We start from the raw sequence: 57,671 nt of genomic DNA, 5'->3' as shown, positions 1-57,671 counted from the left end.
CGCGGCACGGGTGCGGCCGGCGAGGTCGTCCCCGTCGCCGCCGAGCCGCCGGAAGTCGTCGAGCAGCCGGTAGGCGTCCGCCTCGGCCCGCACCTGGTTCAGCAGTTGTTCCACTCCGGCGCGGCGGACTGAGTCCGGGCGGTCCCGCAGGAAGCGTCCGGCGGCGTCGGCCAGGTTGTCGAGGGCCTGGGCCCGCTGGGCCAACTGGTCGGCGGGGACGGCGTGGAAGGCGGCGAGGGCCCGGTCGACGTACCGGATCTGCGAGCGGGCGCGGATGCCGTTCTCCCGGTACGTGCTACGGCGGAAGGCGGCCTGGTCGAGAAGGTCGGGCGCGGCCGGGTGGGCGGTGCCGGGCGCCGTCGTTGCGGTGGTGTCGCCGGTCCGCCGGGGCGGCCCGAGCACGTCGTCGAGGATGGCGTCACCGAGCGGTCGCGTGGACCGGCCGCCGCCGAGCCGGGTGTCGTCGCTCGGGGGCGTCGAGGCGAAGTCGCCGTCGCCGCCACGGTGCGGCGCGGCCGAGTGGATGTCGTCGAGACGCGTAGCCGCCGTGTCGGATTCGGTGGGGTGGGGCGGGGTGGTGTCGGTGTCCACGAGACGGGGTGTGCGCGTCTCGGGGTCGCCGAGGTGCGGTGCGGTGGTGTCGGAGAGGTGCTGCGGTGCGGTCTCCGCGTCGAGGGGGTGCGTGGCGGCCCCGTGGCCCGTCGCGTGCGAGACGGTGGTGTCGCCCTCCGTGGTCAGCGGCGGGGGCGTCTCGGAGCCGATGCGGTGCGGGGCAGGCGACTGCGTGTCGGTGCCGTGCGGTGCCGGGGACTTGGTGTCGAGGTCGTGGGGTGCCGGAGACGCCGGAGACGCCGGAGACAGGGTGTCCGTGTCGGCGTGGTGCGGTGCCGGGGGGGTGGTGTCGAGGTCGTGCGGTGGCGGTGCGGTGGTGTCGAGGTCGTGCGGTGCCGGGGAGGTGATGTCCGGGCTGCGGGACGGGAGGCCGTCGCCGGTGAGTGCGGGGGCCTTGGTGTCGGGGCCCGACTGGGAGTGGGGAAGCTGGGGCTGGGCGGATGCCGGGTGGACGTCGGTCGCACCGGCCCCCGACGGCGCCGCTGCCTTGGTGTCGGCGCTCGGCGGCAGGAACAGCCGGCGGCCCTCGTCCGTGAGGTGGAGGCCCGCGTCGTCGCCGCGGACCAGTCCCGCTTTGGAGAGGTGCTTGAACGCCTTGTCGAAGGCGTTCCTGCCCAGGTCGACGGCCGCCGTGGTCTGCGCGCCGTCCTTGGAGTTCGGCAGGGACCGGAAGCCGTCCGAGTTGCCGAGCGCCCGGACCATCTTCTTCATCTGGTCGGTGATGCCCGGTACGGCTTTGAACGCGTCCTCGGCCGCCTGCGGAAGTTTGCCCAGGTTGGGGCCGTTCACCGCCGCGGCCGACGAGGAGGTCCCGGCGCCCTGGGTCTGGCCCGGCCTGGGCTGCGGCTTCGCCGCGTCCGGGTCGGGCTGGTGCTTCAGGGCGTCGATACGTCCGTTGATGTCGCCGAGAAGATTGACCCGCTCGTCGAGCAGGCCCTTCGCCATGTCCTTGCGGGGGCCCTGGGCGATGCCGTGGAACTCCCGCGTCAGCTTGACCGACTGCTCGGCGAGGGGCTGCGCCTTGTTGAGGTTGTAGCGCTGCGCCTTCCTGTTGCCGCTGGTGACGGCGTTGTCGGCCTGGCGCAGCTTGTCCGACGCCTCGTCGAACGCCTTGCCCGCGGCCCGCGCGGCCGGGTCCACCGTGCCGTCCGCGAGATAGCGCCCGTCGCCGTCCGCGTCGTGGACCATGAGCGGTTTCGGCCACTCGGAGTCGACACGGCTCTCGAACGGGTTGATGGGCAGCCCGGAGCCGAACTTGGCCTCCGGCCGGTACAGCTTGGAGACGACCGCGCCCATCTTCTCCACGTCGACCGGACCCTCGGCGAGCCTGAGGACGTCGTCCTTGAAGCCGCCGCCGATCCGGTGCACCTCGCGCACCACCGACAGGGCGAGCGCCTCCTGGACGTGCGCGCCGTGGAAGACCTCCTGGTCGAAGGAGACCGTGCGGGAACCGCCGCCGCCCGGGTACTCGTACGTCCAGCGGGCCCGCTTGCCCATCTCGTCGAAGCCCTCGTCGTACTTGGCGCTGCGGACGGTGTCGTCGCCGAACTTCAGGTCGCGCATCGTCTCGCGGTCCAGCGGGTGCAGCTGGTCGTGCAGCGACACCCAACCACCCTTCTCCTCAAGGACCTTGGCGTCGAAGACGAGGGTGGTGGGCCCGTACCGGGTCGCCATCGGCTTGTCGCCGGCCTCCATCCGGAAGAAGACGAAGTCGTCGTTGCCGAGGTTGGAGGTGTTCTTCGCCGAACTCTTGCCGGAGGCGAGGAACCTGATTCCCCGTCGGGCCAGGTCGCCCTGGGAGGACATGACTCCGCTGTTGGCGATGGCGTGGTAGGCCGGAGTCGCGTGCTTGATGCGGTAGGGCAGGTTCTCCAGGCTGGTGAGGAGCTTCTCGAACTGCGCGCGTTCCGTCTTCGGCAGGCTGTTCAGCAGTTCGTCGACGTCCTGGCGCAACTGCCTGACGTTGCGCTCGGACAGCTTCTGCACGAATTCCGTCTGCTGGGACCTGGAGAGCTTGTCGAAGTCCTGGAAGTCGTCGAAGACCTGCTTCCACTGGGCCTCGGAGCCGGGCAGCTCCGCCTTCCACTGGAGGCCGGTGGGCACCTCGGCGTAGGCCTTGGCGGTGCGGAAGCGGCGGGCGACGGCCGGCATGTCGCGCTGCAGGCGGGTGATCGAGGCCTCGGTGCCGAGGAAGCCCCTGAGGGCGATGGACTCGCCGGGCCTGGCGGCCCTGGCGGCCTCGTCGACCGTCCTGGCGAGCTGGTGGGCCACGGTGGAGACGGGGGCGTGCTCGTTGCGCAGGGTGTAGACGCCGCCCAGCTCGGCGGCGTCCTTGACGAAGCCCTGGAGGGAGGCGTCGAGGGTGTGGGCGGCCTTGTCGAGGGCCTGGGCGAGGCTCTGGAGTTCCTGCGGGGTCTTCGTGCCCGCCTTGACCAGGTCCTCCAGTTCCTGGGTGAGTGCGCGCAGGCCGAGCGACTGCTCCTGGATCTCCTTGCCGGTCCTGATGAACTGGTCCGAGCGGGCGGCTTCCGGCGCCTGACGGGCCTCGGTGTCCAGCCGCAGGGCGTGTTCCTGGAACCGCAGGGCCCGCTGGATGTCACCGGCACCGGCGAACTGGTCGACCAGCAGGTTGAGGTCGCGCTGGGAGAGCCGGCCCTCGGTCAGCGCCTGCGTCATGGCGTCGTCCAGCCGGAGCGTGGTCGCGGTGGCCTCCTCGTTCGCCTTGGCCAGGGCCGCCTCCGCCGCGCTGCGCTGCTTGGGGCCGGCGTTGGCGAGGTTCATCTCGGCCTGGTGCAGGCCGCGCTGAGCCTCGGTGTGCTCGCCGAGGATCTCGGCCAGCCGCTGCGGAGGCGTCGCCGAGGTGACCGCCTGCGTCTCGCTGTGGAGGGTCGGAGCGGAGTGGGCGGGCGGGGGAGTCGCGCTGTCGGAGGGCAGGGCCGTGCCGCCGAGCGCGCGGGGCCGCTCGTTCAGACTGATCCGGCGCAGGGCGGAGAGGTCGGCCTCCATCCGCACCGGGTCGACGCCGAGGTCGGTCAGACGGGTGTGGGTGGCGTCGTACTGCTGCCGGGCGGTGTCGACGTTCCTGCGGGCGTTGATCTCGGCGGCGGTGGGGCCGTTGGAGCTCCCCGCGTGGCCGTTGGGCGGCAGCAGGTCCTCGGCCCGGCCCAGGTCGTAGCGCGCCTGGACGTGGTCCCGCCAGGCATCGCGGCGGGCCTGGCGCAGCGGGTCGTCCGCGTGGCCGAACAACGCGTCGACGCGCTGCCCGTCCCGGAACCAGGCCTCCTCGATCTCGGCCGGGGAGAGCCGGGTTCCCCGCCCGGGCAGTTCCCGGCCACCACCGGGACGCGGGGTCTCCGGCCGCGGCGCGGGCGTCGTGTCGGGGGTTCCGTGCGCCGTGCCCGGTACGGCCGTCTCCGTGTCCGGCGTGCCTCGGGTCGGGCTCGGGACGGTCGTGTCCGTGTGGGTGGTGGGGTGGACCGGGTCCGGCAGTTCCCTGCCCCACGAGGCGGGGGTCGGCAGGGAGCTGAGGAGTTCGTTGTTGTGGAGGACGTGGCCGCGCAGGTCGGAGGCGAGGTCGTTGAAGCCGGTGCCGCTCCACTCCTTGGTGAAGGTGCGGTCGCCGCCGTTGATCGTGACGGAGACAGCGTTGTCCTCCGCCTTGTGGGTGACCGTGATGGTCATCTCGTCCGTGTAGCCGGGCCGGGTGACGGTGAACGTCTTCACGTTCGGGCCGTCAGCGCTCTCGCGTACCAGCGCGTCGCCGAGGCCTTCCCAGCGGCGCATCGCGTCCTGTCCGAAGGCGTGGCCGAAGTCCTCGAACGCCTCGCCGGAGGGCAGTCCGGACCATGTCTCGTGGATGAGTTTGTCGAGCTGGGCCTCCGGGATCTGTTCGGCCCGTACCGGAACGACGGTGATGCCGTTCTCGACGCGGGCGGGCCCGGTGCGCACCAGCCGGGTCGGGGAGAGGGTGATCTCCCACTGGTCCTGGTTGAGGGCCACGGCGTCGTCGGCGGCCTTGGTGTAGCCGGGCGGGTAGGCCATCGCGAGTTTGCCGTGGTCGGCGGGGACGTCGATCTCGAAGACGACGCGGTTGCTGTTGACGCCGTTCTTCGCCCACTCGGCCTGGAACCCGAAGTGGTTGGAGGTCGAGGCGGGCAGCCGTTCCACGAACACCTCGGCCTGTGCGGCCCGTGGGTCCATGGACACGCCACGCCATACGGTCATGCGCTGGTTGGGGCCCTCGAACATCAGGTCATCGGCGACCTTGTTGAACTGTTTGACCTTGCCGACCAGGCCCGGGTTGGCATCCAGGGCACCCGGGTTGACGAAGCCGCCGTATCCCTTCTTCGAGGTGAACGCGCCGCCGATGACGCCCTGCATGAACAGCTTGGTGTCGTTGTGGACGGCGGCCCTGCCCATGTGCCCGCGGGCCGCGTGGGCGGCGGCGTCCCAGCTGTCCGCCGCCCTTCCGGTGAGGCCGGCCGGGCGGGGCGGCAGCGGGACGGCCGGTGTGGAGGTGCGCAGCAGTTCGCCGGTGGCGCGGTTGTAGACATGGCTGCCCGAGGCCGAGGCGACGACGATCTCGTTCTCGCCGGACAGCCGGGCCGGCCAGGTGCCGGTCCCGTCGGTCACGGAGTCGACGGACTTACCCGCGACCTTGACGGACACCCCGCTGAACGGGCCGTCGCCGAACCGCACGGTCTCCTCGGCGAGCCGGATGCCGCCCAGGCGCTTGAACGTCCAGCTGTGCACCACGGTGCCGCCGACGGCGTCCAGTTGCCGGACGACGAAGCCCGTGCCCTGCTTCTCCACGGTGTACAGGCCCGACTCCACCGCCCCGCCGTGGAGTTCGGGCGTGCCGGCACGCGGGGCCTTGACCGCCAGTTGGTGGTCGCCGGGCACCCTGACCACGTTGGGGTCCTTGAGGAGCTCGTCGAAACCGTCGGAGTGAGCGGCGGCAGGCGCGGCCTCGAAGGCATCACCGCCGTGGCCACTGGAGCCGGGCGGCATGTTGATCGTGAAGCCCGGCCTGTCGACGCCCTGTTCCGGCAGGTGCTCCGGGGCATGCCCGGACGTGCCGGTGGCCGAGCCGGCCAGGCCCTTGTCGGTGTCCGTGTGGGCGGGAGTGCCGGCCAGGGCCGGGGTCTCGGTGGTGCGGGCGCTGCGGCCGGTGTCGACGAGGTCGAGCGCCGAGCGGCTGTGCTCGCCGCCGGGGCCCGGATGCCCGGAGCCGCCGGCAGGGGCCGGAGCCGGCTCGTGCGTCCCGGCGCCGACCGTGAGCCGGTCGGGGGTCGTGGGGTTCGTCGGGCTCGTCGTCAGACGGTCCGGGGTGGCCGGGGTGATCGTGAGCCGGTCCGGCGTGCCGGGCGCCGGGGACGGCGAGCCGTGCGGCAGCCGCTCCGGGAGGCTGCCGGAGTGCGGCGAGCCCGGCTGATGGACGAGTTCGTCGAGGTGGAGGCGGGTCTGGTTGGCACCGAGGGCGCTGGTGGTGCGCCCGGCGATGGCGTCGCCGGTACCGGGCGCCACGGGGGAGTGCGGGGTGTTGTGGCGGGTGCCGGCCAGCAGGTCGAAGGCCGAGACCCCGGCGTCGACGCTGCCCGGCCCGCCGTGTCCGATGCCGGTCGGGGAGGGGTGGGCGACGGTGGTGGGGCCGGTGAGCAGGCTGTGCGGCGCCGTCACGTCGTGCGGGGCGCCGGGCGCCGGGGCCGAGTCGAGCGCGGTGTGGGCGATCCTCGTGCCCGGGGTGCCGGTCAGTGCGGTGTGGGCGGCGCCGATGCCGGGGGCGCCGGGTGCGTGGACGGTGCCCACGCCCGTGGTGCCGGTGAACGCGGAGTGCACGGTGCCCGTGGCCGGGTTGCCGGTCGACAGGTCGCCCAGCGTGGCCGCTACCGGTGGTGGTGTGGCATGGGTGCCGGTGAGGACGGTGCCGCCCGGCGTGTGGGCCGTGTTGTGCGCGCCGCCCGGCAGCAGCACCTCGGTGTGGGAGGTGAGGGCCGTCGGTGTCGGGGGCAGCCCGGTGAGCGTGGTGTGGGCGCCCTCGGAGACGGCGGTCACCGGCGTGCTGGCGATGCCGTGGCCGGCGGCGGGGACCCCGGCCGAGGCGGGCACGTGCAGGCCGGACGCGGTGGTGATCGTCGGCGTGGCGCCGGCGCTCACCCCGAGCTCCGCGTGCCCGCCCAGCGCGCCGAAGTTCTCCACGCGCACGTTGCCGAGCTGCACATGGGGCATGTCGACCAGCGCGTCCACCGTGCGCGCCGCGTGGACGCCGAAGTTGCCGCGGTGGGCGATCGCGCCGACGTCACCCAGGTTCAGGGACGGCGGCCGCAGGGTCGAGGTGACGTCCAGATGCGTACTGGGGATGTTGAGGTCGAGGTTGCGGATGCTGCTCTGTCCGGAACCCGCCCCGAACCGCACCTCGTTGAGCTGGATGCGGGGCATGTCGACCAGGGCGTCCACGGTGCGCGGGTCGATCGGGACCGAGCTGATCGTGCGGCCGACGGCACCGGTGATCGGAGCGCCGAAGACGTGCTGCCCGAGCACACCCCGGTCGAAGAGGCCGATCCGCAGGGCGCGCGCGAAGCCGTACTCGCCGATCTCCGCCGCGTCCACCGGCAGGAAGATCCGCAGCCACTTGGTGCCGCCGAACTCCTGGCCCACCCACCCCTTGGTGGCCTGCCAGCCGCGGGAGAGGGTCTCGGGCAGCCCGCGCACGAACCCGGGAATCGCCTTGAAGCCCTGCACGATCGTCAGGCCGACGGAGTTGACGCCGCGGCTGATGACGTTGGGCAGGTTGTGGATGCCGTCCAGCACCCACAGGCCGCCCTTGTAGACCCAGGTGCTGCCGAGCCGTACCAGGTCCTTGAGGCCGAGCAGCAGGGTGGTCGGGCGGAAGCCGTTGGTGAACAGGTTGCGCAGGGCCTGGAACGTGCCCCGGGCGATGTTGGCGAAGCCCTTCGCGAAGGCGGTCGTACCGACGCTCTTGATGATCTGGAAGATCGGCAGCGCCTTGGTGGTGGGCGCCAGGATGCCGAGTCCGGCGAGGAAGAGGTCGAGGAAGTTGGCGTTGCCGTTGGCGAAGTCGACGATCGTCTTGATGAAGAGGGTCAGGTTGACGCCGAGGGCGAGCAGCGCGATCGGGCCGCCGAAGATCAGCGCGGGCACGATCAGGATGATCGCCAGCCACTGGAACGCCTCCCAGAAGATCTGGCACTTGGAGATCGGCAGCTGGATGTTGGAGACACCCGAGATGCTGCCCGCCGCCGCGGCCGCGCCCTCGCCGTGCTCGGTGCCGGCCTGCCGCGCCGTGGCGGCGTAGGTCTCCCGGTCCGGGTCGTCCTCGGACAGCCCGCGGCCCGAGTTGAGCGCGCCGTCGGCACGGGACTGGAGCTCGACCAGCTTGTCCGCCCAGGTGTTCAGCGCGGACGCCGCGCTCTCGAAGGACTGTGCCACGTCCTCGATGTGCCCGCGCAGCCGGCCGTTGACCTTGCCGCGCAGGGCGTCGGCGGCCTCGCCGACGAAGACGCTGTCACCGGCGGTGTTCATGACCGCGTCGATCGCCGTGCTGATGCGCCGGGCCTCGGAACCCAGGTGGTTGAGCTCGGTGGACAGCGTCCGGATCTGCTCGGGGTCGCCCGGCGTGGGGTCGCTGTCCAGCCCGATCGCGTTCCAGTCGGTCGGGCGTGGCATACGGGTTCCTCCCGGAAGCTGCGGGACTCGGGGGGCGGTTTACTCCCCAACTGACCACGCCACAGCGGCCGCTGCGGTTCACGTGATCTGGGTTACAGCCGCCGTCCGAGGTGAACCGGCGGGGCGTGTGCGGCGTGGTCCAACTGACCGGAGTCACGACTGGGAGGCCCACGCATGGCCGATGGCCTGAAAATCCAATACAACGTTCTCAACGACGCCAAACGGGACCTGGAGACCCTGGCCGGCGACATCGGTCCGCTCCTCGACAACAGCACGTTCTCCCGGCTGGGCCAGCGGGACTACGACGGATACACCTCCAGCGAGGCCTTCACCGTCCTCGGCGACTCGACCCTGGCCGACGCGCTCGCGGGCTTCTACGACAACGCCAGCAGCACCATGTCCCACGCGGACAAGGGCCTCAAGGAACTGGCCGGCGCCTTCGGGTCGGTGGGCGAGGCCTTCCTGTCGTTCGACTCCGAACTCGCCCAGGGCATGGGCATCACCGGAAGCAACCTGGGCCTGCAGAACTACTTCCGGGACAAGGACCTGTGGGACTACAAGCAGGCCCACCTCGACCAGTGCGTGCCCGGCCCGGACGGCAAGATGCCGGACTTCTGCTCCGCCACCGACCCGGGCGACCCCCCGCTGGACCAGACGATCACCACCGACCGCGGCAGCGTCCACACGCATCTCACGCTCGACGACCAGCACCACGTGATCAAGGAGGAGTCCACCGTCACCTACGACGGCAAGACGTACACCTCGGTCACCAACTACTCCAGCGACGGCAACCACTACACCACGGACACCTCCTACCCGGACGGCAGCACCGTGCACTCGGAGACCAACCTCAACGCCGACGGCAGCGGCACGATGGTGACCACCGGCAGTGACGGCGACCGCACCGAGTACACCCGCGGCCCCAAGGACGCCAACGGCAACCAGCCGGACTGGCAGCAGGTGGGCGGCAACACCGAAGACGACGGCGGCGGCAGCGACGACGGCTCCTACAACTCCACGCCCGCCGCCTGGTGACCACCCGACAACCGCATCGAGACCGACAGGAACGGACAGGAACCCCATGGCCAGCTACAACGGCATCAACCTCGACTACCACAAGATCGAGGAGGTCGTGAGCCTGCTGCACGACGCCCACGAGAACCTGCTGCCGGTGCTCAGCAACCTGCGCAACCGGGTCAACACCCTCGTCGACGACGGCATGGTCTTCCAGCAGTCCAGCGAGGTCATCCGCACGACCTACAACAACTTCGACACCAGCCTGCTGGCCGCCGTGAAGGGCATCAACGACTTCTCCGAGATGTTCAACGGCATCAAGGAGAACGCGATCCAGTTCGACCAGGGCATCAGCAGCAGCCTGCAGAACAACTCGTAACACCCGTACGCGAGAAGGGGCCTTCCCGGAAATCCCGGGAAGGCCCCTTCTCGCGCCGGGCGGCGGGGGTCAGGCCCGCAGCGGCGTGAGCGGCACCTGGAGGGCCAGCAGCGCACCGCTCGGGCCGGCCGTCCAGGCCCGGCCCGGATGCGTCGTCGCCCGCACCACACTCGGCATCAGACGGACGCCGATCAGGTCGCCCTCGGTGAGGTTCTTCGGCGCGAGCAGCAGACCGCGCCGGGCCCGGCGGGCCGCGAGCGTCCAGCCGCTCATCCCGCTCTGGAAGCCCTCCGCCGAGGCCGCGTAGACCAGTCCCAGGCCCTGGTCGCGGCCCGACACCGCGATCTCCCTGAGGAGCTTGTCCGCCGCCGAGTTGGTGATCAGGTCGGCGTCGTCGATCATCACCACCCTCGGCCCCGGCAACGCGTCGAGCGCCGCCCGCACGGTGTCCGCCGACGGGTCGTTCTCGGTGATCACCGCGGCCGTGGCGTGCCGCTCCAGGGCGCGCAGCGGCGACTCGCGCGGGGTGAGGACGACCAGTGAGGTACCCCCGGCCAGCAGGGACACCGCGATCGAGGCGAGCGTGTTGCTGCGGCCGGACCCCGCCGGGCCGAACACCCCGAACGCCGAGGCGGAACCCGCCAGGTCCGCGCCGACCGGGCCGCCCTCGTCGCCGCCGACGCCGAGCAGCCCCCACATCGGCCGCCGGTCGGTCTGCGCGACCTTCTCGTAGGCCTCGGCGAACTCCACCGAGCGCGGCAGCACCGCGACCTGGAACGGCCGCCGCGCCTGCGGCACTTGGGCGTCCCGCTTGCGGGCGGACTCGCCGATCGACCGCAGCGCCTCCGCCTGCTCGGTGCCGCCGCCGGCCGCCAGCAGCGCCACCTGGGTCTCGGTGCCGCTGAGGACGTGCCAGCCACGGCCCGGCGGGATGTCGGCCGGGATCTTGTTGGGCATCATGCCGACCGCCTGGTAGTCACTGCGGTCGCCCTGGCGCAGCAGCAGCTTGTGGTCGTTGTGCGCGGCCATCCGCCCGCCCAGCAGGGAGCGTTCGGAGGTCGCGATGACATGGATGCCCGCGGCGGCGCCCTCACGGATGAGCCGGGTCACCTCCTGCACCAGCTGGCCGTGGTCGTGTTCGTCGATGATGACCGAGAGCGAGTCCCAGCCGTCGATGAACAGCAGGATGTGCGCGGGCCGCTCGGCCTTCGGCAGCAGCTTGCGCAGCTCGGCGATACCGGTCGCGCTGTGCGCCTGCGCCAGGTCCTGGCGCTCGGTCAGTTCCCGGTTCAGGCGGTGCAGCAGCCGGCCCAGCCGCTCCAGGTCGTGCCGGGAGACCACGCCACCGCAGTGCGGCAGCGCACCGAGCGCGCTGAGTCCGCCGCCGCCCGCGTCGATGCCGTAGATGTGCACGTCGGCGGTGCTCGTCACGCGGGCCGCCGACCCGGCGATGGTCCGCAGCACCTGGGTACGGCCCGAGCGCGGCGCCCCGATGACGTACAGATGCCCGAAGGTGGCCAGGTCGGCCACGGCCACCCGGCGCTGCTGGAGCTGCGGCACGTCCTCCAGGGCGTACGGGACGACCAGCCGGCCCTCCCGGGTGGCGCCGAGTTCGTCCAGGTCGTCCAGGACCAGTTCGCGCTGGAGCGGGGGCAGCCAGGGGCTCGGCTGCGGGGTGAAGTCGTCGAGCAGGTCGGCCGCGGCGCGGATCTCCTCGACGAGTGCCTGAAGGTCGGTCGGGGCCGGGCCCTGCGCGGGCGCGACCGTCACCGACCGCGCCTCGGCGGGCAGTTCGGCGGGGCGGCCGAGGGCGTCCCAGCCCACGCCCACCGTGCGCACCGGCTTGCGGGGGCCGGCCTCCGGCTCCGCCGCGGCGGCCGGGGTCTGCCGGGGCCGCTCCGCGCCCACCCAGGCGGTCTGGAAGGGGTCCGCCTGCTTCGGCCCGCGCCGGACCAGGGCCCGCCCCGGGGTGCCGGACGAGATGTCGACGGCGTCCTTGACGTCGATGATGTCCTGGCTCTCGGTCATGTCGGTGACCCGCAGCGCGATCCGCAGGTTGGTGTTGGCGCGGATGTCACCGGTGACCACACCGGCCGGGCGCTGCGTGGCCAAAATCAGGTGGATGCCGAGCGAGCGGCCGCGCTGCGCGATGCTGATCAACCCGGGCACGAAGTCGGGGACTTCACGGACCAGGGTGGCGAACTCGTCGATGACCAGCAGCAGCCGGGGCAGCGGGGCCAGCGAGGGGTCGGCGGCCCGCTTGGCCCGGTACTCGGGGTGGTCCTTGGCGTCGGCGGCGGCCAGCACCTGCTCCCGGCGCCGCAGTTCGGCACCGAGCGACTCCAGGGCCCGCTCCACGAGGTGGGCGTCGAGGTCGGTGACCATGCCGAGGGTGTGCGGCAGGTTGGCGCACTCCTTGAAGGCGCTGCCGCCCTTGTAGTCGACCAGCACGAAGGTGAGTTCGTCGGGCCGGTTGGCGGCGGCCAGCGAGGCCACGAACGTCTGGAGCAGCTCCGACTTGCCCGAACCCGTCGTACCGGCGACCAGGCCGTGCGGTCCGTCCTGCACCAGGTCCAGCGAGAGCGGCCCGTCGAAGCCGGTACCGATGACGAAGGACGTGGAGGCGGGATCGCTCTGCCAGCGGTCCAACAGGGCCTGCGCGTTGGGCGGTTCCTGCTCCAGCAGGTCGAGCAGGCGGACCCGCTGGGGCAGTCCGGCGTCGTGCTCGGGGCTGACGTCCCGGATCGGGGCCAGCGCGCGGGCCAGTTGCTCGCACCACTCGGGGGAGACCCGGTCGGCGCGTACCGCGGGCAGGTCCGGCGCACCGGGCCGACGCACGGTCAGCCGCCCGCCGGCGGCGAGCACGACACCCGTGCTCTCCTCGGGCAGCAGCCGCTCCTGCTCGTCCAGACAGACGCTGAAGATCCGCACCCGCGGGCCCTCGGTCAGCACCTGCACCATGCCGGGGACGTCACGCAGCCGCCGTGCCCCGTCCGCGATCACCAGGACGTCGGGGTCGGTGAAGACCACGTCGCGCTCGTTGCCGGCCTGCCGGCGGCGCGACTGCACCTGGGAGACCAGTTCGCTGATCCGCGCGGCGGTGGACTCGGGGTCGTTGCCGATCAGCACCACCGGCCCACCGGCCGTACCGGGCCTGAGATGCGGCAGCCAGCGCGTCCACGCCCAGTCCGCCACCCGGTCCGGCTCGGTCAGGACGACGATCCTCAGGTCGCGCGGGCTGTGCAGCACAGCCGCCTGTGCCACCAGCCAGCGGGCCAGCGGCTGCACCTCGGTGGCCGGGCCCGCGACGCCCACCACGCCGTGCGCCGTGATGTCGACCCCGATCGGCGTGTCGGGGATGTTCCAGCGGATCGAGCGGTGGTTCTCGTCCCGCGCCGGATCCTCCAGCTCCCGCACCGACGGCTGGTCCACCGTGCCCAGACGCAGCACCAGATGGTCGGGGTCGCGGCGGCGCCGCTCCCAGAGCCGGCCGCCCGGGCCGGTCGCGATCAGGGCGACCGCCGCCGGGTCCGGGCCGGTCTTGTCCCGCACCCGGCGCTCGCCCACCACCGCCTCCCGGACCTGCTCCTCCAGCACGTCACGGCGCCGCTCGTAGGCCGCCTCCGACTCCAGGAACTGCTTGCGGGCCGCACGCCGGCCGGTCGCCCAGTTCGACAGCATCATCATGGGGCTGAGGAACAGGAACACCAGGAAGTAGTACGACTTGAAGATGCTGACCATGAACAGACCGAGGACGATCGGGGAGATCATCATCACGGTCGGGAACGGCCGCTTCTGCGGCGGCGACGGCGGCTGCGGCAGCCGGATCCGCTCGGCGTCCAGGTGCGGGGCGATCCGCGGCGGCCGGTTGTAGTCCACGCCGTAGCCGTCGGCGGACGGCGTGACGGCCGCGTCCGCCTCGACCGGGCCGCTCATCCGCAGCAGTACCGGACCCACCGTCAGGTCCTCACCGGCCGGCCAGGGCACCGGGCCCGGCCCCGACGGGCGTTCGCGCGGCGGCTGCGGGCGCGGCCGGCGCAGCTGGGTGATCGCGTCGTCGGGCGGCGGCGAGGCGAGCCGGGCCCGCACGGTGGCGTCGGGATCGTCGTCGATGCGGTGCCAGGCCGCGGTGCCGTCCGCGCCGACCGTCACCCACAGCCCGCTCTGCGGCACCCCGTCGGCGGCGTCGAGCCGCAGGGCGCACAGCGGGTCGGTGCCGATCTCGTGGCTGCCAGGGCCGAGCCGCCAGGTGCGCCCGGCACCGGGCCCGGAGACGAGGTGCACCTCGGCGAGCACTGCGTCCAGGTCGCCGTCGTCATGGATCCGGACCAGGTCGGCCGGCCGGGCCGGGCCGCCGAGCCCGACCAGCCCGCCGTCGCGGATCCCGCTGCCGGACACCGGCGTGCCGGGATCGAGCCGGTGGTCGCCGGCGTAGAGGTTCCGGGCCGTCGGCGCGCCGGCCGCCGCCCAGTCCGCACCGCCGGTGGCGGCGGCCTCGTCCTGGGTCAGAGCGGCGGCGAGATCGCCGACGGTGGCGTTCGAGGGCAGGCGGACCTGGTGGTCGCGGCGCTGTCCGTCCGTGGCGTCCACGGTGGTGATGGTGAGGTTCACGGCTCCCAGCCGGGCATTCGTTCGTACGGGATCGGGGGACGGGTACGGCGGTTACGGCGTCATGGCGCCGGTGGCGAGCTCGCGGAGACCCCGGCCGTTTCCGAGGTGCTCGGTTCCGCGAAGTCGTCGTCGCTGTCGACGGCCGCGGCCGGAGCGGACACCGGCGTGGCGGCGGGCTCGGGGGCCGGCCGGGTCGCCGAGACCCCGGTCGGGCCGGCGACGGGGGCCGCCGACCCACCGGTGCCGAGGTCCGGCTCGTCCGGCAGCAGATCGGGGTCGGCCGTGGTCACGGCGCCCGCCGGACCCACGGCCTCCTCGTGCGGGAGGTCGGGGCACGGCGGCAGCGCGGCCAGCGTCCGGGCCACGGCCCGGGACAGCGGCAGCACGTCGACCCGGGCGGCGGGGGGCGCGCCGTGCACCGTGAGCACCGCGTCCGGGGCGATCTCCAGCAGCCGGGTCCTGCCCCGGGCCACACCCAGGCTCAGCAGCCGGACACCGGACGGCAACGGTCGCTCCAGGGGGTCGGCGCAGACCGCGACCTCGATGCCGGGCTGCCCGACGGCCGCCGCGGCCGGCATCCCCGGATGCCGCGGGTGCACCCCGGCGGCGATGGCGACCCGGCCCTGCGGCAGCCGGGCGTCCAGCTGCGCGGCCAGGGCCTGGAGCACGGCGCGGGCCGAACGGGCGGCGCGCGGCGGCCCGTACACGGACAGCGCGGCCGGACCGGAACGCACGTCCAGCAGCACGGCGTGCCCCAGGTGGTGCCCCACGCACACCAGCAGCGGTACGGCGGACGCCCGGCCGTCGTCCGTCAGATCGGCACGGTCGATCCACCACAGCCGCGGGTCGCTCTCGTCCGCGGCCCAGGGCTCGGGCGGTTCGCGCAGCGCGTCGCCGTCCGCCGCGACCAGCACGGCCATCCACTCCGGGCCGGCCAGCACGCCGTAGGGCCGGACCCCGGGACGGACGGCCGCGGCCAGCGCCGTGGCCCGCTCGGCGTCGGCCCAGACGGCCGGGTCGCGCAGCAGCCGCACCAGCAGGCGCAGACCGTGCCGGTAGCGCAGCTCCGTGCGGACCGGGCCCGTGAACGCCTTCGCGGTCAGGCTGATCTCCCGCCCGAGCCGCCGTCGCAGGGCCTTCCAGCCGCCGCCGCGCCGGACCAGCCAGTGCGTGACGGCGAGGACCAGGACCAGGACGCCGACAAGGCCGAGCAGGGTCGTGATGGTGGCGGAGGTCATCGGGTCTCTCCCCGGAGGTGCTCGGTCCCGGCCGGGCGGCAGCCGTGGGATTCGAGGGTGGCGCGCAGCGCGCGGATTCCGTGATGTGTGCGGGACTTGACGGTTCCCGGGGGCAGCCCGAGCTGGCGGGCCACGTCGTCGCCGGGCTGGCCCAGCAGATGGACGCGGGCCACGGCCTCCCGGTGCGCGGGAGCGAGGGTGCGCAGGGCGGAGACCAGCACCCGGCGGTCACCGACCTGTTCGGCGTGGTCGGGCACCGCCGCGGGAGCGGCGCTGCCGAAGTCCGCCGCCGTGATCCCCACCGGGACGGTCCGGTCCCGGCGCCGGCCGTCGACCACGAGGTTGCGGGCCACCCGGAACAGCCACATGCGGATGGGCCGGTCCCGCCAGTCCAGCCGCCCGGCCGACTGCCAGGCCCGCAACAGGGTTTCCTGGACGACGTCCTCCGCGCCGTGGGGGTCGCGCCCCATCATGCCGGTCACGAAGCGGCGCAGGCTGTCGCGCTCCGCGAGAAGGAGGCCGAGCGTCCGGTCCGCGCAGTCGGCGCGGTCATGGTCGATGAGGCTCACGGCCTCCGCCTTCCGGTGTCGGTTCTGCTGTTGTGCTGTTGTGCTGTCTTGCCGTGTTGCTCTGTGGTGCTTCTGAATCGCTTCAGGCACGAACGCTAGCGCTAATAACGCCAGTTCTCGAAGCCGCCGCCGCCGCGGACTTCAACAGATTGGTCACAGGAAACTCCGCATAGGTGGACGGAAGATGACGTTCGCCGGGATCTTCGTGGGCGGGCGGGCGGATCGGTGCCACGCCTTGGTTACTGTTCATCTGCCCCGCATGTTCCGGGTGTTCCGAGACCTTCACGAGACCTTCAGGAGATGACGTGCCGCCCCTTCGCAAACCCCGGCCCCCGGCGGAACGGTCCGGTACGACGACGGGACGTTTCAGCGACACCTTCGCCCGCCGCCCCGCCGTGCCCCGGCGCGGACTCGTGCCGGGCGCGCGGGTGTGGGCGACCGTCGCCGCCGCGGCCGGACTGACCGTCGTCGTCGCCGCGGCCGTGCCGCTGCTGAGCCGCGTGGACCTCTTCCCCGATCCGGACACCACACCGGCCGCCGTCGTGGCGGCGGGGGAGCCGACAACGCTGTCCAGCGCCTCCGGATCCCCGTCCCCGTCCTCCGCGAAGCCCTCGCCCACCACCTCCTCCCACAAGCCCGGCAAGACCACCTCCGGAGGTTCCGGTCCGGCCGGCGGCACGGGCACCGGCTCGACCGGCCAGCAGTCCGGCGGCGGCTCCGTCAGCTCCGGATCGAACTCGGGCTCGGGCTCCACGTCCTCCGGTTCCAAGTCCGGCGGCTCCACGTCCTCCTCGTCCGGGAAGACCTCGTCCGGCACGTCCTCGTCCGGTACGTCCTCGTCGGGCGGCAGCGGTACGACGACCACCACCGTCCCCGGCGTGGCGCTCATCGGCACCGGGTCCGGCCGGTGCATCGACGTCACCAACGCGGGCGGGGACGGCACCCGGCTGGAGATCCTGGACTGCTCGGGCGCCGCCAAGCAGAAGTGGGTCTTCCAGTCGGACGGCACCATCCGCTCGCTCGGGCTGTGCATGGACCTCGCCTGGGGCAACACCGCCAACGGCACCGCGATCCAGGTCGCCAAGTGCAGCGGCAACCGCGCCCAGTTGTTCTACCTCAGCGCGCACGGCGACCTGGTCAGCGCGCAGGCCGACAAATGCGTCGACGTCACCGACAACGGCACGGGCAACGGCACCAAACTCCAGCTGTGGACCTGCTCCGGCACCCCCAACCAGAAGTGGCACAAGGGCTGATCGCGGCCGCTATCACCTGGTCCGGCAGCGGAGGCCGCGGAAACGCGCCTCCGCGCGGCCGGACCCATGGCCACGGACACCGTTCTTGAGGCAGCGGGTGGGCCGCGCCCCCGTCGCCGACGGCCAGGACGAGGGAACCGTCGGGGCAGACCTCGACGGTTCCGGTGCCCGCGCAGGCCTGGTGCCACCACCTTGACGATGAACCAGGTGCCGTACGCCGGTGCCGCCCGCACCGCCACCGTGCCCCTGGCCGTCGGCCGGGGGCACGGCTTGTGGAGAGGCTCCGGGGCGGCGCCGGCGACCCGGTCCACGACCGGCAAGTGGCGTGAGGCGGCGACGAGTCGAGCGTCGAGGTGGTCGCCGACGGCGGCTTCGCCGCCCCCGCACCAGGCGCCGCTGGATGCGGTGGTCCCGGCGCGGCCCCGGCCCCCGGATTCCGCCTCAGGAAAGGGACTTGAGGAAGTCGAGAAGCGCCGCGTTCACCTCGTCCGGCCGCTCCTGCTGGGTCCAGTGCCCGCAGCCCGCCAGCTTCAGGGGCTCGCGCACCAGGTTGGGCATCAGCACGGGGAGCCGTTCGATGAGTTCGGGCGTGCCGGGGAACGCCGGGACCACGTCGCGGTCGCCGTAGACGTACAGCGCGGGCGGGGTGACGACGGCGCCCTGCCAGGGGGCGGTCAGTTCCCAGTTGCGGTCCAGATTGCGGTACCAGTTGAGGGCACCGGTGAAGCCGTGGGAGAAACTCTCCGTGAGGGCGTCGAGGTCCGCCTCGGTGAACCACCGCGGCAGCGTCTGCGGGTCCGGCATGCTCGCGAGCCAGCCGCGCTCGGGGTCGACCAGCGGCTGCCGGACCTCACCGGTGCCGACGCCGTCCCCGGACGCCATGGTGAAGAACTTCCGCAGCGTGGCGCGCGGGTCACGGGCGAACTCGGCGTCGGCGACGCCCGGGCGGTTGAAGTAGTTCCAGTAGAAGCGGCCGCCGAACCTCCTGTCCATCGTCTCAAGCGGCGGTTGCGCACCGCGGAACGGCGGCGGCACGCTCAGCCCGGCCACCCCGCGCACCAGGTCGGGGCGGAACAGCGCGGTGTGCCAGGCCACCGGTGCGCCCCAGTCGTGCCCCACGACGAACGCCTGCTCCGCGCCCAGCTCACGGATCAGCCCGACGACGTCGCCGACCAGATGGAAGATGCTGTACGCCTCGACGTCCTCGGGATGATCGCTGCTGCCGTACCCGCGCTGGTCGGGGGCGACCACATGGAAACCGGCCGCGGCCAGCGGGCCGAACTGGTGCTGCCAGGAGTGCCAGGACTCGGGGAAACCGTGCAGCAGCACGACCAGCGGGCCACGACCCTCCTCGGCGATGTGCAGGCGGATCCCGTTCACGTCGACCATTCGATGCTGAACCATGGGCACGAGCGTACGCGCAACGATCTTCGGCTATCCGTCCTGCCGGGTTCCGGACGCGGGGGAGGCGTCCGCGGCCGGCGGCGGCGCGGGGAGCAGGTGGCCGCTGCCCGCGGCGAGCGCGGCGTCGAAGGCGTGCGTGGCCTCGGGCGCGGTGCCGGGCAGGAGGAAGGAGCGGGCCTGCTCCTCGAAGCGCTGGTCGGTCACGGTCTGGCGGGTGTGGTGCTGGGCGAGGTGCTCCGCCCAGGACCCGACGAGGTAGTTCTCGATGAACCGGCCGGGTTCGGCGCCGTCCTCGTACAGACCCCAGGTGAGCGCTCCGGTACGGCGCCGGGAGCGGGCGACGTTCTCCATGGCCCCGGCGAAGGCCGCCCGGTCGTCGGGGGAGACGTGGTAGACGATCGAGACGAGGACCGGGCCGTCGGCCGGACCCGGCTCGTAGACCAGGGGCGGGGCGGGCCAGTGGTCGGAGGGGGTCGGGTCGATCCGCGCGGCGTCGTACAGCGGCCACAGCGGGACGGTGACGGCGGTGAGCAGCAGCAGTCCCGCCGCGACGAGCAGCGCGGTGGTCATCCCCGCCCCCTGGGCCAGCGCGCCCCACAGCGGGGCGGCGAGGGCCTGGCCGCCCTGGAAGACCAGCAGGTAGACGGCGAGTCCACGGGCCCGCACCCAGCCGGGCAACCGGGTCTGGGTCGCGGCGTTGAGCGTGGACAGGACCGCGATCCAGGCCACTCCGGCGGGCAGCAGCGCGACCGTGACCACCCAGGTGACGTGGACCGTGGCCAGGACGGCCAGGACCACTCCGAAGATGACGGCGCCGGCGGCCAGGACGCCGTTGGCGCCGAGCAGCTTCTGCAAACGGGGCAGCAGGAACGCGCCGCCCACCGCACCGAGTCCCACGGCGGCCAGCAGCAGACCGTATCCGCCGGAACCCAGGCCGAGCGAGCCACCGGCGACCAGCGGCAGCAGCGACCACACGGCGGCGGCACCGGGGATGAACAGCGCGGTGCGCAGCAGCACTCGGCGGACGCCGGGGGCGTTCCATATGTAACGGCGGGCCGCGTAGAGGGCCGTGAAGAACCCCTCGCCCTCGGCGGCCGGTACGGACGCGCCGGCCGGACGCTTCCACAGCAGCAGCACGGCCACGATGCCCAGATAGGACACCGCGTTGAAGGCGAACGTCCACCCCGCGCCCGCCGCCGCGACCAGCACACCGCCGACGGCCGGTCCGATGGCACGGGCCAGGTTCATGTTGACCGCGCCCAGCGCGGAGGCCTGGCCGAGCTGGGCCCGGCCGACGAGTTCGGGCTGGATCGCCTGCCAGGCCGGGCTCATCAGGGCGGTGCCGCAGCCCAGCAGGAACGTCAGGGCGAGCAGCGCGCCGGGAGCGAGCACGTCGGCGAAGGCCAGCACGGCGAGGACCGCCGACACCGCGCACATGGCGACCTGGGCGACGACGAGCAGCCCGCGCCGGTCGAACCGGTCGGCCAGCACCCCGGACGGCAGCGCCAGCAGCACGACCGGCAGGCTGGACGCGGTCTGCACGAGCGTGACCAGGGTGGCCCCGTGCGCGAGCAGCAGCCACTGGACGCCGACCGTCTGCATCCAGGTGCCGACGTTGGACACGAACTGCGCGATCCACAGGGCCCGGAACACCGGCAGCGCCAGCGGCGCCCAGGCCGAACCGGGCCTCGGGGAGCCACCGCCGTTCTCGTCCTTCTTGGTGACTGCCATGCTACCGCTCCGTGCGAGGTGGGTGCTGGGCCGGGCGTCCCGGTCCTCGCCTTCTTACGCGTCGAGGCGGCGCCGCCGCAAGCCAAGACGCCGTCCCGGCCCGGCCTTTGCCTGAACAGGCAGCCGCGGGGGCGCCGGGCCTGGCCGGGTCGACGCCCGCGGCGGCCGGCCCTACTTCCCGCCGGCCGCCGCCCGGGTCGGCCGGCCCAGCGCCCAGAACAGGACACCGAGGAGCATGAACGCGACGAGCGGGACGAGCTCCGTCAGCAGGTACTTCCCGCGCTCGGCATGGGTCCAGCCGTCCGGCGCGAAGTCGGCGCCGAACCAGTGGTCGCCGGCGCCGGGCGCGACCAACTGCACGGTGGCGAAGAGGATGAGAAGGGTCAGGACCACGCTGATGGTCCACGGGAGGGGAGCCCGGTACGGGCGGGGCGTGTCCGGGTACTTGCGGCGCAGGAACGGGAGCGCCGGGAAGATGCCCAGGTAGCTGACGAGCGTGGTCGACACGGCGAGGCCGAGGACCGCGCCGAAGAGCTTGGCCGCGCTGCCGCTGGTCAGCTGGTGGGCGAGGATCAGGACGCCGGTGGAGACCAGGCCGCTGAGGATGTTCACCCGGACCGGGGTGCCGAACCGGCTGGAGATGACGCCGAGGAAGCGGGGCGCCGCGCCGTCGTAGCCGGAGACGGCCAGGGCGCGGTCGGAGCCCATGATCCAGGTGACGCCGGAGGACAGCACCGTGAGGATGAACATGATCCCGGCCAGGTCCCCGAGCACGGTGCCGAACCCGCTGAGCGTGGTGGTGCCGTCGGCGCCGACGTGGCCGCCGTACACCGTGAAGACCTGCCGGATCGCGTCGACGAAACCGCCGAGGCCGGTGATCGCCTTGACCGGCAGGACGAGCAGGATGCCGAGGATCGGCAGCGCGTAGAGGAGCACGGAGAGGACGGCGCCGCGGAAGATGCCGTAGGGGATGTCCTTCTGAGGGTTCGTCATCTCGTCGCCGGCCGTGTTGGGCAGCTCGAAGCCGACGTAGTTGAACATCAGGACCGGCACCAGGCCGACGAATCCCGCGTAGGTCGGCGAGAAGTCACCGATGCCGAAGCCGTGCAGCCCGTGCTGGATCCCGTAGACCACGACCGTCACGGTGAACAGGCCGAGCAGCAGGAACCGGCTCCAGGCGCCGAGGGTCGGGATCCACTTGCCGACGTCGAAGGAGAGGATCGCCGCGAGCACACCCACCCAGACGAAGAGGAGGGTGAAGAAGTAGAACGCGGGGGTGCTCAGGTCCTTCCCGCCGTTGAAGAAGGTGGTGTACGCCGTGACGGCGGAGACGGCGAGGGTGCCGCCCAGCCACACCGGGTTGGTGATCCAGTAAAGGAAGTTGTTGACGGCGCCGGCCAGGCGCCCGAAGGCCCGGCTGGTCCAGATGTAGGGGCCGCCCTCGTCGGGGAAGGCGGCCCCGAGCTCGGCGATCAGCAGCGCGGAGGGCACGAGGAACACCACGGCGAGCACGATCAGCCACGTGAACGCCTCGGCACCGGACGAGGCCACGGCGCCGATGGTGTCCACCCCGACGATGGTGCACAGCAGGAAGAACAGGATGTCGAAGCGGCCGAAGTGCTTGCGCAGCTTCTGTCGTTCCGCCTGGGCGGCGACCGGTGCGTCGACCGGTTCGGAGGTGAGGGGGCCAGCGGTCACCGGGAGCTCCAGCGTGCTCGGGAGGGGCGTGATTCGGCCATGGTCCACGGCGTCGCACAAGCGCACAAGCTTTTGGCCCCAAGTCGTGACCAGCGCCCCCGGCACTCATAGCCGCCGGAAATCTCCCGGAAACAGCGGGGCCGGGCTACCCGCCCCTGATGCCCAGCAGCCTGCGTACCCCGCCGACCGCCGCGACGGTCAGGGCGGTCGTGGTCGCGGCGGTCACCGCCGGGTGCCGGGCCAGCGCCGCCTGCACCGAGTGGGCGTGCGACCGTTCGTCGAACTCGCCGTGGGCGCCGTGGTCGCTGCCGGGCACGGCGTCGGCCGGCGCGTACAGGTTTCCCCGGCCGGCGGGTGCGGGCGCGTCCGTCTGCTGGGAGTCGAAGCCGGTGCGTGCCAGGTAGCGGTCGAGAAGGGCCGGGGCGAGCCGGTTGGCCCACACGGTCGCCGCCGTGGTGGCGCCGATGTAGCGCTGCTTGCGGCCGGGATGGTCGGCGGCGTACACGACACCGCGCGCCGCCACCTCGGGCTGGTAGATCGGCGGCACCGGCTGCGGATGCCGGGGGAGCCGGGAGCGCACCCAGGAGAACTGCGGGGTGTTGACCGCCGGCATCTGCGCGACCGTGATGTGCACGTTGCTGCCCTGGTGCAGCAGTTCCAGGCGGACGGACGAGGTGAAGCCGTTGATGGCGTGCTTGGCCGCGCAGTAGGCCGACTGGAGGGGGATCGCCCGCTCGCCGAGCGCCGAGCCCACCTGCACGATGGTGCCCCGGTCGCGCGGCAGCATCCGGGCGAGGGCGGTCCGGGTGCCGTTGACGAACCCGAGATACGTCACCTCGGTGACCCGCCGGTACTCCTCCGGAGTGATCTCGGTGAAGGGTGCGAACACACTGCTGAAGGCGCAGTTGATCCAGACGTCGATGGGCCCCAGGAGCCGCTCGACGGCGTCGGCGGCAGCCTCCACCTGGCCGGGGTCCGCGGTGTCGGCCCGCTGCACCAGCGGCCGGCCGCCGCGTTCGGCGACCTCCTTCGCCGCGGCTTCGAGTCCGGCCTCGCCCCGCGCGATCAGGGCGACGCGCGCCCCGCGCTCGGCGTACAGACGCGCGACGGCACGGCCGATGCCGGCACTGGCTCCGGTGATGACGACGACTTGCGACATGGTCTTTCCTCAGGTCCTCGGAGTTCGCCGGCTGACACGGAAGACTCGTCAGCCGACCCGGAAGGGGCGGGCCCGCGCGGCGTCCAGGCGCAGACCGAGGCCCGGCTCCCCGGCACCGCCCACGGACAGGGAGCCCGCGTGCTGGGCCGGCCCGCCCTCGAAGAGCAGCCGCTCGATGCGGACGTGGTCGTGGAACCACTCCAGATGCCGCAGGTTCGGCACCGAGGCCGCCGCGTGCGCGTGGGCGTACGGCGCGCAGTGCCCCGAGATCTCCAGGCCGTGGCCCAGGGCCAGCGCCGCGACGCGCAGCCACACGGTGATTCCGCCGCACCGGGTGACGTCCGCCTGCAGACAGTCCACGGCGCCGGCGCCGAGCATCTGCCGGAAATAGGGGAGCGTGTAGCCGTACTCGCCCGCGGTCACGTCCGCCGCGACCCGGCTCCGGACCAGGGCGAGCGCCGCCAACTGGTCGGAGGAGACCGGCTCCTCGAACCATGTCACGCCCACCGCGTCCAGCCCCGCCGCCACCCGCACCGCCTGCTTGGCGCCGTAGCCGCCGTTGGCGTCCACGTACAACTCGGCCGCATCACCGATGCTCTCGCGGGCCCGGGCCACCCGTTCCAGGTCCCGCGCCTCGCGACTCCCCCAGGACTCCCCGATCTTGATCTTCACGCGGGGAATGCCCTCCTCCGCCACCCAGCCGCGCAGCTGCCGGTCCTGGCGCTGCTCGTCGTACGTGGTGAAGCCGCCGCTCCCGTACACGGGCACCTCGTCACGGGCGGCGCCCAGCAGATCCACCAGCGGGAGCCCGAGCAGCCGCGCCTTGGCGTCCCACAGCGCGATGTCCACGGCGGAGATCGCCTGGGCGGCGATGCCCGGCAGCCCGGCGTTGCGGACCGCGCGCTGCATGGCCTCGTTGGCGCGCGGCACGTCGAGGGCGGGCAGGCCGGTGACGACGCCGGCCAGCAGGTCGTCGACGACCCGCGCGGTCGCGGCCGGGGCGTATGTGTACCCGAGCCCGGTGGTCTCCCCGCAGCGGACGGTGACCAGGACGAGCGTGGTGCTGTCCCAGGCCGCGGTCCCGTCCGCCTCGGGGGCGTCCGTCGGAACGGTGTAGGCGGCGCTTGCCACCCGTTCGACGGCCGGCAGGTCGCTCACCGTCGCCCCGCTTCGTGCCGGTGCGGCAGGAACTCCTGCACCTTGGCCTTGAAGCCCTGCCGGACCATCGCCACCCGGTCGCTGTCGCCCTTGAGGACGGAGGCCGCCGCGGCCTCGATCTGGTCGAGGGTGGCGTGCGGCGGGATCGGCGGTACGGCGGGGTCGGTCACGAAGTCGAGCACACACGGCCGGTCGGCGGAGAGCGCGGCCTCCCAGGCGCCTGCCACCCCGCCCGGCTCGTCGATCCGCATGCCGGTCAGGCCGAGGGAGCGGGCGAAGTCCGCGTACCCGACGTCCGGGAGGGACTGCGAGGGCAGGAACTGCGGGGCGCCCTCCATCGCGCGCATCTCCCACGTCACCTGGTTCAGGTCCCGGTTGTTGAAGACGGCGACGACCAGCCGCGGGTCCTCCCAGTCGCGCCAGTACTTGGCGATGGTGATGAGCTCGGCCATGCCGTTCATCTGCATCGCCCCGTCGCCGACGAGGGCGATGGCGGGCCGGTCCCCGTGCGCGAACTTGGCGCCAATGGCGTAGGGCACGCCCGGCCCCATGGTGGCCAGCGTCCCCGACAGCGAACCCCGCATCGCGCCGCGCAACTTCAGGTGCCGGGCGTACCAGTTGGCGGCGGAGCCGGAGTCGGAGGAGAGGATGACGTCGTCCGGGAGCAGCCCGTTGAGGGTGTGGGCGACGTACTCGGGGTTGATCGGGTCGGCCGCGACGTCGGCCCGCCGCTGCATCACCTCCCACCAGTCCCTGACGTTGTTCTCGATCTTCGTCCGCCAGGACGGGTCCTCCATCTGGTCGAGCAGCGGCAGCAGCCGGCGCAGCGTCCGGGCCGCGTCGCCGACCAGGTTGACCTCGAAGGGGTAGCGCAGCCCCACCATGTGCGGATCGATGTCCACCTGCACCGCCCGCGCCTTGCCGAACGCCGGCAGGAACTGCGTGTAGGGGAAGGACGATCCGATCACGAGCAGGGTGTCGCAGTCCCGCATCATCTCGTACGACGGCCGGGTGCCGAGCAGCCCGATCGCACCGGTGACGTACGGCAGGTCGTCGTCGAGGGCGTCCTTGCCCAGCAGCGCCTTCGCGACGCCGGCACCGAGCCGGTCGGCGACCTCCTTGACCTCCGCACGCGCGCCGCGCGCGCCCTGACCGATCAGGATCGCGGTCTTGCCGCCGGAGTTGAGCACGTCGGCGGCCCGCTGCAGGTCGCCGTCGTCCGGGACCGGCGCGTAGTGCGGCATGCCGAGGCTGGACGGCACCATCTTGAAGGCGTGCTCGGGCGGCGAGTAGTCCAGTTCCTGGACGTCGGCCGGGATGATCAGGGCGGTCACCGAGCGGCGTGCCATGGCGGTGCGCATCGCCCGGTCGAGCACGTTCGGAAGCTGCTCGGGGACGGTGACCATCTCGCAGAAGTCCGAGGCCACGTCCTTGTACAGGGTCAGCAGGTCGACCTCCTGCTGGTACGAGCCGCCCATGGCACTGCGGTTGGTCTGCCCGACGATCGCCACCACCGGCACATGGTCCAGCTTGGCGTCGTACAGGCCGTTGAGGAGATGGATGGCGCCGGGCCCGGAGGTGGCGGCGCAGACGCCGACCCGGCCGGAGAACTTGGCGTAGCCGACGGCCTCGAACGCGGACATCTCCTCGTGGCGGGACTGGATGAACCGGGGGTTGTTCTCCGCCCGTCCCCAGGCCGCGAGGAGGCCGTTGATGCCGTCGCCCGGGTAGGCGAAGACATGGTCCACGTCCCACTCGCGCAGCCGCTGGAGGATGTAGTCGGAGACCTTCGTCGACATGTTCGGAACCTTTCCTGAAGTGACGGGTGGTTACGGGCGGCGCAGGTGCCGTACGGCGCGCAGGGCGGCCGCCCCGGTGAGGGTCCCGGCGACGGCGGTGGCCGCCCAGCGGGCCGTGCCGGAGGGTTCGGCCGGCCGCCGGGCCAGCCGCTCGGGCCGGTCGCTGGGCAGCGGGCCGTCCAGTGCGAGGGCCAGGGCCTCCGCCAGGTGCAGGGCCCGCCGTCCGGTGCCGCCCTGCTCGATCTGGGTGCGGCAGCTGAAGCCGTCGGCCAGCACCAGGCTGTCCGGGGCGGCGGCGCGGACGGCGGGCAGCACCCCCAACTCGCCCACGGCCATGGAGACCTCGTGGTGCCCGCGCTCGAAGCCGAAGTTGCCGGCCAGCCCGCAGCAGCCCTCGTCGAGGACGTCCGCGTCGAGCCGGGCACGGCGCATCAGTTCCCGGTCGGCGTCGAACTTCATGATCGCGTGCTGGTGGCAGTGGGTCTGCACGGTCGCCTGCCGGGCGAGGAACGGCGGCTGCCAGCCCGCGGGGGCGTGGTGGACGAGCTGTTCGGCGAAGGTCCGCGTCCGGCGTACCAGCCGCCGCACGTCCTGGTCGCCGGGCAGCAGCTCGGGGGCGTCGGACCTGAACACGGCGGTGCAGGAGGGTTCGAGGCCGATGATCGGGGTGCCCGCGTCCAGCCAGGGCCGAAGGACCCGCAGGGAGCGCCGCAACACCCGCTTGGCGGTGGCCAGTTGACCGGTGGAGATCCAGGTCAGGCCGCAGCACACGGGTGCGTCGGGCACGGTGACTGCGAAGCCCGCGTCCTCCAGGACCCGTACGGCCGACATCGCGACCGCCGGGTGGAAGTGGTTGCTGAAGGTGTCCGGCCACAGGACCACCGTCGCCGGGTCCGCCAGGTCCGGCTGCCCGGTGTGGAGAGCGCGCCACCACCGGACGAAGGACCGCTCGGCGAACACCGGGGGCCGCCGGGCGCCGTCCACCCCGGCGAGCGCCTTCCCCGTCCGCCCCAGCACCGGCGCCTGCAACACGCTGTTCGCCAACTCCGGTGCGCGCTCGGCCAGGTGCGCCCAGAGCGGCAGCCAGCCCATCGAGTAGTGGGCGGCCGGGCGCGGCCGGCCCGCGTAGTGGTGGGCCATGAACTCGGCCTTGTAGGTGGCCATGTCCACCCCCGTGGGGCAGTCCGACTTGCAGCCCTTGCAGGCCAGGCAGAGATCCAGCGCGTCCCGGACCTCGGTCGACCGCCAGCCGTCCTTGACCGCCGAGTCGGGATGCCCGTCGAGCATCTCGAACAGCAGCCGCGCCCGCCCGCGCGTCGAGTGCTCCTCCTCACGGGTGGCCCGGTACGAGGGACACATCACGTCGCCGTGCAGGCCCCGGCAGTTGCCGATGCCGACGCAGCGCATGACCGCGCGGGTGAAGGAGTGGTCGTCCTCCGGATAACCGAAGTGGGTCCGTGGAGCGGCCGGCCGCCACTCGGCCCCGAGCCGCAACTGCCCGTCCACCGGGTTCGGGTCGACGACCTTGCCCGGGTTCATCCGGTTGCCCGGATCGAACAGCGCCTTCAGCTCCCCGAAGGCACCGACCAGCCGCTCCCCGAACATCCGCGTCAGCAGCTCGCCCCGGGCCTGCCCGTCGCCGTGCTCGCCGGACAGCGAACCGCCGTAGGAGGCCACCAGGTCGGCGGCCCGCTCCACGAAACGCCGGAAGTCCGCCACCCCGTCCGCCGTCTTCATCCCGAACGGGATCCGGGTGTGCACACACCCCTGTCCGAAGTGCCCGTACAGGGAGGGATGGTCGTAGTCGAACTCCGCGAACAGCCCTTTCAGGTCCCGCAGATAGTCGCCCAGCCGCTCGGGCGGCACCGCCGAGTCCTCCCAGCCCTCCCAGGTCTCCCGGTCGTCCGGCGGCCGCGCGGTCACCCCGAGTCCCGCCTCCCGGGCCCTGAGCATCTCCTGCTCGCGCCGCGGGTCGTCGGAGAACGCGACCGAGGCCTCCTTCTCGGACCGGCCGATCGCCTTCAGCAGGGCGTGCGCCTGCGCGTCGACGTCCTCCTGGCTGTCCCCGGTGAACTGCACCAGAAGCCAGCTGTCCGCCTGCGGCAGGGCGCGCAGCGAGTCGAGGTAGGCGTGCTCCTCCCGCATCAGCTCGGCCATCCGCCCGTCCAGCGCCTCCAGCTGACCCGGCGAGCAGTGCTCCAGCAGCCGGGGCACGTCGTCGGCGGCCCGGCAGATGTCGTCGTATCCGAGCACCAGCAGCGATTCGTACGGCGGCACCGGGACCAGGTCGAGTTCGGCGTGCAGGACGGTCACCAGGGTGCCCTCGCTGCCCACCAGCGCCTTGGCCACGTCGAGGCCGTTCTCCGGAAGCAGCGAGTCGAGGTTGTAGCCGGAGACCCGGCGCGGGATCTTCGGGTAGCCGCGCCGGATGTCCGCCAGGTACTCGGTGACGATCCGGTCCAGCCCGTCGTACAGCTCGGCCCGGCGGCCGCCCTCGGCGGCGATCCGCGCCCGCGCCGCCTGCGAGGTGGGCCCCACCCGCATCCGCACACCGTCGTACGTCAGCACGTCGAGACGGCGCACACTGTCGACCGTCTTCCCGTACGCCTGCGCGGACGCCCCGCACGAGTTGTTGCCGATCATGCCGCCCAGCGCGCAGTGGCTGTGGGTCGACGGTTTCGGACCGAACTGGAGGCGCAGGCCGGCCAGCCGCCGGTTGAGTTCGTCCAGGACGATGCCCGGCTCCACCACACAGGTGCGGGCCTCGGGGTCGACGGAGACCAGGGCGTCGCAGTGCTTGCTCCAGTCGATGACCACGGCCGTGTTCGTCGTCTGTCCGGCGAGGCTGGTGCCGCCGCCGCGGGACAGCACCGGCACGTCGAAGCGGGAGCACAGCTCCACCGCGCGGGCACCGGCCGCCACGCTCCGCGGGACGACCACGCCGAGCGGGACCTGCCGGTAGTTGGAGCCGTCCGTGGAGTAGGCGCCCCGGCTGCCGGGATCGAACCGGACCTCGGCGTCGGTCCCGGCGCGCAGGGCCGTGACCAGGCCGTCGAGGGACGCTCCGGGGACAGGTGTGCTCATGGCCGACCTCCGACCTGATGCGCGGTTTCGTCCGGTACGGGCCACCGGGTACCCCGGAAGTCGACCTCTCTCGCCCGGACAATCCGGGCACCCATGTTGCGCTCCATCATTTCCAGCGCGGCGGCCGCCAGGTGCGGGTGGATCGAGGCGACGGCGTCCCTCGGCACCGTGACCTCCAGGTGGCGGATGTGCGCGTCCAGGGCGGAGTACAGGACGCACTGCTCGGTGACCTGACCGGTCAGCACCACCGTGCCGACACCCAGCTGCCACAGCAGATACGACAGGGGCGTGTCGTAGAAGATCGAGTGCCGGGCCTTGACGACGAACAGGGAGTCGTCGTCGGGACGGATCGGCTCGACCAGGTCGGCGTGCGGGCGCGACAGCGCGGACTCGACCAGTTCGCCGTGGTGGGAGCGCCAGAGCCCGAAGTTGTCGTTCGCGTAGATCACCGGTACGCCCGCCTTGCGGGCCCGGCCGATCAGGTCCGCCAGGACCGGCACGGCACGCGTGGCGGCGGGCAGCAGCAGCTCCGCGTCCTCGTGGTCGTACGTGTTGATCATGTCGATCACGACGAGCGCGCTGCTGCCGGTCTGCCTGGGCTCGGGCACGGCGCCCACCACCTCAGGTGTCAGTCCCGCAGCCGCGGCAGGACCTCGGCGCGCTAGAAGTCGAAGAAGCCCTGCCGGCCCGGGCCGATCTGGTGGACGTGGACGGTGTCGAACCCCGCGTCGAGAAACGCGGACACGGCCTTGACGTGATCGTCCCCAGCCGTACCGGCGCCTCGGGCCAGGCCGTGCCGAGGATGTGCTCGTTCAGCGCCTCACCGGTGCCCACCCCCAGCCGGAACCGGCCGCCCAGCCGCACCGCGGCGGTGGCGGCCGCCTGGGCGATCACGGCGGGGTGGATGCGCACCAGCGGGCAGGTCAGCGCCGTCTCCACGGGCAGCGAGACCGCCTGCGACAGCGCGCCGATCACCGAGCACACGAACGAGCTCTGGCCCTGCCCGTCGTGCCAGGGGTGGTAGTGGTCCGAGATCCGCAGCGACTCGAAACCGGCCTGCTCGGCCGTCCGCGCCTGCTCGACCAGTTCCGCGGGGCTGTGCTCCTCGCACGACAGGAAGTATCCGGAACCGCCCATCGTCTCTCCTGATCCGCGTGGGTGACCGGGGACCGCAGCCGAGTACCCGGTGCCCACCGGGTTGTGCACGGCGTGTCGCCCGGATGAGGAGGGGTACCGGAGAGGCGGAGCCCCACAGACCGAGCCGACGGAGGTGGTCATACATGGCACGACGGCCGTGTGGGACGTCTCGCCGGCCGTCGGCGAACGCACCGCGCCGACCGCGCCGAGTGTGTCGGCCTTCTCCGCCGAAGGGAGCCGGTGATGAGAGCGGACAGGGAGCCGACGATGAGAGAAGCACAGAGCGCGGCGCGCGCCCCCGGGCTCCGGGTGGCCGACCCGGAGCCGGAACCGCCCGCGCCGGAACAGCTCCCGCCCGACCGCACCCAGGCCATCCTGGAGGCGGCCAAGCAGGTCGGTGCCATCCTCAAGCGGGCCGGACACAAGTTCGCGCTGGTCGGCAGCGTCGCCGTCTACGCCCACGGCGGAGGCGGCAGACTCCGGCACGACGCCGACTTCTGTGTGCTGCCCGAGGACGCCGAGGCGGTGGCGGGCTCCCTGCGCTCGGCCGGTCTCGCGGTGCGCGTCCCGCCGGAGGACTGGCTGCTGAAGACCTCCTGCTTCGGCCAGGACGTCGACATCATCTTCGAACTCGCCCACCGGCCGGTCACCGCGGACCTGCTGGCCCGCGCCCAGGAACTCTCGGTCGACTCCGTGCACATGCCGGTCCTGTCGGCGACCGACCTGCTGGTGAACCTGAACATGGCCTTCTCGGAGCACCACTGCGACTTCGGGGCCGTCCTTCCGGTGGCCCGCTCACTGCGCGAGAAGGTCGACTGGTCAGAGGTGCGGCGCCGGTGCGGCAACGAGCCGATGCCCGCGGCCTTCCTCTTCCTCCTGGAGCGGCTGAACGTCATCGACCCGCCCAAGGAGCGGTGATGAACCTCGAATACCGCGTGGCGCACGTCGCCGAGCACCTCGCCGCCGGGCCGTGCGGCGAGCTGGGGGTGCGGGCCGAGATCCGGGGCGAGACGGTCCTGCTGACCGGTACGGTCCCGTCCGCCGGCTGCCGCGAGGCCGTCCGCCGTGCCGTCCACGACGAACTGGCGGGCGTGCCGGTCCACTGCGACATCGTCGTCGCCGAGACCGCCCCGCCCGACCACCCGGAGGTGCTGGAATGACCCGGGTCGCGGCCGTCGGCGACATCCACATGGGCCCCGACAGCCAGGGCACCCTCCGCCCGGCCTTCGAGACCCTCCCGGCCTGCGCCGACATCCTCCTGCTCGCCGGTGACCTCACCCGGCACGGCACCCCCGAGGAGGCGCAGGTCGTCGCCCGGGAGATCAAGGACCTGGGCGTCCCGGTCGTCGCCGTCCTCGGCAACCACGACCACCACGACGACCGACCCGACGAGGTCACGGCCATCCTGCGGGACGCCGGAGCGCACGTCCTGGAGGGCGAGGCGACCGTCGTGAGCCACCGGGGCCTGCGGATCGGTGTGGCCGGCACCAAGGGGTTCGGCGGCGGGTTCGTCGGCCGGTGCGCCGGCGAGTTCGGCGAACCCGTGATGAAGGAGTTCGTACGGTACTCACGCCGCCGCGCCGACGGCCTGCGCGCCGCCCTCGAAGAGCTGCGCCGGCACGAATGCGACGCACGGATCGCCCTGACCCACTTCGCCCCCGTCCCGGACACCCTGGCCGGCGAACCCCCGGAGATCTACCCCTTCCTCGGCAGCTACCTCCTCGCCGAGGCCATCGACACCGAGGGCGCCGACCTGGCCGTCCACGGACACGCGCACGCCGGCACGGAACACGGCATGACCGGCGGGGGAGTCCGGGTGCGCAACGTCGCCCAGCCGGTCATCGGGCGTGCCTTCCACGTCTACTCGCTCGGCACGCTGTGACGCCGGGCCGGGTCGGCATCCGCGCTCTCGGCGCTCTCCGCGCTCTCGGCGTCGAACGCGAAGAGAACTCCGCCCGCGGCGACATCGGCCCGGCCCGGCCCGGCCCCTGAGGCGAGACCCGAGACCACCCGAGGCGTTCGCGCCTTCCGCCGATCGGGTGCCACAGCCCAGCCGCGCGAGTGTTCCGCGTCGGCCGGGTACTCGCCCCGCGCCTGACGGGCAAGGGATGGCGAGAGGCGAGGAGGGCGATCGGTGGGTTCCGAACACGGTGCGGCGGGGGAGCGGTTCGCGGACGCGGTGGACGCCCGGCTGCCCGTCCACGACGGAGCCGGCCGGCTGCTGCGCAAGGCGTTCCCCGACCACTGGTCGTTCTTCCTGGGCGAGATCGCCCTCTACAGCCTGATCGTCCTGGTGCTCACGGGCGTGTGGCTGACCTTCTTCTTCAAACCCGAGATGCGGGACGTCGTCTACCAGGGGTCGTACGTCCCCCTGCGCGGCCGGCCCATGTCCGGGGCCTTCGACTCCACCCTGAACATCAGCTTCGACGTCCGCGGCGGACTGCTGATGCGCCAGGCCCACCACTGGGCCGCACTGGTCTTCGTCGCCGCGATCGGCGCGCACCTGCTGCGGATCTTCTTCACCGGCGCCTTCCGCAGGCCCAGGGAGATGAACTGGGTCATCGGCGTCACGCTCTTCGCGCTCGCCCTGGCCGAGGGCTTCGCCGGCTACTCGCTCCCCGACGACCTCCTGTCCGGCACCGGACTGCGGATCGCCCAGGGCATCATGCTCTCCATCCCCGTGGTGGGGACGTACGCGGGCATGTTCGCGTTCGGCTCCGAGTTCCCCGGCCACGAGATCGTCCCCCGGCTGTACAGCCTGCACATCCTGCTACTGCCGGGCGCGCTGATCGCCCTGGTCACGGTCCACCTGATCCTGGTCTTCCACCTGAAGCACACGCAGTGGCGCGGACCGGGCCGCAAGAACACCAACGTGGTCGGAAAGCCGCTCTACCCGCAGTTCTCGGCCTCCTCCGTCGGCCTGTCCCTCACCGTCTTCGGACTGCTGGTGGCGCTCGCCGGGATCGCGCAGATCAACCCGGTGTGGGAGTACGGCCCCTACCGCCCCGACCAGGCGTCGACCGGTTCCCAGCCGGACTGGTACGTGGGCTTCCTGGAAGGCTCGCTGCGCCTCGTCCCGCCCTGGGAGACGAGCGTCGCCGGGCACACCCTGATGTGGAACGTCCTGCTGCCGGCCTTGGTCCTGCCCGCGCTGCTCTTCGCCGTCCTGTACGCCTACCCCTTCGCCGAGCAGCGGCTGACCGGGGAGGGCCGGCAGGAACAGCACTTCAGCGAGCGACCCCGGGAACGGCCCGTGCGGACCGGCCTCGGCGTGGCCGGCGTGACCTTCTACGGGGTGCTGGTGCTGGCCGGCGGCAACGACGTGGTGGCGCAGACCTTCCGGATCTCGGTGAACGCCCTGACCTGGATCCTGCGCATCGCCCTGGTCGTCGGCCCCGTCGCCGCGTTCTTCCTCACCCGCGCGCTGTGCCGGGCCCTGCTGCACGCGGAACAGGAGCGGCTGACCGAGGGCGAGGAGACCGGTGAGGTCCGGCAGACCATCGCCGGCGGCTACGAGAGCGACCACCGGCCGGTGACGTCGTTCCGGCCGGGCGCCCCACGCCGGTCGCTCAGCCCTGATCAGCCCCCCGGTTCACGTACTGGAACACCAGCCCGGCAACACCCCGAGCCAGAACACCGAAGCCGATGAGGAACAGCCACAGCCCGAACACCACCCCGGTCGCCGCGAGCGCGGACCCGAGCGCGGTGACGATCGGCCAGGGGCTGTGCGGCGGGAAGAACTCGACCGGCCCGGCCGAGTCCGCCACCTCCGCCTGCGTGCGGTCCTGCGGGCGCGGGCCGTGCCGCAGGTAGCTGACCGCGCAGAAGAACGACACCAGCGCGGCCATCGCGAACGCCACGGTCAGCGCCGCCGTCCCGGCCGGGTCGGCCCGCGACCACACCCCGTAGAGCGCGGCGGCGGCCCCGAAGAAGACGGCCACCCCGCCGAAGAGCAGTGCCTCGGCCTTCATCGCAGTCCCTTCTGCTCCGCCAGCCGCGTGATCTCCGGATGGTGCAGGTCGAACGCCGGGGACTCCGACCGCACCCGGGGCAGCGCCACGAAGTTGTGCCGCGGCGGCGGGCAGCTGGTCGCCCACTCCAGGGCGCGCCCGAACCCCCACGGGTCGTCCTCCTCGACCCGCCGTCCCCTGTGGGCCGTACGCCAGACGTTGTAGAGGAACGGCAGCGTCGAGACGCCCAGCAGGAACGCGCCCGCCGACGAGAGGGTGTTGAGGAGGGTGAACCCGTCCGCCGGCAGATAGTCGGCGTACCGGCGGGGCATGCCCTCGGCACCGAGCCAGTGCTGCACCAGGAACGTCAGCTGGAAACCGGGGAAGAGCAGCCAGAAGTGCACCTTGCCGAGGCGCTCGTCGAGCAACTTCCCGGTGAACTTGGGCCACCAGAAGTAGAACCCGGCGAACATCGCGAAGACCACCGTGCCGAAGAGCACGTAGTGCAGATGCGCCACGACGAAGTAGGAGTCGGTGACGTGGAAGTCGAGCGGGGGCGACGCGACGAGCACCCCGCTCAGCCCGCCGAGGAGGAATGTCACCAGGAACCCCGCCGACCACAGCATCGGTGTCTCGAACGAGAGCGAGCCCCCGCGCATCGTCCCGATCCACGCGAAGAACTTGATCCCGGTCGGGACGGCGATCAGGAACGACATGACGGAGAAGAACGGCAGCAGCACCGCCCCGGTCGCGAACATGTGATGCGCCCAGACGACCGCGGACAGCATGGTGATGGAGATCGTGGCCCCGATCATCGGCAGGTAGCCGAACAGCGGCTTGCGCGCGAACACCGGGATGATCTCCGAGATGATGCCGAAGAACGGCAGCGCCACGATGTACACCTCGGGATGCCCGAAGAACCAGAACAGGTGCTGCCACAGCAGCGCCCCGCCGTTGTGCGCGTCGAAGACGTGCGAGCCGAACTTCCGGTCGGATTCGAGGGCGAGCAGCGCGGCCGTCAGGACGGGGAACGCGGGCAGTACGAGGATCGACGTGAACAGCACGTTCCAGGTGAACATCGGCATCCGGAACATGGTCATGCCCGGGGCGCGCAGGCACAGGATGGTGGCGAGGAAGTTCACCGCGGTCAGCGTCGTCGACACGCCCGAGACCACCAGCCCCATCACCCACAGGTCACCGCCCGCGCCGGGGGAGAAGTAGGCGCTGTTCAGCGGCGCGTAGGCGAACCAGCCGAACGCCGCTGCCCCGCCGGGCACCAGGAACCCGGAGACCACGATCAGCCCGCCGAACAGGTACATCCAGTACGACAGCGCGTTGAGCCGCGGGAAGGCCAGGTCCGGAGCACCGATCTGGAGCGGCATGATCGCGTTCGAGAAACCGGCGAACATCGGGGTCGCGAACAGCAGCATCATGATCGTGCCGTGGATCGTGACGAACTGGTCGTAGGTCTGGTTGCTGAGGAACTGCAGCCCGGGACGGGCCAGTTCGGCCCGCATGCCCAGCGCCAGCAGCCCGGCGAACAGGAAGAAGCAGAACGCCGTCACCATGTACAGCCGGCCGATCACCTTGTGGTCGGTCGTGGACGCCCAGCCCAGCAGCCGACGGCCCAGTGGCGCCGGCGCCGCGGGGAGCGCGGGCGCTTCGCCGACGCGCTGCGGGAGTTCGCTCATGGTCCTCCTCGGCCGTTTCCGAGCGCGGAAAGCGCCTCGCGGGCGCCCTGCCCGCCGTACCCGGAAAGCGCCGGCTCGCGCGGGCACGGCTGCCGCTCGCGGTACGGAACCGGTAGAGCGGGCGAATGGGACGGGCCGGTTCCGGGGTGACGCTACCGGTGACCCGTCGAAGACCGGGTCCGCCACGCCTCGCTGCCGGGCATTCGATGCCGGCCGGCGGGTACCCGGCGCTGATGTACACAGCACTTGAGCAACTGGCCGCCGCCGGCTCGGCGGCAGGGGTGATCATCATCGTCGTCTGCGGCGTGCTCCTCACGGCCGCGCTGATGGGGGCCGTACGCCTCGGCATCGGGGTGCGGCGACGGGAGCCGGCGCCACCCCGGCGCTCGGAGCAGCCGAAGCTGCCCGACTCCGGACCCGTGCACGAGGAGCGCAGCATGCGCGAGCCGAACGAGGTGCCCCGGGCAGGGGACGACGGTGCGCGGCTCACCCCGCACCAGCTCGGCAACGCGCCCAGCAGGCCCAGCGCCGACCAGACCCGCCCGCGCTGGCAGCCCGGCTCCAGCGGGTCCTTCGGCAGCGGCGGCAGTGGTGGCAGCGGCGCCAAGTGAACCGATTCAGCGGGTGCGGCCGGCGGACGTGCCAGGGTCTCGTGCGGCAGCCGGCGCGGCCACGCGGTGTGAGGTGTCCGGTGGCGGGCACCCGGGCCGCGGCGGATCCGCATGCGGACCGCCGCGCCACGAGCGGAGGTGAAGGGCATGGGACATGGAGGAAACGTCATCGACGAGCTGATGACCGACCACCGGGAGGTGGAGGAGATCTTCGGCAAGATCGAGGCACTGCCGTCCGGTGACAAGAACCGCAAGATCCACGCCGACCAGGCCACGATGGAACTGGTGCGGCACTCGGTGGCCGAGGAGGCCTATCTCTACCCGGCGGTGCGCAAGCACGTCGCGGGCGGCGGCGCCCTGGCCGACAAGGAGCTCGAGGATCACGCCAAGGCCGAGCGGATCATGAAGGACCTGGAGAGCTGCGCAGCGGACGACGCCCGGTTCGACGCGCTCATGACCTCCCTGATGAGCGAGATCCGCATGCATGTGGAGGACGAGGAGCAGAACCTCTTCCCGAGGCTGCGCGCCGCGTGCCCGCCGGACGCCCTCGACGATCTGGGCGACAAGGTCCGCCAGGCGAAGAAGACGGCACCGACCCGCCCGCACCCCGCCGCCCCGGACAAGCCCCCGGCCAACAAGATGCTGGCGCCCGGCGCAGGCCTGGTCGACCGGCTCCGCGACGCGCTGACGGGGCGCGGCAAGCCCGGCTGACCCGCACCCCGCCGCGCCCGGCGTCGGGGGACACCCTTGCCCGGCCTCCTCGTGGAGACCGCCTGAGAAGCGGGCCTCAGGCCGACACGGGGCGGCCGGGCCGGTCCAGGCGGTGCAGCAGTTGCGCGCGGTGCAGTGCGGCCACGGGCGCGAGCAGGTCCGGATGCCGCAGCAGCGACGCCGCCCGCCGGTCGTCCTCGTCCGGGACGAGCAGCCGCCGGAAGTCGACCGGACCCGACGCCAGGTGTTCCCCCGCCGCGAGCGCGCCGACCGCGGCGCTCGCCAGCCCGGGGTCGCAGAGCAGCCCGGCCGCCCAGCTCGCCACCACCTCGTCCACCCAGGTGCGCCAGTCGCCGTCCGGGTCGGCGGCGGTGTCGCCGCCGGTCACCCAGTCCAGCCGCGCCGAACCTCCCGGACCCGTCATCGCGACCAGGCCCGCGTCCAGCGCCGTCGGATAGCGCAGCCAGGCCGCGACCGTCACGGCCTGCCGTACCTGCGCCTCGCACCGCGCGGCGGCGAAGGCGCCGCCGTGGGCGGGAAAGGCGCCCGCGAGCCAGCGAGCGGTCGCCGCGATGAGCGGCGAGAGATCTGCGAGCACTGCCCAACCGTCCGAAGAATCTGCCCGAAACCGGTCGGGGGAGCCGACCGGGAAACCGGCCTGCGAACCGAACCGGGAACCGGCAAAACGGTATCCCGAGGCGGGCTCGCGGAGATATGGCCCAGGGCGCCGGACGACGTGGTTCTGTGCACAGCGCGCCGGAGCGCCCGGGGCCCGGAGCGCACTGGAGAGCGCCGGAACACCCTGGGCACGGCGGAACCCCGGGCCCACCGCGCGGGCCCGGGGTTCCGGGGGGTACGACCGCTGCCGGTCGGCCGCTCTCAGTGGAGGCCGCCGGGATCACCGGGCCGGATCCGGCCACGCCAGGCGCCGCTCTCGGCGCCGCGCCGCTCGATGTAGTCCTTGAAGCGACGCAGGTCGCCCTTGACCCGGCGGTCGATCATGCCGAGCGCGTCCGCGCCCTTCTCGACCATCCCGGAGGGCTCCACGTCCATCGTGAGCTCCACCCTGGTGTGGGTGGGGTCCAGGGGTTCGAAGCGGACGGACCCGCGCTGCCGGGTGTCGCCCTCGATGGTCCGCCAGGTGATCCGGTCGTCCGGCAGCTGGTCGACGATCTCGGTGTCGAACTCGCGCCGCACCCCGCCGATGCTGGTGGTCCAGTGGTTGTGCCGGTCGTCGAGCTGCGTGACTTCGTCGACACCCTCCATGAAGTTCGGGAAGTCCGCGAACTGGGTCCATTGGTTGTAGGCCGTGTGGATCGGGACGCCGACGTCCACGGCTTCCTTGACCGTGCTCATCTGTTCCTCCTCGTCGCAGGCGGCTCAGTCCCGGGGCGCGGGAGTGCGCCCCCGGAGGGTCTTCTCGTTGGCCCCGGCGTTCGGGGTGACCGGGTCGCCGGACCCGGCCCGCTCCGGCGTGCCCCGGCCGGCAACCGCCCGGCCGGCACGCTTCTCGACCTGCTCCAGCAGCTCGTCCTCGGCGGTCCGGGGCCCTTCGTCCTTCGCGTGGTGTTCGGTTCGCTTTCGCACGGCGGCCGGGTACCCCACCCGGTGAGCGGGCAACATCCGCCCGCCGGGCGAAGGCGCGTCAGCCGGTGAGCAGCACGTTCCGGGCCGCGCCGACGCGCAGGCCCTCCAGCGTGATCGTCTGCCGGTGGGCCCGTTCGATCAGTTGGTCGAGTTCCTGCTCGTCGAGGCGGTCGTCCGCCTCGGCCAGCGACCGCAGGGTTCGCCAGCCGAGTTCCTTGCCCTTGACCCCCAGCCGGAGGAACTCGAGTTCGATCACCAGCGTCAGCGGCGAAGGGCGCAGGAGACGCCCGTTGCTCTTGAGGCGCCCGAGTCGCTCGGCCGTGCCCGCGGCGACCGTCTTGTACCGGCGCTCCGGCACGCCCAGGCGCCGCATGAGGCCGAGCAGGCTCGCGCGGTCCTCGGCGATCTCGTCAGCGAGCAGCCGCAGGGGGCCGGCCGCCGGGGTGCCGCGATGCGACCGGGCCATGAACCGGGCCCGGCCGGCCCCGGCCGTGGCCCCGGCCAGGTGGTCGTTGAGATAGATCCCGAGCAGGTCCGTCCGGAGTCCGCCCACTTCCGGGCGGGTTCGGTGGTGGGTCGATGTCGTCATCGCTCGTGTCCTCGTTTCCCGCCGTCGGCTCTGCGGCGGCGGCACCCGAGTACCCGGCGGAGAGCGCCGAACCCGGCCGCCGCGACACCCGGTGCACGCGCGGAGCGTCAAGGAGCTCCCGCGGGTGGGGAGGGCGCCGTGAACGCCGCCGTGAATGCCTTCGTGAACGCCGTCGCGGAGAACGTGTGGACACCCGCCACCGGTCACGGGCGACGGCACCCCCGGCCGTACGCGGGCCGGGGTGATCGTGTGGCCGCGCGGGGCACTGATCCCGCGCTCGGGGCGCAGGTCAGCCTGATTTCGAGCCGGCCGGGGAGGAGGAGGCCGCGGACGACGGTGTCCGCCCGGCCACGAGCATGACGAGCAGGGCGGCCAGCGTGAGCGCGGCACCGGTGTAGAGCGGTGCCGTGTAGCCGAGGCCCGCGGTGATGGCCAGGCCGCCGAGCCAGGCACCGAGGGCGTTGCCGACATTGGACGCGGACACGTTGGCACTCGCGGCCAGCGCGGCTCCCCGGGCGGCATCGGTCACCCGGGTGATCATGCCGGGTACGGTGGCGAACCCGGTCACCCCCATCAGGAACACCAGCACCGCCGACGCCAGGGCACTGCCGGCCAGCAGGCCGAACAGCGCCAGGGTGACGGTCAGTCCGAGCAGCGCGAGGATCAGGGCGCGGTCCCGGTCACGGTCCGCCGCCCGGCCGCCGATCAGGTTTCCCACGACCAGACCGACGCCGTACACCATCAGCAGCCAGGCGACATCCGCCGGGGAGAACCCGCTGACCTCGGTGAAGGTGTAGGCGATGTAGCTGAACGCCCCGAACATCCCGCCGTAGCCGAGCGCGGTGGCCGCCAGCGTGAGCCAGACCTGCGAGGACCGAAACGCGCGGAGCTGGTCCCTCAGACCACTGGGCGTGCCGCCGCCCGGCACCGTCCCCGCCCGGCCGCCGGGTACGAGGAGGACGATGGCGGCCAGCGCCAGCACGCCGATCGCGGTGACCGCCCAGAAGGCCGCCCGCCAGCCCCAGCGCTCGCCCACCAGCGCACCGAACGGCACACCGAGTACGTTCGCGAGCGTCAGCCCGGCGAACATCACCGCCACCGCGCGGGACTTCCGCGCCGGCTCGACCAGACCACGCGCGACCAGGGAGCCGATGCCGAAGAACGAGCCGTGGCACAGGGCGGCGACGATCCGCCCGAGCAGCATCACGGAGTAGGCCGGCGCGATCGCGGACAGCAGGTTGCCGACGACGAACAACGTCACCAGCCCCACCAGGACCTGCTTGCGGGGCAGCCGCGCCGTCGCCGCGGTGAGAGCGATCGCGCCGACGGCGACACTCAGCGCGTACCCGGAGATCAGCCGGCCCGCGGCCGCCTCGGACACCGCGAAATCCGACGCCACCTGGGGCAGCAGCCCGGCGATCAGGAACTCGGTGAGCCCGATCCCGAAACCGCCGAGGGCCAGCGCCACCAGCCCGCCCGGCGCCCGTCGCGGCCCGTCCGCGCCCCCGTCCACCGGCACCTGCCCGTCTCCGACCCCGAATCCGCCCATGAACCGACCCTCACCGCCGATGGCGGCCCCGTCCATGGACAAAGACCGACGAGGCTTGGACGAATCGACGGGGGACGCCGTCGCGTCCGCTTGCCCGCCTGTGCCCACTCCGGCCGCAAGCGGAGCCGGACGCGGCCGGCGGCCGACCCCAGGATCACCGCCGCGGTCCTCGGCCTGCACTGGCCCGACGCACTGGCCGCGACGGCACGGCGGATCACCGTCCCGGTCCAGTTCCATCTCCAGTGGGACGACGAACACATTCCGCGCGAGGCCGGTCTCGCGCTGTTCGACGCCTTCGTCTCCCAGGAGAAGACGCTGCACGCCAACGCGGGCAGGCAGCAGACCACAAGGAACACCCGAGGTTCGAGGCGGACAGCGCGGCCCGCTTCTTCGCCCGGCACCTCACCCGGTCCGTGCCGTCCCCGGCGCTGAACTGACGGCCCGCCGGCGTCCGGCAGCCTGTAGGGCTAACCCCACGGGGAGCCAACCGGTTTGCCGGATGGTGACCGCCGGGCCCGTCCACAAAGCTGAGCGGAGCCGCTGAACACGCGCACTCCGCGCGGCCCGCGCGGCCCCCGCAGTCAAGGAGGCCATGCCTTGCTCACCCGCCGCACCGCCCTGCTGTCGGCCGTCGCCGCCGCCACCCTGCCCGCCCTCTCCGCGCGCACCGCGTCGGCCGCACCGCGCACGGCGGGGCCGGTGCGGCTGACCCTGCCCGCGCCCAGCGGTCCGTGTGCGGTGGGGACGGTCTCCCTGCGCCTGGTCGACACCTCACGCGCCGATCCCTGGATCACCGCACAGCCGTACCGGGAGCTGATGATCAGCGTCCGCTATCCGGCGCGGGTCACCGGCGGCCACCCGAGGGCACCGCAGATGCTGCCCGGGGAGGCCGCCGGTTTCGCCGCCGTCAACAACCTCGCCGACGTGCCCGCCGACAAGGTCGACTGGGCGGCCACCCGCACCCACGCGCACCAGGGCGCCCCGGTCGACCGGGACCGCGGCCCGTGCCCGGTCGTCTGCTACTCACCCGGTACCGGCGACCCGCGTTCCCTCGGCACCACCCTCTGCGACGACCTCGCCTCCCGCGGCTACGTCGTGGTGATGCTCGACCACACCTACGACGCCACGGCCGTCCAGTTCCCCGGCGGCCGCGTCGAACGCACCGTGCTGCCCGCGGAGTACGACAAGGCCTACCCGGACAGGAAGCGCATCGCGGCCCTCCTGAAGAAGACGATCGACGTACGGGTGGCCGACACCCGCTTCCTGCTCGACGAGTTGCCCCGTGCGCTGCCCCGGGGACTGCGCGGCACGCCGGACCTGGACCGCATCGGCATGTTCGGTCACTCGGCGGGCGGTTTCACCGCCCTCCAGACGATGCACGACGACCGGCGCATCGCGGCCGCAGCCAACCTGGACGGCGTGGTCGCCTACGTCCAGGAGGACGGCGACCCGGGCCACCTCTCCACCGTCGCCGCCGACGGCCTCGACCGTCCCTTCCTGCTGATCGGCAAGGACGGCAACGACCTGAGCACGGTCCCGTCCTGGAACTCGCTGTGGCGTCACAGCCGCGGCCCGCGCGAGGGTCTGTCCCTGCGCGGCGCCGAACACGCCACGTTCACCGACGAGGAGGCGATGATCCCGCAACTCGCCCGCAGGCTCGGCCTGCCCCGCACGACGGTCGTGGAGAACATCGGCACCATCGCCCCGGCCCGCGCGATCCCCGCCGAACGGGCCTGCCTCGCCCCCTTCTTCGACCGTCGGCTGCGCGGCCGGAGGGCGGCGGGCCCGTCGGGCCAGGCCCCGCAGGTGCGTCCCTTCGCCCGGTGAACGCCCGGCGGCCGGCGGCCGTCCGTCCGCCGCAAGGGGCCGGGCCACGGCATGGGCGATCGCCCGGCCCGCGCAGCAGCCGGCCAGGACCGGCGCCGCCTCGGCGGGCAGCGAGCACGCACCGCGCTCCCGCCGGGCCGGGCGTCGAGGCGCGGCCTGGGTTGCAGCGCCTGCGCGAGAGGCGTTTTCTGGAAGTATCCGATGGTGAAACAAGAGCGCCCAGGGTTACGGCATGGACGAGGGGCCCTGCCTCGACGTGTTTCTCCTGGCCAAAGCCTCGGTCGGCACGGTCCGTCAGCCGCCCGGCGTTCGACGCGGAGGTGAGCCTGGTGAAAGCCGTTGTCTACGAGAAGCCGTTCAGCGTCACGGTCAGGGAAGTCGAGGATCCACGGATCCAGCACCCGAACGACGTGCTGGTACGGGTCACATCAACCGCCATCTGCGGGTCCGACCTGCACATGTACGAGGGGCGCACGGCCGCCGAGTCGGGCATCGTCTTCGGGCACGAGAACCTCGGCATCGTCGAGGAGATCGGCTCCGGCGTGACCTCGCTGTCCGAGGGCGACAGGGTCGTCATGCCGTTCAACGTCGCCTGCGGCTTCTGCAAGAACTGCCTGGCCGGCAAGACCGGTTTCTGCCTCACGGTGAATCCGGGCTTCGCCGGCGGAGCCTACGGCTATGTGGCCATGGGCCCCTACAAGGGCGGCCAGGCAGAGCTGCTGCGGGTGCCGTTCGCCGACTTCAACTGCCTGAAGCTGCCGCCGGGCAACGAGTTCGAGACCGACTTCGTGCTGCTCGCCGACATCTTCCCGACCGGCTATCACGGCTGCGAGCTCGCCCAGGTCATACCTGGTGAGAGCGTCGCCGTCTTCGGAGCCGGACCGGTCGGGCTGATGGCCGCGTACTCCGCGCTGCTGCGCGGCGCGTCCAAGGTGTTCTCGGTCGACCGCGTGCCCGAGCGGCTCGCCAAGGCCGAGCAGATCGGCGCGATTCCGATCGACTTCACCAAGGGCGACCCGGCCGAACAGATCAAGGAGCAGACCGGAGGCGAGGGAACGGACAAGGGCGTCGACGCCGTCGGCTACCAGGCCCAGGCGCACGACGCGAGCCACGAGGAACCCGCCGTCGTCCTGAACAGCCTCGTCGAGACGGTACGGCCGACCGGCATGCTCGGCGTACCGGGCCTGTACGTCCCGTCCGACCCGGGCGGACCCGACGAGCACGCCAAGCACGGCCAGCTGCTCGTGTCCATCGGCAGGATGTTCGAGAAGGGGCAGCGGATGGGCACCGGTCAGTGCAACGTCAAGCAGTACAACCGCCAGTTGCGTGACCTGATCATCGCGGGGCGGGCCAAGCCCAGCTTCGTGGTCTCCCACGAACTGCCGCTGGAGGAGGCGCCGGGCGCCTACGAGAAGTTCGACCAGCGGATCGAGGGCTACACCAAGGTCGTCCTGCACCCCGGGCACGCTCTCGCGGCGTAACACCGGCGACGACACGACACCGCTCGACACACGACACGACACGGCGCGGCGGGTCGGCGCGCACCGCCAGGTGAAGACGCTGAGCCACTCGGCGGGCCAGGGGGCACTCGCCCGGTCCGCCCGCTGCGGCACATGCACGACCGTACAGCGGCCGGACGCGGCGAGCTGCCGTGGACGGCCGTCGGTCTTCTCGCCCCACTCCTCGAACCCGAAGGCCGTCAAGGAGGTGCCGACGCGCTCGACGGTCAGGACGGTCGTCACCTCCTCGACGGCATCCCCGCAGGCCCGGTACCGCGTACGGGAGATCGCGAAGAACGCCCTGCGTCGCCTCGTCAGGGGACGGGTCCGGGGGCAGCTCTGCGGATTCCCCCGGACCCGGCCCGTACCTGACCGGAAGCGCGCCGCTAGCCGCGACGCCCGGCGGGAGTGTTCCGGTCCTCCCCGGTAACCGGCGTGCCGCCCCCGTGCTCCGTGCCCGCCGCCGGGTCCGCCCGGTCGGCGTGGCCCGGCCACCAGGCCGCGTGGCCGATGAGCGCGGTGAGGCTCGGGGTGAAGAACATCGCCATGACGAAGGCGGCCACCGCGATGCCGAAGGAGACCGCGAAACCCATCTCCGTGAGCAGCGAGTTGCCCGCCAGCATCATCGTGGCGAAGGTCGCCGCGAGGATGAAGCCGGCCGCGGCCACCGTGGGGCCCGCGTGCCGCAGCGCCATGCCGGCCGCCTCGCGCGGCTCCCGGCCCTCGCGGGCCTCCTCACGGAGCCGGGCGATCATGAGGATGTTGTAGTCCGTGCCGATGGCGACCACGAAGAGATACATGATCACCGGCAGCATGAACATCAGACCGGGCTTGTTCTGCGCCTCCTGGAAGATCCAGACCGTGGCGCCCAGGGTGGCACCGAAGCCGAGGCCCACCGAGGCGATCAGGTACCAGGGAGCGACCACGCTGCGCAGCAGCAGCCCCAGGATCACCATGATCAGCAGGGCGGCGACGGGGAACACCGTCCGGTAGTCGTGGTTGACCGCGGAGTCGATGTCCTTGTAGATCGAGGACATCCCGCCGACGAGCGCCTCGGTCCCCCGGGGAGCGTCGGCGTGCGCGACGTCCCGTACCCGGCCCACCGTGGCTATCGCCCGGTCGGTGGACGCCTCGTACTTGAGGGTGACGGTGAAGTCCGCCGTGGTGCCGGCCTTGTTCACCTGGGCCATCCGGGCGCTCGCGACCCCGTCCACGGCCCCGAGCTTCGACGCGTACGCGTCGAAGGAGGACGTGTCCAGCGGCTTTCCGTCGGTGCTGGAGAGGTAGACGTCGGTGGGCGCGGCGGCACCGGCCGAGTACGCCTTCTGCATCCGGTCCTGGACGACCATGGACTCCTTGGTCTTGGGCATCGAGCCCGAGGCCAGGTCGAACGTGGCGTGGTAGCCCAGCGTGCCCAGCGACAGCACGACCAGGACCAGGCCGGAGACCGCCGCGGTCAGCCCGGGGCGGCGCCGCACGGCACGGCCCAGGGCCGCGAAACGGGCGTTCGCCGGCTCCTGCTGCCAGGACTTGGACGGCCAGAACACCTTCGGGCCGATGAGCGAGACGACGGCCGGGATCAGCGTCAGTCCCGCGATCAGGGTGACCGAGACCGCGATGGCCAGCGCCGGGCCCATCTGCTTCAGGAAGCCCAGGGTGGACAGCACCAGCGCGAGGAAGGCGATGATGACCGCGCCGGCCGCCGACGCGATGGCCTCACCGACCCGGCCGACCGCGTTGACCATGGCCGCCTTGGGTTCGTCACCCGCGCGCAGGCGTTCGCGGTACCGGAACATCAGGAACAGGAAGTAGTCCGTGCCCACGCCGAACAGCACGACGATCAGGATCGACGACACGGAACTGTTGGCCTGAAGGCCGAACAGCTTGGTGGCGTACGCGATCAGGCCGTTGGCGATGGCGGACACCACGCCGATCACCACCAGGGGCAGGAAGGCCAGGATCGGCGCCCGGAAGATGATCAGCAGGGTGACCAGGATGATCACGAACGTGCCGATGCCGATCAGCGCCTGACCGCGCTTGGACGAGTCCTGCTGGTCGAGGGCCTGGGCGGCCGAACCGCCCAGCTTGACCTCCAGGTTCGTGCCCTTGGCCAGTTGCTTGACGTCGTCGCGCAACACCTTGGCCGCGTCCGCCTGCACGGGCTGGCCGGCTTTCTTGCTGTCCATCTGCACCAGCGTCAGGTCGTACCTGCCGTCCTTCGACGGCTGGCCGGGGACGACCTTCTGGACCTGGTCGATGTGCCTGGCGCCCAGTTCGGTGGTGATCCGGGCGACGTCCTTCTTGTCCTCGGCGGTGAGCGTGCCGCCGTCGGTGCGCTGGTACAGCGCGATCGCGGACGGGGTGAAGGCGCTGGGGAACGCCTTCGCCTGGAGGCCCGCCGCTTTGATGGACTCGTAACTCTTGGGCAGGAAGCTGCTCTCGTCGCTGTTCGAGGGCAGGCTCGGGGCGGTGGCGACGATCGCCACCGCCGCGATCAGCCATGCCACGATCGTCCAGACGGGATGTCGGACGACGGCACTGCCAATTCGTCGGAACATGCGGAAGGTCCTCCTGGGTAGGAAGATCACCGCAGCCCGGGGAGCGGTCCCTGGCATCGGCGACCTCGACCGGCACGCATCCAACGAGCCGGTCGCATGGTTGTCTTGACGTCATATGTTAGGGATCGGCTGTGAAGATCGGTCCAGTGGGTTTTCCGCAACCCGCCCATCTGCGCTTTTCCCGGTGCCCGCGGGCGGCCCTGTCATCTGTACGACGGCCGCCCGGTCGGCGACCATCGAAGGCGTGATCGCCGCACCGTCGCCGACCGAAGGGCCGCATCATGTCAACGATCGGTCAGTGGCAACTGCGGGCCGCGTTCGCGGTGCGGCTGTCGGAGATGTACGGGCGTGAGGTTCCCGCCTACACGACGCTGGTTGACGTCTCCCGTGCGGTCAACGAGGACGTCCTGCGGGCCCGCGGAGCCGACGCCGAGCGCCTCGGCTCGATCGGCAGGGTCACCGCCGAGCGGCACGGCGCCATCCGCGTCGGCACACCGCGCGAACTGCGGGAGGCGGCCCGCGTCTTCGGCGCCCTCGGCATGCACCCGGTCGGCTTCTACGACCTGCGGGAGGCCGCGGCCAGCGCCGTCCCCGTCGTCTCCACCGCCTTCCGGCCGGTCGACGGCGAGGAACTCGCCCGCAACCCGTTCCGGGTGTTCACGTCCCTGCTCACCCCGGCCGACCCCCGCTTCTTCGACGCGGACCTGCGCGCCCGCCTGGAGACCTTCCTCGCCGCCCGCGAGCTCTTTCCCCCGGAGCTGCTCGCGCTGGCCGACCGCGCCGCGGCCGACCGCGAACTGCCGGCCGAGGCTGCCGAGCGGTTTCTCCAACTCGCCGTCGAGGCCTTCGAGCTGTCGGACGAACCGGTGGACCGGGCCTGGTACCGGACCCTGGAGAAGGTCTCCGCCGTCGCCGCCGACATCGGCGGCGTCCGCAGCACACACGTCAACCACCTCACCCCGCGCGTCCTGGACATCGACGAGCTGTACCGTCGCATGACCGATCGCGGCATCGAGATGATCGACACCATCCAGGGCCCGCCGGCCTGGAAGGGCCCTGACGTCCTGCTGCGCCAGACCTCCTTCCGCGCCCTGGCCGAACCCCGCGCGATGCGCACCGAGGACGGCACCGTCGTCCGCGGCGCCCTGCGGGTGCGCTTCGGCGAGGTCGAGGCCCGCGGCATCGCCCTCACCCGGGCGGGGCGGGCGCTGTACGACGAACTCCTCGGCCGCGTCGACGAGCAGGCGGCCCGGCAGCCCGGGGCGGCGCGCGGCGACATCGCGCGTGCCCTCTGGGAGAGGCACATGCCCGGCAGCGAGGAGGAACTGGCGGCCCGAGAACTGGCGTACTTCACCTACCGGGTCGCCGGCGACCGGCCGCGCGACGGCCGTACCCCGCCCACCGGTGTCGCCGAACTGGTGCGGCGGGGCTGGGTGCGCGCCGAACCGGTCGTCTACGAGGACTTCCTGCCCCGCTCCGCCGCCGGCATCTTCCAGTCCAACCTCAGCGGCGAGGGCACCCGCGACAACGGCCGGCACGGCACCGCCTACGACGCCGACTGGCTCTCCGGCGCCATCGGCCGCGAGGTCCTCGACCCCTTCGCCCTCTACGAGCGGCAGCAGAACCGCTCCCTCGCCCGGGCCGCCCGGGCCCTCGGCCTCGCCGACCCCGTCCGCTGACCCCTCACCTTCCCGGAGGACCAGCATGACCAGCACCGCGCTGCCCACCACGGACGAACTGCGCGCCCGCGCCCGGACCTGCCTGCGCACCATCGGTGCACAGGTCGCCGAGGGCGACGACTTCCCGGCCCGCACCCCCATCACCGGCGAGCACCTCTTCGGGCTGCCGGCAGCCACCGCCACCGATGTCGAGGAGGCCCTCACGGCCGCCCGGACCGCCTTCCTCACCTGGCGCACCACCCCCGCCCCGCGCCGCGGTGACCTGGTGCGCCGCCTCGGCGAGTTGCTGCGGGAGCACAAGAGCGACCTGGCCGACCTGGTCACCGTCGAGGCGGGCAAGATCCGCTCCGAGGCGCTCGGCGAGGTCCAGGAGATGATCGACATCTGTGACTTCGCGGTCGGCCTGTCCCGTCAGCTCTACGGCCGCACGATCGCATCCGAACGTCCCGGCCACCGCCTGGCCGAGACCTGGCACCCGCTCGGCGTGGTCGGGGTCGTCTCCGCCTTCAACTTCCCCGCCGCCGTCTGGTCCTGGAACACCGCGGTAGCCCTGGTCTGCGGCGACACCGTGGTCTGGAAACCCTCGGAACTCACCCCGCTGACCTCCCTGGCCTGCCACCACCTGCTCGTCCGGGCCGCCGCGGAGAGCGGCGCCCCGCACGACGTACACCGCCTGCTGCTCGGTGACCGCGCGGTCGGGGAACGGCTCGTGGACGACCCCCGGGTGGCCCTCGTCAGCGCCACGGGCTCCACCCGGATGGGCCGCGAGATCGGCCCGCGCGTCGCCGCCCGCTTCGGCCGCAGCCTGCTGGAGCTCGGCGGCAACAACGCCGCGATCGTCGCCCCCTCCGCCGACCTCGACCTCGCGGTCCAGAGCATCGTCTTCGCCGCGGCCGGCACGGCCGGCCAGCGCTGCACCACACTGCGCCGGCTCATCGTCCACCGCGACATCGCCGACACCCTGACCGAGCGCCTGACCACCGTCTACGGCAGGCTGCCCGTCGGCGATCCGTTCGACGACACGACCCTGGTCGGCCCGCTCATCACCACCGCCGCACTCGACCGCATGCACCAGGCCCTCACCCGCGTCCAGGCCGAGGGCGGCAAGCTGCTGGCCGGCGGGAACCGGCGCCTGGCCGGGGCGGCACCCGCGGCCGCCTACACCGAACCCGTCCTGGTCCGCGTCGACGCCCAGAGCGACGTCGTGCGGGAGGAGACCTTCGCACCGATCCTGTACGTCCTCCGCTACGACACCCTCGACGAGGCGATCGCGCTGCACAACGACGTCCCGCAGGGGCTGTCGTCCAGCATCTTCACCCGCGACCAGCGGGAGGCCGAGGTCTTCCTGTCCGCCGCCGGCTCCGACTGCGGCATCGCCAACGTGAACATCGGCACCTCCGGAGCCGAGATCGGCGGCGCCTTCGGCGGTGAGAAGGACACCGGCGGCGGCCGCGAGTCCGGCTCCGACGCCTGGAAGTCGTACATGCGCTCCGCCACCAACACGATCAACTACTCCGGCGAACTCACCCTGGCCCAGGGCGTCAGCTTCCTCTGACCGGCCCCGCGAACCGGGCTCACGACGAGCGGGAGTCCTGGCCGCCGCCCGCCGCCTCGGCCGCCCCCTCGGGCAGCAGGAAGGCGGTGAGGGCGGCCGTGTCGTCCTGGAGCTGGTCGTGGCTGTAGTCCAGCAGGTCCTGGTGGAGCCGTTCCAGCAGCTCCGGGGGCGGCATGGGCCCCCAGGACCGCAGCCGCTGGAGCAGCGGGTAGAAGGAGCCGGCCGGGTCCCGGGTCTCCGTGACCCCGTCCGTGTACAGCAGCAGCTGGTCGCCGGGGCCGAACGGGTAGGTGTCGACGCGATAGGGATCCCCGACGAGCATGCCGAGGTTCAGCGGCGGTCCCGGCTGTCCCTCGTCCAGCTCGTGCACCTGGCCGGGGCGGATGAGCAGCGGCGGCGGATGGCCGCAGTTGAGGACGCGGACGATCCTCTCGTCCTCGGGGATCTCGGCGAAGACGGCCGTGACGAACCGCTCGCCGAGTTCGGTCCCGCCCAGCCGGTCGGCGCGGCGGGCCATGCTGATGTCCACCCGCTCGACCAGGGTACGCAGGTCGGGTTCGTCGTGCGCCGCCTCGCGGAACGCGCCCAGCATCGCCGCCGCGGTCTCCACCGCGAGCAGCCCCTTGCCGCGCACGTCCCCGATGAGCAGCCGTACCCCGTACGGGGTGGGAACGGCCTCGAAGAGGTCGCCGCCGATCCGTGCCTCCGCGGCGGCGGACAGGTAGAAGCTCTCCAGCAGCAGGTTCCCGATCCGGTGCGGAACCGGCCTGAGCAGGACGCGCTGCGCGATCTCGGCCACGAACCGGACATCGGCCAGGGTGCGTTCCCGGCGGATCCGGTGCGCCGCCAGGATCGCGCCCAGGGCGCCCACGAGGGCCGTACACACGTAGGCGGCCACGTAGTGCCGCTCCCAGATGTAGCCGACGGAGCGCCCCGCACAGCAGGGAGTTCCGGCCAGGAGAAGTTCGAGGCCGATGGCGAGGGCGGTGGCGACGGCGACGGCGACGGGCGGGTGCGCGAAGGCGGTCACCAGGGGCAGGGCGATCAGGACGAAACTGACCGGCCACTGCACCGGGGTGACCGGTTCGATCAGCAGCACGCCGGCGACGTACAGGACCGGCAGCCAGCGCATCCATGCGGGGGGCGCGGGCAGTGAAGGGTCGCCACTGGCGTGTCTCACCCGGGACTCCTGGCCTACGAATCTCGACAAGACAGCCAAGCCTTCCGGGCCACCGCCCGGCACGCCGGGGATTGCTCCACTCAGCGGCATGTTCCCGGCGTCGGCAGCAGCATTCGCGCCAACCGTCGAAACATTCGGGATTTGCTGACTGCGCCAGTTGATCTCGTCGCGGCTCACCCGTCACTGTGCCGATCCATGAATCTCTCGATGTGCGTCTGAGCTGGGAAGGTGATCGACGATCCGAACCGAAGGTTTCGAAATAATTACCGAAACTGTTGACAGGTGTCAGGGGCAGACCAACACTCCCCAGCAAGCCACACCCGCACAGGCCACACGAGGAGGCATCCCATGAACCCGCTCGACCACGCCCTGAGCCGCAGGAGTGCCGGCGCCCTGCTGCTGGGCGCAGCCGCCGGGCTGGCCCTGCCCGGCACCGCCCGGGCCGCCACGGTCGTCACCACGAACCAGACCGGCACCAACAACGGCTACTACTACTCGTTCTGGACCGACGCACAGGGCACGGTCTCCATGACCCTGGGCTCCGGCGGCAACTACGGCACCAGCTGGAGCAACACCGGCAACTTCGTCTGCGGCAAGGGCTGGAGCACCGGCGCCCGCCGGAACGTGACCTACTCCGGAAGCTTCAACCCCTCCGGCAACGGCTACCTGTCCCTCTACGGCTGGACCTCGAACCCCCTCGTCGAGTACTACATCGTCGACAACTGGGGCAACTACCGGCCCACCGGAACCTACAAGGGCAGCGTCACCAGCGACGGCGGGACCTACGACATCTACCTGACGACGCGGTACAACGCCCCGTCCGTCGAGGGCACCAAGACCTTCAACCAGTACTGGAGCGTCCGCCAGGCCAAGCGGACCGGCGGCACCATCACCACCGGCAACCACTTCGACGCCTGGGCCAGGGCCGGCATGTCCCTCGGCAGCTTCAGCTACTACCAGATCCTCGCGACCGAGGGCTACCAGAGCAGCGGCAACGCGAACATCACGGTGGCGTGATGGGTGCCGTAGCGGAACGCTCGTTACGCCCCCTGGCGGCGACCGCCGCCGCCGTCGCCCTGGCCGCCGCGGGCACCCTCGCCGCCGGCGCCGCCCCGGCCCAGTCCGCCACCTGCGCCGGCTACGTCGGCCTCACCTTCGACGACGGGCCGTCCAACGCCCACACCCCGGGCCTGCTCAGCGCCCTCAACACCAACGGGCTGCGGGCCACCATGTTCAACGAGGGCCAGTACGCGGCGGCCTATCCGGCGCAGGTCAAGGCCGAGGTCAGCGCGGGCATGTGGGTCGGCGACCACAGCTACACCCACCCGCACCTGACCCAGGAGACCCAGGCCCAGATCGACTCGGAGATCTCCCGCACCCAGTCGGCCATCGCCGCCGCCGGCGGCGGGACACCGGTCCTGTTCCGGCCGCCGTACGGCGAGACCAACGCGACCGTGCGCACGGTCGAGGCCAAGTACGGGCTCACCGAGATCATCTGGGACGTCGACTCGCAGGACTGGAACGGCGCGAGCACCGACGCCATCGTCCAGGCCGTCTCCAGGCTCACCAGCGGCCAGATCATCCTCATGCACGAGTGGCCGGCCAACACCCTGGCCGCCGTCCCGCGCATCGCACAGACCCTTGCGGCCAAGGGGCTGTGCTCCGGGCGGATCTCCCCGCAGACCGGACGCGCGGTCGCGCCCTGAGAAAGCGGCGGCACGAGCGGCGCGGCGGACCGTCAACCGCCGCGCCGCTCTCATGACTTCGGATGAACAGGGATCAACCGCCCGCCTCGCGTCGATAGGTTCGCCACCGTGGACTACTACGACCTGGGCAGTCACAGCCGGCGCGTGACGACGTCGTCCTCCGAGGCACAGACCTGGTTCGACCGCGGGCTGAACTGGACCTACGCCTTCAACCACGAGGAGGCCGTGCGCTGTTTCGAGGCGGCCGGCGCGGCGGACCCGGACTGCGCCATGGCCGACTGGGGCGTCGCCCACGCCCTCGGCCCCAACTACAACAAACCCTGGGAGTTCTTCGACAGCGAGGACCTGACGCGCACCGTGACGCGGACGCACGCCGCCGTGGAACGCGCCCACGCCAAGGCCGCGCACGCGACTCCCGTCGAACGCGCCCTGATCGAGGCGCTGCGCGCCCGCTACCCGCAGGCCGCGGCCCCGGACCCGGCGGCCTGCTCGGCCTGGAACACCGCCTACGCCGACAGCCTGCGCACCGCGTACGGACTGGCGCCCGACGACCTCGACGTCGCGGCCCTCTACGCGGACGCCCTGATGAACCTCACCCCCTGGCGGCTCTGGGACATCCGCAGGGGCCGGCCGGCCGACGGGGCCCGCACCGAGGAGGTGAAGGCCGTCCTGGAGCGGGGTCTTGGGGCGGAGGCCGGCACCAGGCACCCCGGGCTGCTGCACCTCTACATCCACCTGATGGAGATGTCGCCCACGCCCGAGACCGCCCTGCCGGCCGCCGACCGGCTGCGCGACCTCGTACCCGACGCCGGGCACCTCCGGCACATGCCCTCGCACCTGGAGGTCCTGTGCGGCGACTACCGGCGCGTCGTCTCCGACAACGCCGCGGCCGTCGCCGCCGACGAGAAATACCACGCCCGCGCCGGCGCGATGAACTTCTACACCCTCTACCGCTGCCACAACCTGCACTTCGGGATCTACGGCGCGATGTTCCTCGGCCGCCTCCACGACGCCCTCGCCACCGCCGAACGGCTCGAAGCCGCCGTACCGGAGGAACTGCTGCGGGTGCAGAGCCCGCCGATGGCCGACTGGCTGGAAGGCTTCCTGGCGATGCGGGTGCACGTGCTGGTCCGCTTCGGCCGCTGGGACGACATCCTGCGCCTGCCGCTGCCCGCCGACCCCCGGCTGTACTGCGTGACCACCGCGATGCTGCACTACGCGCGCGGTGTCGCACACGCGGCCACGGGCCGGATCCCCGAAGCCGAGACCGACCGGGCCCGCTTCCGGGACGCGGCCGCCGCGGTCCCGGCCACCCGCATGCTCTTCAACAACACCTGCGCCGACATCCTGGCCATCGCCTCCGCCATGCTCGACGGCGAACTCGCCTACCGCAAAGGCGACTTCGACACCGCCTTCACCGAACTGCGCCGCTCGGTCGACCTGGACGACAACCTCCCGTACGACGAACCCTGGGGCTGGATGCAGCCCACCCGGCACGCCTACGGCGCCCTGCTCCTCGAACGCGGCCGGATCGCCGAGGCCGAGGCGGTCTACCGCGCCGACCTCGGCCTCGACGACACCCTGCCCCGGGCGTTGCAGCACCCGGGCAACGTCTGGGCCCTGCACGGCTTCCACGAATGCCTCCGGCGGCTCGGCAGGGACGGTGAGGCACGGATCGTGGCCCAGCAGCTGAAGCTCGCGGTCGCTGTGGCGGACGTGCCGATCAGTGCGTCGTGCTTGTGTCGGACGGAGTGCTGCGGGGCGTAGCGGGCGCCGTGCGCGAGGGGCCGTCGTGTGTCTGCGGCGCCGTTTTGGCCGGTCGCGCCCACGCGGCGGTAGCCGCATGTCGAATTCCGCCCCGCGCCCCTGCGGGGCGCTGTCCTCGGGGCGCTGCCCAGGCGCCGATGGCATCAGATCGCCCGCGCCACCAACAAGGCCACGTCGTCGTGGTCGTCCGGGTGGCGCAGGCCGTGCAGGAGCAGGTCGCAGGTCTCCTCCAGCGGCCGGTCGGGCTCGTCGAGGAAGCCGAGGAGGACGCCGAGGCGGTCGTCGATGGGGTGGCGGCGGGTCTCGACCAGGCCGTCGGTGTACAGCACCAGGAGGTCACCGGCGTCCAGGGCGACCGTCGTGGTCTCGAAGGGGATGCCGCCGACGCCGAGGGGCGCGGCCGTCGGCAGCTCCAGCAGGGCCGGCGGCCGGCCGGAGTGCACCAGCGCGGGCGGCATGTGGCCCGCGTTGGAGATCTCGCAGCGTCTGGTGCGCGGGTCGTACACCGCGTACAGGCAGGTCACGATGTAGTGCTCCAGTTCGCAGGTGATCCGGTCCAGGTGCCGCAGCACCGCGGCCGGGGGCAGCTCCAGGTCCGCGTAGGCACAGGTGGCCGTGCGCAGCCGGCCCATGGTGGCGGCCGCGTCGATGCCGTTGCCCATCACGTCGCCGACGACCAGCGCGGTCCGGTCCTGGGACAGCGGGATCACGTCGTACCAGTCGCCGCCCACCTCGCTCGTCGCCTGGGCCGGTTCGTAGCGGGAGGCCAGTTCGAGGCCGGTGTGCTGGGGCGGGTGGTCGGGCAGGAGGCTGCGCTGGAGGGTGAGCGCGGTGTTGCGGACGCTCTGGAACCAGCGGGCGTTGTCGATGGCCACGGCCGCCCGGGAGGCCAGCTCGGTGGCGAGGACGACGTCGTCCTCGTCGAAGGGGAGCGGATTGCGGGTCCGCTTGAGGTCGAAGGCGCCGAGCACCTCACCGTGCGCGATCAGCGGCACCACGAGATACGAGTGCACGCCCGCCTCCGCCAGCAGGGCACCGGCCTCCGGGCTGCGGGCGATGCGCGGCAGATCGTGCTTGCCGACCCGCGGGACCAGCACCGGGCGTCCGGTGTGCACGCACAGCGTGACCAGCCGGTCGCCGTCATAGGCGGCGAGGTCGCCGGGCGGGTCGGCGGCCCGCAGCGCGACGGTGGGCTGGGCCGCCTTGAGAGCCAGGGCGCGGAACAGCTCCGGCCCGTTGTCCGGACGGCGTGCGCGGCGCAGGGCGAGCGCCGAGTCCAGCACATCCACCGCGACCACGTCGGCGAGCACCGGGGTGGCGATCTCGGCCAGCTCGCGCGCCGTGCGCTCCACCTCCAGCGAGGTGCCCACCCGGGCCGAGGCGTCGGCGATCAGGGCGAGGCGGCGTCTGGCCCGGTCGGCCTCGGCGGCCGCGCGGTGCCGTTCCGTCACGTCGACGACCGAGATCGCGGCACCCAGGACCCGGCCGCCGGGATCCTCCAGGCGGTAGAACGACAGCGACCAGGCGTGCTCGCGCTCCGGATCGGCCGGCGGACGGCCGACGTGGTACTGGTCGAGCAGCGGGGTGCCCGTGGTGAGCACCTGGCGCAGTGCCGACTCCACGGTGTCGATGTCGGGCAGCGGCAGCGTCTCGCGCAGGTGGCGGCCGATGTGCTCCTCGGCGGGGACGCCGTCGATCCGCTCCAGAGCCGGGTTCACCAGGAGATAGCGCAGATCGGGGTCGAGCAGGGCCAGCCCGATCGGGGACTGGCTGATCAGCCGCTCGCACAGCGCCAGGTCGGTCTCCAGCCGCTGGAGGAGGGCGTGGTCGGCGACGATCCCCAGGGCGTAGGTGTCGCCGAGGTCGTCCAGCAGCCGCATGGTGCGGAACTCCATCAGGCGGCTGCCGCCGTCCTTGTGCCGGACCGGGAAGGTGCCCGCCCAGCTGTGCCCCGTCTCCAGCACCTCCATGAAGACGTTCACCGCGGCCTTGAGGTGCTCCGGCTGAACGAGCAGCCGCGCCGCGTTCTTGCAGAGGGCCTCCTCGGACGTGTAGCCGAACAATTCCTCGGCCTGCGGGGTCCAGAACACGATCCGGCCCTGCGTGTCCAGCGCTATCGCGGCCACGCTCAGCACGTCCAGCAGACCGGTCGGGCGCGGACCGCCGGAGCCGTACTCCTCACCGCCGGAGCCGGCGGCGTCACCGGACCGCAGGGAACCTGAACCCATCCCACCACCACCTCCACCGGCCGCCGGACCGATGCCGATGCCGCTGCCGCAGCCCTTCCATGCTGCCTCCGGCCCCCGGCTCGCCCCAACTCCAGCCGGGTACCCAGGCCGGCGCCCCGCCTCACGCACCGCGGCCGACCACCCGTCCCGGGCGAGCGCCGGGCCGTGCGGATCGGACGGACAAGCAGGAACATGGGGGTACATACAGGATGTAGCCAATGGATTCTCCGCGAGAAGACTTCGACGTGCCGACCACCGTGGGGCCGCACGACCTCCTGGACGCCTCCAGCGACGCCGTGGCGGTGCTGTCAGCCACGGGCGACGTGATCGGCTGGACCCGTGGCGCCCAGGCCCTGCTCGGCCATCCGGCCGCCGTGGTGCTGGGCCGCCCCGCCGCGCGGCTGCTCGCCATGCGCGTCGACCCGGCCCGGGCCGCCGGGGTCGCCGAGCGC

38 protein-coding genes and 3 pseudogenes (2 of these 41 running past the window's edge) are annotated in these 57,671 nt (G+C 72.4%); 18 read left to right on the top strand and 23 right to left on the bottom strand.

The window, feature by feature from the left end; translation table 11 throughout:
• Nucleotides 1-8,298 carry the 5' portion of a hypothetical protein gene (locus AB0P24_RS13300; RefSeq protein ID WP_365793297.1) on the bottom strand. 5,241 nt of this gene lie to the left of the window's left edge, so only the first 8,298 of its 13,539 coding nucleotides appear in the window; its start codon is at nucleotides 8,296-8,298; its stop codon lies beyond the left edge, outside the window.
• A 174-nt stretch (nucleotides 8,299-8,472) separates the two neighbouring features.
• Between AB0P24_RS13300 and AB0P24_RS13295 the strand changes: the two genes are divergently transcribed.
• Complete coding sequence (locus AB0P24_RS13295) at nucleotides 8,473-9,333, top strand: hypothetical protein (protein WP_365793295.1); 861 nt, start codon at nucleotides 8,473-8,475, stop codon at nucleotides 9,331-9,333.
• A gap of 46 nt (nucleotides 9,334-9,379) precedes the next feature.
• On the top strand, nucleotides 9,380-9,691 hold the full coding sequence (locus tag AB0P24_RS13290; protein ID WP_046730425.1) for a hypothetical protein: 312 nt from the start codon (nucleotides 9,380-9,382) through the stop codon (nucleotides 9,689-9,691).
• 69 nt (nucleotides 9,692-9,760) lie between these two features.
• Here AB0P24_RS13290 and AB0P24_RS13285 read toward each other — a convergent pair whose 3' ends face one another.
• The 3 genes from AB0P24_RS13285 to AB0P24_RS13275 are packed head-to-tail and all read right to left on the bottom strand — an operon-like array spanning nucleotide 9,761 to nucleotide 16,109.
• The gene (locus tag AB0P24_RS13285; protein ID WP_365793293.1) at nucleotides 9,761-14,302 is read right to left on the bottom strand and encodes an FtsK/SpoIIIE domain-containing protein; all 4,542 of its coding nucleotides are present in this window, start codon (nucleotides 14,300-14,302) and stop codon (nucleotides 9,761-9,763) included.
• Between the two features lie 59 nt (nucleotides 14,303-14,361).
• Complete coding sequence (locus tag AB0P24_RS13280; protein ID WP_365793291.1) at nucleotides 14,362-15,540, bottom strand: hypothetical protein; 1,179 nt, start codon at nucleotides 15,538-15,540, stop codon at nucleotides 14,362-14,364.
• Nucleotides 15,537-16,109, bottom strand: a complete 573-nt coding sequence (locus AB0P24_RS13275; RefSeq protein WP_365793289.1) for a sigma-70 family RNA polymerase sigma factor — start codon at nucleotides 16,107-16,109, stop codon at nucleotides 15,537-15,539. Before AB0P24_RS13275 ends, AB0P24_RS13280 begins: the two co-directional genes overlap by 4 nt.
• 305 nt (nucleotides 16,110-16,414) lie before the next feature.
• Between AB0P24_RS13275 and AB0P24_RS13270 the strand changes: the two genes are divergently transcribed.
• Complete coding sequence (locus tag AB0P24_RS13270) at nucleotides 16,415-17,362, top strand: RICIN domain-containing protein (protein WP_365793287.1); 948 nt, start codon at nucleotides 16,415-16,417, stop codon at nucleotides 17,360-17,362.
• Between the two features lie 441 nt (nucleotides 17,363-17,803).
• Here the strand turns inward: AB0P24_RS13270 and AB0P24_RS13265 are convergent, their stop codons facing one another.
• From AB0P24_RS13265 to AB0P24_RS13225, 9 genes and pseudogenes are all read right to left on the bottom strand, one after another.
• Nucleotides 17,804-18,766, bottom strand: a complete 963-nt coding sequence (locus tag AB0P24_RS13265) for an alpha/beta hydrolase (protein ID WP_365793285.1) — start codon at nucleotides 18,764-18,766, stop codon at nucleotides 17,804-17,806.
• A gap of 30 nt (nucleotides 18,767-18,796) precedes the next feature.
• Nucleotides 18,797-20,497, bottom strand: a complete 1,701-nt coding sequence (locus AB0P24_RS13260; RefSeq protein ID WP_365793283.1) for an MFS transporter — start codon at nucleotides 20,495-20,497, stop codon at nucleotides 18,797-18,799.
• 171 nt (nucleotides 20,498-20,668) lie between these two features.
• Nucleotides 20,669-22,195 carry an APC family permease gene (locus tag AB0P24_RS13255; RefSeq protein WP_365793281.1) on the bottom strand — a complete coding sequence of 509 codons (1,527 nt, stop codon included), beginning with the start codon at nucleotides 22,193-22,195 and terminating at the stop codon, nucleotides 20,669-20,671.
• Nucleotides 22,196-22,340: 145 nt separating this feature from the next.
• Entirely contained in the window at nucleotides 22,341-23,354 is a 1,014-nt protein-coding gene (locus AB0P24_RS13250; protein ID WP_365793279.1) for an SDR family oxidoreductase, read from the bottom strand.
• A gap of 48 nt (nucleotides 23,355-23,402) precedes the next feature.
• Nucleotides 23,403-24,512, bottom strand: coding sequence for an enolase C-terminal domain-like protein (locus AB0P24_RS13245; RefSeq protein WP_365793277.1), 1,110 nt, complete (start codon nucleotides 24,510-24,512; stop codon nucleotides 23,403-23,405).
• Complete coding sequence (locus AB0P24_RS13240; protein WP_365793275.1) at nucleotides 24,509-26,311, bottom strand: thiamine pyrophosphate-requiring protein; 1,803 nt, start codon at nucleotides 26,309-26,311, stop codon at nucleotides 24,509-24,511. The genes AB0P24_RS13245 and AB0P24_RS13240 overlap by 4 nt, the downstream gene beginning before the upstream one ends.
• Before the next feature lie 30 nt (nucleotides 26,312-26,341).
• Complete coding sequence (locus tag AB0P24_RS13235) at nucleotides 26,342-29,395, bottom strand: FAD-linked oxidase C-terminal domain-containing protein (RefSeq protein WP_365793273.1); 3,054 nt, start codon at nucleotides 29,393-29,395, stop codon at nucleotides 26,342-26,344.
• Complete coding sequence (locus tag AB0P24_RS13230) at nucleotides 29,392-30,003, bottom strand: isochorismatase family cysteine hydrolase (protein WP_365793271.1); 612 nt, start codon at nucleotides 30,001-30,003, stop codon at nucleotides 29,392-29,394. The genes AB0P24_RS13235 and AB0P24_RS13230 overlap by 4 nt, the downstream gene beginning before the upstream one ends.
• 157 nt (nucleotides 30,004-30,160) lie before the next feature.
• A pseudogene (locus AB0P24_RS13225) lies at nucleotides 30,161-30,532 on the bottom strand (LLM class flavin-dependent oxidoreductase); the annotation flags it as partial.
• A gap of 267 nt (nucleotides 30,533-30,799) precedes the next feature.
• On the opposite strand from AB0P24_RS13225, the gene AB0P24_RS13220 reads away from it, so the two are divergent.
• From AB0P24_RS13220 to AB0P24_RS13205, 4 genes are all read left to right on the top strand, one after another.
• Nucleotides 30,800-31,450: a hypothetical protein gene (locus AB0P24_RS13220; RefSeq protein ID WP_365793269.1), complete on the top strand. Its 651-nt coding sequence runs from the start codon at nucleotides 30,800-30,802 to the stop codon at nucleotides 31,448-31,450.
• Nucleotides 31,450-31,692: a BON domain-containing protein gene (locus AB0P24_RS13215; protein WP_234534518.1), complete on the top strand. Its 243-nt coding sequence runs from the start codon at nucleotides 31,450-31,452 to the stop codon at nucleotides 31,690-31,692. Before AB0P24_RS13220 ends, AB0P24_RS13215 begins: the two co-directional genes overlap by 1 nt.
• Entirely contained in the window at nucleotides 31,689-32,414 is a 726-nt protein-coding gene (locus AB0P24_RS13210) for a metallophosphoesterase (protein ID WP_365793267.1), read from the top strand. The genes AB0P24_RS13215 and AB0P24_RS13210 overlap by 4 nt, the downstream gene beginning before the upstream one ends.
• A gap of 252 nt (nucleotides 32,415-32,666) precedes the next feature.
• Nucleotides 32,667-34,181 carry a cytochrome bc complex cytochrome b subunit gene (locus AB0P24_RS13205; protein WP_365793265.1) on the top strand — a complete coding sequence of 505 codons (1,515 nt, stop codon included), beginning with the start codon at nucleotides 32,667-32,669 and terminating at the stop codon, nucleotides 34,179-34,181.
• Here the strand turns inward: AB0P24_RS13205 and AB0P24_RS13200 are convergent.
• Entirely contained in the window at nucleotides 34,102-34,503 is a 402-nt protein-coding gene (locus tag AB0P24_RS13200) for a cytochrome c oxidase subunit 4 (RefSeq protein WP_365793263.1), read from the bottom strand. The two genes, AB0P24_RS13205 and AB0P24_RS13200, sit on opposite strands and share 80 nt — an antisense overlap.
• The gene (gene ctaD, locus AB0P24_RS13195) at nucleotides 34,500-36,173 is read right to left on the bottom strand and encodes a cytochrome c oxidase subunit I (protein ID WP_365793261.1); all 1,674 of its coding nucleotides are present in this window, start codon (nucleotides 36,171-36,173) and stop codon (nucleotides 34,500-34,502) included. The genes AB0P24_RS13200 and ctaD overlap by 4 nt, the downstream gene beginning before the upstream one ends.
• A 233-nt stretch (nucleotides 36,174-36,406) precedes the next feature.
• Here ctaD and AB0P24_RS13190 point away from each other — a divergent pair, with 233 nt between their 5' ends.
• Nucleotides 36,407-36,784 (top strand): DUF6479 family protein, encoded by a 378-nt coding sequence (locus AB0P24_RS13190; RefSeq protein WP_365793259.1) that lies wholly within the window; start codon nucleotides 36,407-36,409, stop codon nucleotides 36,782-36,784.
• 147 nt (nucleotides 36,785-36,931) lie between these two features.
• Entirely contained in the window at nucleotides 36,932-37,495 is a 564-nt protein-coding gene (locus tag AB0P24_RS13185) for a hemerythrin domain-containing protein (protein WP_365793257.1), read from the top strand.
• 76 nt (nucleotides 37,496-37,571) lie between these two features.
• Here AB0P24_RS13185 and AB0P24_RS13180 read toward each other — a convergent pair whose 3' ends face one another.
• The 5 genes from AB0P24_RS13180 to AB0P24_RS13160 form a co-directional block, all read right to left on the bottom strand.
• A complete protein-coding gene (locus AB0P24_RS13180) occupies nucleotides 37,572-38,093 on the bottom strand; it encodes a hypothetical protein (RefSeq protein WP_365793255.1) in 522 nt (173 codons plus the stop codon).
• Between the two features lie 281 nt (nucleotides 38,094-38,374).
• Nucleotides 38,375-38,851, bottom strand: a complete 477-nt coding sequence (locus AB0P24_RS13175; RefSeq protein ID WP_365793253.1) for an SRPBCC family protein — start codon at nucleotides 38,849-38,851, stop codon at nucleotides 38,375-38,377.
• 24 nt (nucleotides 38,852-38,875) lie between these two features.
• The gene (locus tag AB0P24_RS13170) at nucleotides 38,876-39,082 is read right to left on the bottom strand and encodes a hypothetical protein (protein WP_365793251.1); all 207 of its coding nucleotides are present in this window, start codon (nucleotides 39,080-39,082) and stop codon (nucleotides 38,876-38,878) included.
• Between the two features lie 58 nt (nucleotides 39,083-39,140).
• Nucleotides 39,141-39,671 (bottom strand): hypothetical protein, encoded by a 531-nt coding sequence (locus AB0P24_RS13165; protein ID WP_365793249.1) that lies wholly within the window; start codon nucleotides 39,669-39,671, stop codon nucleotides 39,141-39,143.
• 289 nt (nucleotides 39,672-39,960) lie between these two features.
• On the bottom strand, nucleotides 39,961-41,220 hold the full coding sequence (locus AB0P24_RS13160) for an MFS transporter (protein WP_365793247.1): 1,260 nt from the start codon (nucleotides 41,218-41,220) through the stop codon (nucleotides 39,961-39,963).
• Nucleotides 41,221-41,358: 138 nt separating this feature from the next.
• Between AB0P24_RS13160 and AB0P24_RS13155 the strand changes: the two are divergent.
• The 3 genes and pseudogenes from AB0P24_RS13155 to AB0P24_RS13145 all read left to right on the top strand — a co-directional run.
• A pseudogene (locus AB0P24_RS13155) lies at nucleotides 41,359-41,657 on the top strand (alpha/beta hydrolase); the annotation flags it as partial.
• Between the two features lie 160 nt (nucleotides 41,658-41,817).
• Nucleotides 41,818-43,047: a hydrolase gene (locus tag AB0P24_RS13150; protein WP_365793245.1), complete on the top strand. Its 1,230-nt coding sequence runs from the start codon at nucleotides 41,818-41,820 to the stop codon at nucleotides 43,045-43,047.
• A 329-nt stretch (nucleotides 43,048-43,376) separates the two neighbouring features.
• Entirely contained in the window at nucleotides 43,377-44,528 is a 1,152-nt protein-coding gene (locus tag AB0P24_RS13145; RefSeq protein ID WP_365793243.1) for a glutathione-independent formaldehyde dehydrogenase, read from the top strand.
• 404 nt (nucleotides 44,529-44,932) lie between these two features.
• Here AB0P24_RS13145 and AB0P24_RS13140 read toward each other — a convergent pair whose 3' ends face one another.
• Nucleotides 44,933-47,104, bottom strand: coding sequence for an MMPL family transporter (locus tag AB0P24_RS13140; RefSeq protein ID WP_365793241.1), 2,172 nt, complete (start codon nucleotides 47,102-47,104; stop codon nucleotides 44,933-44,935).
• A gap of 281 nt (nucleotides 47,105-47,385) precedes the next feature.
• Between AB0P24_RS13140 and AB0P24_RS13135 the strand changes: the two genes are divergently transcribed.
• Together AB0P24_RS13135 and AB0P24_RS13130 are read left to right on the top strand one after the other, a co-directional pair.
• The gene (locus tag AB0P24_RS13135) at nucleotides 47,386-48,783 is read left to right on the top strand and encodes a VOC family protein (protein ID WP_365793239.1); all 1,398 of its coding nucleotides are present in this window, start codon (nucleotides 47,386-47,388) and stop codon (nucleotides 48,781-48,783) included.
• A gap of 25 nt (nucleotides 48,784-48,808) precedes the next feature.
• Nucleotides 48,809-50,338, top strand: coding sequence for an aldehyde dehydrogenase family protein (locus AB0P24_RS13130; RefSeq protein ID WP_365793237.1), 1,530 nt, complete (start codon nucleotides 48,809-48,811; stop codon nucleotides 50,336-50,338).
• A gap of 19 nt (nucleotides 50,339-50,357) precedes the next feature.
• Here AB0P24_RS13130 and AB0P24_RS13125 read toward each other — a convergent pair whose 3' ends face one another.
• Nucleotides 50,358-51,518 (bottom strand): PP2C family protein-serine/threonine phosphatase, encoded by a 1,161-nt coding sequence (locus AB0P24_RS13125; protein WP_365793235.1) that lies wholly within the window; start codon nucleotides 51,516-51,518, stop codon nucleotides 50,358-50,360.
• Between the two features lie 348 nt (nucleotides 51,519-51,866).
• Here AB0P24_RS13125 and AB0P24_RS13120 point away from each other — a divergent pair, with 348 nt between their 5' ends.
• The 3 genes and pseudogenes from AB0P24_RS13120 (at nucleotide 51,867) to AB0P24_RS13110 (ending at nucleotide 54,991) form a co-directional block, all read left to right on the top strand.
• Complete coding sequence (locus AB0P24_RS13120) at nucleotides 51,867-52,535, top strand: glycoside hydrolase family 11 protein (protein ID WP_365793233.1); 669 nt, start codon at nucleotides 51,867-51,869, stop codon at nucleotides 52,533-52,535.
• A pseudogene (locus AB0P24_RS13115) lies at nucleotides 52,535-53,221 on the top strand (polysaccharide deacetylase family protein); the annotation flags it as partial. The gene AB0P24_RS13120 and the pseudogene AB0P24_RS13115, both read left to right, overlap by 1 nt.
• Before the next feature lie 111 nt (nucleotides 53,222-53,332).
• Nucleotides 53,333-54,991: a hypothetical protein gene (locus AB0P24_RS13110; protein WP_365793231.1), complete on the top strand. Its 1,659-nt coding sequence runs from the start codon at nucleotides 53,333-53,335 to the stop codon at nucleotides 54,989-54,991.
• 143 nt (nucleotides 54,992-55,134) lie between these two features.
• On the opposite strand, the gene AB0P24_RS13105 is transcribed toward AB0P24_RS13110, so the two are convergent.
• Nucleotides 55,135-57,219: a SpoIIE family protein phosphatase gene (locus AB0P24_RS13105; protein WP_365793226.1), complete on the bottom strand. Its 2,085-nt coding sequence runs from the start codon at nucleotides 57,217-57,219 to the stop codon at nucleotides 55,135-55,137.
• Between the two features lie 218 nt (nucleotides 57,220-57,437).
• Here AB0P24_RS13105 and AB0P24_RS13100 point away from each other — a divergent pair, with 218 nt between their 5' ends.
• Nucleotides 57,438-57,671: the 5' portion of a SpoIIE family protein phosphatase gene (locus tag AB0P24_RS13100; protein ID WP_365793224.1), read on the top strand. The gene runs 2,241 nt beyond the window's last position; only the first 234 of its 2,475 coding nucleotides appear in the window; it begins with the start codon at nucleotides 57,438-57,440; its stop codon lies off the right edge, out of view.

The sequence above is a fragment of the Streptomyces sp. NPDC086519 genome, assembly GCF_040686075.1.
GTDB classification, from domain to species: domain Bacteria; phylum Actinomycetota; class Actinomycetes; order Streptomycetales; family Streptomycetaceae; genus Streptomyces; species Streptomyces shenzhenensis.
Note: the sequence above shows the minus strand (reverse complement) of the source record. Positions and strands in the feature narration are given on the sequence as shown.

Excerpts from the sequence above, each read along its gene's own strand:
- AB0P24_RS13175 (WP_365793253.1), bottom strand. The coding sequence starts at position 38,851 with ATGAGCACGGTCAAGGAAGCCGTGGACGTCGGCGTCCCGATCCACACG.
- AB0P24_RS13220 (WP_365793269.1), top strand. The coding sequence starts at position 30,800 with ATGAGAGAAGCACAGAGCGCGGCGCGCGCCCCCGGGCTCCGGGTGGCC.
- AB0P24_RS13210 (WP_365793267.1), top strand. The coding sequence starts at position 31,689 with ATGACCCGGGTCGCGGCCGTCGGCGACATCCACATGGGCCCCGACAGC.
- AB0P24_RS13215 (WP_234534518.1), top strand. The coding sequence starts at position 31,450 with ATGAACCTCGAATACCGCGTGGCGCACGTCGCCGAGCACCTCGCCGCC.
- AB0P24_RS13235 (WP_365793273.1), bottom strand. The coding sequence starts at position 29,395 with ATGAGCACACCTGTCCCCGGAGCGTCCCTCGACGGCCTGGTCACGGCC.
- AB0P24_RS13160 (WP_365793247.1), bottom strand. The coding sequence starts at position 41,220 with ATGGGCGGATTCGGGGTCGGAGACGGGCAGGTGCCGGTGGACGGGGGC.
- AB0P24_RS13280 (WP_365793291.1), bottom strand. The coding sequence starts at position 15,540 with ATGACCTCCGCCACCATCACGACCCTGCTCGGCCTTGTCGGCGTCCTG.
- AB0P24_RS13120 (WP_365793233.1), top strand. The coding sequence starts at position 51,867 with ATGAACCCGCTCGACCACGCCCTGAGCCGCAGGAGTGCCGGCGCCCTG.
- AB0P24_RS13140 (WP_365793241.1), bottom strand. The coding sequence starts at position 47,104 with ATGTTCCGACGAATTGGCAGTGCCGTCGTCCGACATCCCGTCTGGACG.
- AB0P24_RS13260 (WP_365793283.1), bottom strand. The coding sequence starts at position 20,497 with ATGGCAGTCACCAAGAAGGACGAGAACGGCGGTGGCTCCCCGAGGCCC.
- AB0P24_RS13190 (WP_365793259.1), top strand. The coding sequence starts at position 36,407 with ATGTACACAGCACTTGAGCAACTGGCCGCCGCCGGCTCGGCGGCAGGG.
- AB0P24_RS13130 (WP_365793237.1), top strand. The coding sequence starts at position 48,809 with ATGACCAGCACCGCGCTGCCCACCACGGACGAACTGCGCGCCCGCGCC.
- AB0P24_RS13135 (WP_365793239.1), top strand. The coding sequence starts at position 47,386 with ATGTCAACGATCGGTCAGTGGCAACTGCGGGCCGCGTTCGCGGTGCGG.
- AB0P24_RS13265 (WP_365793285.1), bottom strand. The coding sequence starts at position 18,766 with ATGGTTCAGCATCGAATGGTCGACGTGAACGGGATCCGCCTGCACATC.
- AB0P24_RS13105 (WP_365793226.1), bottom strand. The coding sequence starts at position 57,219 with ATGGGTTCAGGTTCCCTGCGGTCCGGTGACGCCGCCGGCTCCGGCGGT.
- AB0P24_RS13295 (WP_365793295.1), top strand. The coding sequence starts at position 8,473 with ATGGCCGATGGCCTGAAAATCCAATACAACGTTCTCAACGACGCCAAA.
- AB0P24_RS13240 (WP_365793275.1), bottom strand. The coding sequence starts at position 26,311 with ATGTCGACGAAGGTCTCCGACTACATCCTCCAGCGGCTGCGCGAGTGG.
- AB0P24_RS13200 (WP_365793263.1), bottom strand. The coding sequence starts at position 34,503 with ATGAAGGCCGAGGCACTGCTCTTCGGCGGGGTGGCCGTCTTCTTCGGG.
- AB0P24_RS13250 (WP_365793279.1), bottom strand. The coding sequence starts at position 23,354 with ATGTCGCAAGTCGTCGTCATCACCGGAGCCAGTGCCGGCATCGGCCGT.
- ctaD (WP_365793261.1), bottom strand. The coding sequence starts at position 36,173 with ATGAGCGAACTCCCGCAGCGCGTCGGCGAAGCGCCCGCGCTCCCCGCG.
- AB0P24_RS13165 (WP_365793249.1), bottom strand. The coding sequence starts at position 39,671 with ATGACGACATCGACCCACCACCGAACCCGCCCGGAAGTGGGCGGACTC.
- AB0P24_RS13185 (WP_365793257.1), top strand. The coding sequence starts at position 36,932 with ATGGGACATGGAGGAAACGTCATCGACGAGCTGATGACCGACCACCGG.
- AB0P24_RS13290 (WP_046730425.1), top strand. The coding sequence starts at position 9,380 with ATGGCCAGCTACAACGGCATCAACCTCGACTACCACAAGATCGAGGAG.